This is a genomic window from Desulfovibrio intestinalis (assembly GCF_014202345.1).
In the GTDB taxonomy this organism is placed as follows: domain Bacteria; phylum Desulfobacterota; class Desulfovibrionia; order Desulfovibrionales; family Desulfovibrionaceae; genus Desulfovibrio; species Desulfovibrio intestinalis.
Genome location: NZ_JACHGO010000005.1, coordinates 288,358 through 346,028 on the forward strand (window position 1 = coordinate 288,358; position 57,671 = coordinate 346,028).

Annotated in this window: 55 protein-coding genes and 1 other RNA gene (2 of these 56 only partly in view); 40 read left to right on the forward strand and 16 right to left on the reverse strand. The window is 52.5% G+C overall.

Annotated elements, in window-relative coordinates:
• From HNQ38_RS09585 to HNQ38_RS09610, 6 genes are all read left to right on the forward strand, one after another.
• Nucleotides 1-812 carry the 3' portion of an ABC transporter permease gene (locus HNQ38_RS09585; protein WP_183719826.1) on the forward strand. The gene continues 220 nt to the left of window position 1, outside the view, so 812 of the gene's 1,032 nt are visible here — the last part of the coding sequence; its start codon lies off the left edge, out of view; its stop codon occupies nt 810-812.
• Nucleotides 812-1,648 (forward strand): ABC transporter permease, encoded by an 837-nt coding sequence (locus tag HNQ38_RS09590; protein WP_183719829.1) that lies wholly within the window; start codon nt 812-814, stop codon nt 1,646-1,648. The genes HNQ38_RS09585 and HNQ38_RS09590 overlap by 1 nt, the downstream gene beginning before the upstream one ends.
• 68 nt (nt 1,649-1,716) lie before the next feature.
• Nucleotides 1,717-3,315, forward strand: a complete 1,599-nt coding sequence (locus HNQ38_RS09595; protein WP_183719832.1) for a DNA repair protein RecN — start codon at nt 1,717-1,719, stop codon at nt 3,313-3,315.
• A gap of 312 nt (nt 3,316-3,627) precedes the next feature.
• Nucleotides 3,628-4,164, forward strand: coding sequence for a hypothetical protein (locus HNQ38_RS09600; protein WP_183719836.1), 537 nt, complete (start codon nt 3,628-3,630; stop codon nt 4,162-4,164).
• A 48-nt stretch (nt 4,165-4,212) separates the two neighbouring features.
• Nucleotides 4,213-4,590: a transfer-messenger RNA gene (ssrA, locus tag HNQ38_RS09605) on the forward strand.
• A 185-nt stretch (nt 4,591-4,775) separates the two neighbouring features.
• Nucleotides 4,776-5,960 carry a tyrosine-type recombinase/integrase gene (locus tag HNQ38_RS09610; protein WP_183719839.1) on the forward strand — a complete coding sequence of 395 codons (1,185 nt, stop codon included), beginning with the start codon at nt 4,776-4,778 and terminating at the stop codon, nt 5,958-5,960.
• Between the two features lie 790 nt (nt 5,961-6,750).
• Here HNQ38_RS09610 and HNQ38_RS09615 read toward each other — a convergent pair.
• The 11 genes from HNQ38_RS09615 to HNQ38_RS09665 form a co-directional block, all read right to left on the reverse strand.
• Complete coding sequence (locus tag HNQ38_RS09615; protein WP_183719842.1) at nt 6,751-7,485, reverse strand: DNA cytosine methyltransferase; 735 nt, start codon at nt 7,483-7,485, stop codon at nt 6,751-6,753.
• A 202-nt stretch (nt 7,486-7,687) separates the two neighbouring features.
• Nucleotides 7,688-8,203 carry a hypothetical protein gene (locus HNQ38_RS09620; RefSeq protein ID WP_183719845.1) on the reverse strand — a complete coding sequence of 172 codons (516 nt, stop codon included), beginning with the start codon at nt 8,201-8,203 and terminating at the stop codon, nt 7,688-7,690.
• Nucleotides 8,196-8,423: a hypothetical protein gene (locus tag HNQ38_RS09625; protein ID WP_183719848.1), complete on the reverse strand. Its 228-nt coding sequence runs from the start codon at nt 8,421-8,423 to the stop codon at nt 8,196-8,198. The genes HNQ38_RS09620 and HNQ38_RS09625 overlap by 8 nt, the downstream gene beginning before the upstream one ends.
• Nucleotides 8,424-9,339: 916 nt before the next feature.
• Nucleotides 9,340-10,629 (reverse strand): hypothetical protein, encoded by a 1,290-nt coding sequence (locus HNQ38_RS09630; protein WP_183719851.1) that lies wholly within the window; start codon nt 10,627-10,629, stop codon nt 9,340-9,342.
• Between the two features lie 76 nt (nt 10,630-10,705).
• Complete coding sequence (locus tag HNQ38_RS09635; protein WP_183719854.1) at nt 10,706-11,794, reverse strand: hypothetical protein; 1,089 nt, start codon at nt 11,792-11,794, stop codon at nt 10,706-10,708.
• Nucleotides 11,791-12,636 carry a YqaJ viral recombinase family nuclease gene (locus HNQ38_RS09640; RefSeq protein WP_183719857.1) on the reverse strand — a complete coding sequence of 282 codons (846 nt, stop codon included), beginning with the start codon at nt 12,634-12,636 and terminating at the stop codon, nt 11,791-11,793. Before HNQ38_RS09640 ends, HNQ38_RS09635 begins: the two co-directional genes overlap by 4 nt.
• On the reverse strand, nt 12,633-12,791 hold the full coding sequence (locus tag HNQ38_RS09645) for a hypothetical protein (protein ID WP_183719860.1): 159 nt from the start codon (nt 12,789-12,791) through the stop codon (nt 12,633-12,635). The genes HNQ38_RS09640 and HNQ38_RS09645 overlap by 4 nt, the downstream gene beginning before the upstream one ends.
• Before the next feature lie 104 nt (nt 12,792-12,895).
• Nucleotides 12,896-13,258 (reverse strand): hypothetical protein, encoded by a 363-nt coding sequence (locus HNQ38_RS09650; protein WP_183719863.1) that lies wholly within the window; start codon nt 13,256-13,258, stop codon nt 12,896-12,898.
• Between the two features lie 662 nt (nt 13,259-13,920).
• The gene (locus HNQ38_RS09655; RefSeq protein ID WP_183719866.1) at nt 13,921-14,844 is read right to left on the reverse strand and encodes a BstA C-terminal domain-containing protein; all 924 of its coding nucleotides are present in this window, start codon (nt 14,842-14,844) and stop codon (nt 13,921-13,923) included.
• 224 nt (nt 14,845-15,068) lie between these two features.
• Complete coding sequence (locus HNQ38_RS09660) at nt 15,069-15,488, reverse strand: hypothetical protein (protein ID WP_183719869.1); 420 nt, start codon at nt 15,486-15,488, stop codon at nt 15,069-15,071.
• A gap of 39 nt (nt 15,489-15,527) precedes the next feature.
• Entirely contained in the window at nt 15,528-16,154 is a 627-nt protein-coding gene (locus HNQ38_RS09665; RefSeq protein ID WP_246388088.1) for a S24 family peptidase, read from the reverse strand.
• An 88-nt stretch (nt 16,155-16,242) separates the two neighbouring features.
• On the opposite strand from HNQ38_RS09665, the gene HNQ38_RS09670 reads away from it, so the two are divergent.
• The 9 genes from HNQ38_RS09670 (at nt 16,243) to HNQ38_RS09710 (ending at nt 20,041) form a co-directional block, all read left to right on the forward strand.
• A complete protein-coding gene (locus HNQ38_RS09670; protein ID WP_183719872.1) occupies nt 16,243-16,482 on the forward strand; it encodes a hypothetical protein in 240 nt (79 codons plus the stop codon).
• A gap of 211 nt (nt 16,483-16,693) precedes the next feature.
• A complete protein-coding gene (locus tag HNQ38_RS09675; RefSeq protein WP_183719875.1) occupies nt 16,694-17,167 on the forward strand; it encodes a phage regulatory CII family protein in 474 nt (157 codons plus the stop codon).
• A gap of 2 nt (nt 17,168-17,169) precedes the next feature.
• Nucleotides 17,170-17,496, forward strand: coding sequence for a hypothetical protein (locus tag HNQ38_RS09680; RefSeq protein WP_183719878.1), 327 nt, complete (start codon nt 17,170-17,172; stop codon nt 17,494-17,496).
• Entirely contained in the window at nt 17,496-17,762 is a 267-nt protein-coding gene (locus HNQ38_RS09685) for a hypothetical protein (RefSeq protein WP_183719881.1), read from the forward strand. The genes HNQ38_RS09680 and HNQ38_RS09685 overlap by 1 nt, the downstream gene beginning before the upstream one ends.
• Entirely contained in the window at nt 17,759-18,904 is a 1,146-nt protein-coding gene (locus HNQ38_RS09690; RefSeq protein ID WP_183719884.1) for a hypothetical protein, read from the forward strand. The genes HNQ38_RS09685 and HNQ38_RS09690 overlap by 4 nt, the downstream gene beginning before the upstream one ends.
• The gene (locus tag HNQ38_RS09695; protein WP_183719887.1) at nt 18,831-19,202 is read left to right on the forward strand and encodes a hypothetical protein; all 372 of its coding nucleotides are present in this window, start codon (nt 18,831-18,833) and stop codon (nt 19,200-19,202) included. Before HNQ38_RS09690 ends, HNQ38_RS09695 begins: the two co-directional genes overlap by 74 nt.
• Entirely contained in the window at nt 19,199-19,624 is a 426-nt protein-coding gene (locus tag HNQ38_RS09700) for a RusA family crossover junction endodeoxyribonuclease (RefSeq protein WP_183719890.1), read from the forward strand. The genes HNQ38_RS09695 and HNQ38_RS09700 overlap by 4 nt, the downstream gene beginning before the upstream one ends.
• Nucleotides 19,617-19,817, forward strand: coding sequence for an anaerobic ribonucleoside-triphosphate reductase (gene nrdD, locus HNQ38_RS09705; RefSeq protein WP_183719893.1), 201 nt, complete (start codon nt 19,617-19,619; stop codon nt 19,815-19,817). Before HNQ38_RS09700 ends, nrdD begins: the two co-directional genes overlap by 8 nt.
• Complete coding sequence (locus HNQ38_RS09710) at nt 19,814-20,041, forward strand: MerR family transcriptional regulator (RefSeq protein ID WP_183719896.1); 228 nt, start codon at nt 19,814-19,816, stop codon at nt 20,039-20,041. The genes nrdD and HNQ38_RS09710 overlap by 4 nt, the downstream gene beginning before the upstream one ends.
• On the opposite strand, the gene HNQ38_RS09715 is transcribed toward HNQ38_RS09710, so the two are convergent.
• Nucleotides 20,019-20,879 carry a hypothetical protein gene (locus tag HNQ38_RS09715; protein WP_183719899.1) on the reverse strand — a complete coding sequence of 287 codons (861 nt, stop codon included), beginning with the start codon at nt 20,877-20,879 and terminating at the stop codon, nt 20,019-20,021. The genes HNQ38_RS09710 and HNQ38_RS09715 overlap by 23 nt on opposite strands.
• A gap of 131 nt (nt 20,880-21,010) precedes the next feature.
• Here HNQ38_RS09715 and HNQ38_RS14385 point away from each other — a divergent pair, with 131 nt between their 5' ends.
• From HNQ38_RS14385 to HNQ38_RS09820, 21 genes are read left to right on the forward strand one after another with little or no spacing between them, the layout of a single operon-like run.
• Nucleotides 21,011-21,598, forward strand: a complete 588-nt coding sequence (locus HNQ38_RS14385) for a glycosyl hydrolase 108 family protein (RefSeq protein ID WP_183719902.1) — start codon at nt 21,011-21,013, stop codon at nt 21,596-21,598.
• Nucleotides 21,598-21,975: a hypothetical protein gene (locus HNQ38_RS09725; protein WP_183719905.1), complete on the forward strand. Its 378-nt coding sequence runs from the start codon at nt 21,598-21,600 to the stop codon at nt 21,973-21,975. The genes HNQ38_RS14385 and HNQ38_RS09725 overlap by 1 nt, the downstream gene beginning before the upstream one ends.
• A complete protein-coding gene (locus HNQ38_RS09730) occupies nt 21,965-22,111 on the forward strand; it encodes a hypothetical protein (RefSeq protein ID WP_183719908.1) in 147 nt (48 codons plus the stop codon). The genes HNQ38_RS09725 and HNQ38_RS09730 overlap by 11 nt, the downstream gene beginning before the upstream one ends.
• Nucleotides 22,108-22,608 carry a phage holin family protein gene (locus tag HNQ38_RS09735; RefSeq protein WP_183719911.1) on the forward strand — a complete coding sequence of 167 codons (501 nt, stop codon included), beginning with the start codon at nt 22,108-22,110 and terminating at the stop codon, nt 22,606-22,608. The genes HNQ38_RS09730 and HNQ38_RS09735 overlap by 4 nt, the downstream gene beginning before the upstream one ends.
• The gene (locus HNQ38_RS09740) at nt 22,608-23,063 is read left to right on the forward strand and encodes a terminase (RefSeq protein ID WP_183719915.1); all 456 of its coding nucleotides are present in this window, start codon (nt 22,608-22,610) and stop codon (nt 23,061-23,063) included. The genes HNQ38_RS09735 and HNQ38_RS09740 overlap by 1 nt, the downstream gene beginning before the upstream one ends.
• Nucleotides 23,063-24,673, forward strand: a complete 1,611-nt coding sequence (locus HNQ38_RS09745; protein WP_183719918.1) for a hypothetical protein — start codon at nt 23,063-23,065, stop codon at nt 24,671-24,673. Before HNQ38_RS09740 ends, HNQ38_RS09745 begins: the two co-directional genes overlap by 1 nt.
• Complete coding sequence (locus HNQ38_RS09750; protein WP_183719921.1) at nt 24,667-25,173, forward strand: hypothetical protein; 507 nt, start codon at nt 24,667-24,669, stop codon at nt 25,171-25,173. Before HNQ38_RS09745 ends, HNQ38_RS09750 begins: the two co-directional genes overlap by 7 nt.
• A 2-nt stretch (nt 25,174-25,175) precedes the next feature.
• Nucleotides 25,176-25,418: a hypothetical protein gene (locus tag HNQ38_RS09755; protein WP_183719924.1), complete on the forward strand. Its 243-nt coding sequence runs from the start codon at nt 25,176-25,178 to the stop codon at nt 25,416-25,418.
• A gap of 18 nt (nt 25,419-25,436) precedes the next feature.
• Nucleotides 25,437-27,089 (forward strand): portal protein, encoded by a 1,653-nt coding sequence (locus HNQ38_RS09760; protein WP_246388089.1) that lies wholly within the window; start codon nt 25,437-25,439, stop codon nt 27,087-27,089.
• Nucleotides 27,089-27,373 (forward strand): hypothetical protein, encoded by a 285-nt coding sequence (locus tag HNQ38_RS09765; protein WP_183719930.1) that lies wholly within the window; start codon nt 27,089-27,091, stop codon nt 27,371-27,373. The genes HNQ38_RS09760 and HNQ38_RS09765 overlap by 1 nt, the downstream gene beginning before the upstream one ends.
• Nucleotides 27,366-28,085 carry a hypothetical protein gene (locus HNQ38_RS09770; protein ID WP_183719932.1) on the forward strand — a complete coding sequence of 240 codons (720 nt, stop codon included), beginning with the start codon at nt 27,366-27,368 and terminating at the stop codon, nt 28,083-28,085. The genes HNQ38_RS09765 and HNQ38_RS09770 overlap by 8 nt, the downstream gene beginning before the upstream one ends.
• 12 nt (nt 28,086-28,097) lie before the next feature.
• Complete coding sequence (locus HNQ38_RS09775) at nt 28,098-29,009, forward strand: major capsid protein (RefSeq protein WP_183719935.1); 912 nt, start codon at nt 28,098-28,100, stop codon at nt 29,007-29,009.
• Between the two features lie 38 nt (nt 29,010-29,047).
• Nucleotides 29,048-29,422 (forward strand): hypothetical protein, encoded by a 375-nt coding sequence (locus HNQ38_RS09780; protein WP_183719938.1) that lies wholly within the window; start codon nt 29,048-29,050, stop codon nt 29,420-29,422.
• Nucleotides 29,423-29,481: 59 nt separating this feature from the next.
• Nucleotides 29,482-31,161, forward strand: coding sequence for a hypothetical protein (locus tag HNQ38_RS09785; RefSeq protein WP_183719941.1), 1,680 nt, complete (start codon nt 29,482-29,484; stop codon nt 31,159-31,161).
• On the forward strand, nt 31,161-31,577 hold the full coding sequence (locus HNQ38_RS09790) for a phage tail assembly chaperone (RefSeq protein WP_183719946.1): 417 nt from the start codon (nt 31,161-31,163) through the stop codon (nt 31,575-31,577). The genes HNQ38_RS09785 and HNQ38_RS09790 overlap by 1 nt, the downstream gene beginning before the upstream one ends.
• Nucleotides 31,578-31,580: 3 nt before the next feature.
• A complete protein-coding gene (locus tag HNQ38_RS09795; protein ID WP_183719949.1) occupies nt 31,581-32,150 on the forward strand; it encodes a phage connector family protein in 570 nt (189 codons plus the stop codon).
• Entirely contained in the window at nt 32,150-34,219 is a 2,070-nt protein-coding gene (locus HNQ38_RS09800; RefSeq protein WP_183719952.1) for a phage tail protein, read from the forward strand. Before HNQ38_RS09795 ends, HNQ38_RS09800 begins: the two co-directional genes overlap by 1 nt.
• Before the next feature lies 1 nt (nt 34,220).
• The gene (locus tag HNQ38_RS09805; RefSeq protein WP_246388090.1) at nt 34,221-34,877 is read left to right on the forward strand and encodes a virion core protein, T7 gp14 family; all 657 of its coding nucleotides are present in this window, start codon (nt 34,221-34,223) and stop codon (nt 34,875-34,877) included.
• A gap of 3 nt (nt 34,878-34,880) precedes the next feature.
• On the forward strand, nt 34,881-37,001 hold the full coding sequence (locus HNQ38_RS09810) for a hypothetical protein (protein ID WP_183719955.1): 2,121 nt from the start codon (nt 34,881-34,883) through the stop codon (nt 36,999-37,001).
• Entirely contained in the window at nt 37,001-39,316 is a 2,316-nt protein-coding gene (locus HNQ38_RS09815; protein ID WP_183719958.1) for a hypothetical protein, read from the forward strand. Before HNQ38_RS09810 ends, HNQ38_RS09815 begins: the two co-directional genes overlap by 1 nt.
• Before the next feature lie 14 nt (nt 39,317-39,330).
• Nucleotides 39,331-41,883, forward strand: coding sequence for a hypothetical protein (locus tag HNQ38_RS09820; protein WP_183719961.1), 2,553 nt, complete (start codon nt 39,331-39,333; stop codon nt 41,881-41,883).
• 10 nt (nt 41,884-41,893) lie between these two features.
• Here the strand turns inward: HNQ38_RS09820 and HNQ38_RS09825 are convergent, their stop codons facing one another.
• Nucleotides 41,894-42,631 carry a hypothetical protein gene (locus HNQ38_RS09825; protein WP_183719964.1) on the reverse strand — a complete coding sequence of 246 codons (738 nt, stop codon included), beginning with the start codon at nt 42,629-42,631 and terminating at the stop codon, nt 41,894-41,896.
• A 563-nt stretch (nt 42,632-43,194) separates the two neighbouring features.
• Here HNQ38_RS09825 and HNQ38_RS09830 point away from each other — a divergent pair.
• From HNQ38_RS09830 to HNQ38_RS09840, 3 genes are all read left to right on the forward strand, one after another.
• On the forward strand, nt 43,195-43,476 hold the full coding sequence (locus HNQ38_RS09830) for a hypothetical protein (protein ID WP_183719967.1): 282 nt from the start codon (nt 43,195-43,197) through the stop codon (nt 43,474-43,476).
• 71 nt (nt 43,477-43,547) lie between these two features.
• A complete protein-coding gene (locus tag HNQ38_RS09835; RefSeq protein ID WP_183719970.1) occupies nt 43,548-43,844 on the forward strand; it encodes a putative periplasmic lipoprotein in 297 nt (98 codons plus the stop codon).
• Nucleotides 43,844-44,587 (forward strand): endonuclease, encoded by a 744-nt coding sequence (locus tag HNQ38_RS09840; RefSeq protein ID WP_183719973.1) that lies wholly within the window; start codon nt 43,844-43,846, stop codon nt 44,585-44,587. Before HNQ38_RS09835 ends, HNQ38_RS09840 begins: the two co-directional genes overlap by 1 nt.
• A 668-nt stretch (nt 44,588-45,255) precedes the next feature.
• Here HNQ38_RS09840 and HNQ38_RS09845 read toward each other — a convergent pair.
• The 3 genes from HNQ38_RS09845 to HNQ38_RS09855 all read right to left on the reverse strand — a co-directional run bounded on the left by HNQ38_RS09845 (nt 45,256) and on the right by HNQ38_RS09855 (nt 49,005).
• Nucleotides 45,256-46,188 carry a 5'-nucleotidase gene (locus tag HNQ38_RS09845; protein ID WP_183719976.1) on the reverse strand — a complete coding sequence of 311 codons (933 nt, stop codon included), beginning with the start codon at nt 46,186-46,188 and terminating at the stop codon, nt 45,256-45,258.
• A gap of 1,198 nt (nt 46,189-47,386) precedes the next feature.
• On the reverse strand, nt 47,387-47,593 hold the full coding sequence (locus HNQ38_RS09850) for a hypothetical protein (RefSeq protein WP_183719979.1): 207 nt from the start codon (nt 47,591-47,593) through the stop codon (nt 47,387-47,389).
• 986 nt (nt 47,594-48,579) lie between these two features.
• Nucleotides 48,580-49,005, reverse strand: coding sequence for a hypothetical protein (locus HNQ38_RS09855; RefSeq protein WP_183719982.1), 426 nt, complete (start codon nt 49,003-49,005; stop codon nt 48,580-48,582).
• A gap of 985 nt (nt 49,006-49,990) precedes the next feature.
• On the opposite strand from HNQ38_RS09855, the gene HNQ38_RS09860 reads away from it, so the two are divergent.
• Nucleotides 49,991-57,671, forward strand: the 5' portion of a protein-coding gene (locus HNQ38_RS09860) for a VCBS domain-containing protein (RefSeq protein WP_183719985.1). It continues 791 nt past the right edge of the window; the window shows 7,681 of its 8,472 coding nt (coding positions 1-7,681); its start codon is at nt 49,991-49,993; its stop codon lies off the right edge, out of view.

Genomic DNA, 57,671 nt, shown 5'->3' on the forward strand with positions numbered 1-57,671 from the left:
TCGACCGCCCCATTTATGTTCAATACTGGGATTGGCTGCTGCGCCTGCTGCATTTTGATTTCGGCAACTCAATGTCGGCAGACTCCCGCCCTGTGCTGACAAAAATTATGGAACGCCTGCCCCTTACTGTGGGCATGAACGTTACAGCCATGATTTTTACCCTGCTCATTGCCATTCCAGTGGGCATAGTTTCAGCTTGCCGTCAGAATTCTCTACTCGACCGTTCTGTAACTGTGTTGGTCTTTTTGGGTTTTGCCATGCCGTCCTTTTGGCTGGCCTTGCTCCTTATGATGTTTTTTGGCATCGAGTTGCAATGGCTCCCCATTTCAGGACTCACATCAATGAACTATGAGCAGTTGGGCCTTTGGGGAAAGTTTTGTGATCTGGCCAAACATCTGGCCCTGCCGATTCTTGTCTACACAGTTGGCGGACTGGCCAGCATGTCGCGCTACATGCGTGCCTGCATGCTTGAGGTTCTGCGTCAGGATTATATCCTCACGGCCAGAGCAAAAGGGCTCAGCGAAGGGGCCATTATCTGGCGTCATGCGTTGCGTAACGCCCTTCTGCCCGTCATCACCCTTCTGGGACTATCTGTCCCCGGCCTGATTGGCGGCAGCGTCATTATTGAATCCATTTTTGCCCTGCCGGGCCTTGGGCAGCTTTTTTACGCCGCTGTTATGGCCCGCGATTACACGATGATAATGGGCAACCTTGTATTGGGGGCAGTGCTCACACTTTTTGGCAACCTGCTGGCTGACGTGTGTTACGGCCTGGCCGACCCGCGCATCAGAAGCACAAAGGACGACGCCTGATGATGCCCCTTGCTCTCAAAAAGTTGCTGGGACGCCACATCATGCTGCTTCTTGGCTTGCTCATTGTGCTTGGCATGTCGCTGGCCGCTCTGCTGGCCCCTGTGATTGCTCCCTACCACCCTGATACGCTGCATCTGGACCATATTCTGGAGCCACCTTCTTCTCTTTTCTGGCTTGGCACAGACAGGCTTGGCCGTGATGTGTTTTCCCGCCTGCTCTATGGCGGGCGCATATCCCTTTGGGTGGGCTTTGTGGCCGTGGGCATATCTATCAGCATTGGCACCACGCTGGGACTCATCAGCGGCTACTTCAGACGCTGGGTGGACGAAACCATCATGCGCATTGTTGACGTGATGCTCTGTTTTCCTTCATTTTTTCTCATTCTTGCAGTCATTGCCTTTTTAGAACCAGACCTTACCAATATAATGGTCGTCATAGGTCTCACCTCCTGGATGGGAGTAACCCGCCTTGTTCGCGCTGAAACCCTCAGCTTGCGTGAACGCGAGTTTGTGGACGCTGCGCGCCTGGCAGGCACGCCAACAAGCAAGATCCTTTTTCGACATATTTTGCCCAATGCCTTGGCCCCAGTGCTTATTACCGCTACATTGGGCGTTGCCGGAGCCATTCTGGTAGAATCGAGCCTGAGCTTTCTTGGGCTTGGCGTGCAGCCCCCAACCGCCAGTTGGGGCAATATGCTTATGGAAGGAAAGGCTGTGATTGAAAGCGCCCCCTGGTTGTCAGTCTATCCGGGCCTGGCCATCCTCATAACAGTACTTGGATATAACTTGCTTGGCGAAAGCCTGAGAGATATTTTTGACCCGCGGCTGCGACGTTGATAAGCTGCGTTACAGGCCACAAACTTCAAGTTAAAGATTAACTTTAAATCATAGACGGCGTAAATAATATGCTGGAATACCTGCGCATTCGCAATCTCGCCCTCATCGAAGATATGGAACTGGAGTTCGAGCCGGGCATGAACGTGCTTACCGGCGAAACCGGTGCCGGCAAGAGCTTTATTTTGAAAGCTCTTGGCTTTTTGCTTGGTGACAGGCTTTCAGCAGATATGGTTCGCGCAGGAGCAGAACGCGCTCAAGTTGAGGCTCTGTTCACCCTTGATGGTGAAGATATGGTTTTGCGCCGTGAAATTTTAGCTGAAACCAGCCGAAGCCGCCTGTACATCAACGACGAACTGCGCTCGCAGGAGACCCTGCGCGACTTGCGGCCCCGCCTTGTGGCGCACACCAGCCAGCACGCACAGCAAAAGCTCTTGCAGCCGGCGTTTCAGGCGCGCCTTCTGGAAAGTGGCCTCGGTAAACCAGAACTACTGCGTGAGCGTGAGGCCCTGCTCTCTCGTTTGAATGAAACGGCTGACCAACGTAAAGCCCTTCTTGAACGTCAGGCAGGACTGGCCGAAAAGCGCGAGCTGCTTGAAATGCAGCAGCAGGAAATTGATAAGGTATCCCCAGAAGAAGGCGAAGAAGAACGGCTGGAAGAAACACGAGCCCAAGCCCGTTCTCTTGAGCATGTACGCGAAAATTATGAAGAGGCTTTGGCCCTTTTGCACGGTGATGATGCCGAGGGCCTGCTGGACATGCTCAGTCACTTTGAGAAAGTGCTGACCCGCATGGTTAAGGATGACGACAGCCTGCGCAGTGATGCAGAGGCAGTTAGCGCGCTTCGCCAGCAGTTGTTTCACTTGGGGGGGCGCTTGCGCCGCCCGCCACAAATGGAGGAACTGCCTGATATGGATAAGCTTGAGGAGCGACTTTTTGCCCTGGCGCAACTCAAACGCAAACTGCACAGAAGCTTGCCGGAAATTCTGTCCCTGCGTGATGAAATCGCAGAGAATCTCTCGTTTCTTGACGTTTGCGCGCTTGATCTTGCCCGCCTTGGCAGGGAAGAAGAAGCACTGGCGCAACAGCTCGCAACTATTGTGGAGCAAATTCTTCCCTTGCGCCGCAGCGCGGCAATTGGCATGGCTAACGCGCTTGAAGAAGAGCTGCGGCAGCTGGGCTTTTCAGAACAGGTACGGGTTATTCCACACTTTGAGCAGCATGAAATCTGGCCCAACATCCTTGATGAGCGCGGGCGTATCCTGTGGGCTCCCAACCCGGGTCAAGCGCCGCAACCTCTGGACAAGATAGCCTCCGGTGGCGAACTTTCACGCTTTTTGTTGGCTCTGGCCAGCGTTCGGCAGGATGAAGAAAACGCCATCTTCATATTTGATGAAGTTGACGCCGGGGTCGGCGGGCTTACGCTTAATAAACTGGCGGAAAAACTGTACGCCCTGGCAAGTACCCGCCAGATGCTTCTTATTACCCACTGGCCCCAGCTTGCGGCCAAAGCGCGAAAGCACTTTCAGATCAGCAAAACCGTGCGGGATAACGCCACCTTCACCCTTTGCCTGCCTTTGAACAAGGCGGCCCGCCACGAAGAGCTGGCGCGTATGGCCGGAGGCGGAGCACAGGGCGAGGCAGTTGCCCGCAGCCTTGAGGCAGAATAGCCTGCCAGCAACCATCAGTAATAAATTCGCCATACCGCATGAATTCGGCGTCCGCTGAATTCTGCGGGAAGATTTTTCCGCAGTTCTTTGCAGCGCATAATAAGCCCCAATTGGGGCGCTGCCCCCTCACCTTGCCTGCTTTTTCATCATAAAAACCTCAATAGCAAATCGCCTTATGAAGGTATTCTTAATATTTTCTAGAATATTTTCTAATAAAGGCTTTTTCAGGCCAATATGGCATCCATCTTGCTTAGTACCTAGCACCGTGACCTTACACGGAAAAAATGACCACAAGCATATGCGGGGTAGCCTGTGACACCTGAAAGCCAAAACCAGATAAACAGCATGCTCCATGTGCAGTCCGGCAATACTTCATCTAGCGGCCAACATTTTGAAATATACAGCGACGCCCCCTTGGCTGCCCTTGATGAGTCTACCCTTCAAATTCTGCGCGAACTTGAGCGCTCAGGCGGCAGCTTTGTTGAGGCGTTGGAAGCCAGACTTGAAATCATGCAAGAAGCCTTTATGGCACAGATCCGCAGTCATGTTGAAAAACGCGGTCTGAAACTTGATGATCGGCTGTTGCTGTATCTTTCGCCAGCAGGTCAGCTGGTGGTGGAAGGCAATGATGAGGATGCAGACAGCTTGTGTCACATTATCTCGCAACAGCCTCACCTACAGCGACATTTTCAGCAGATGGCCCAGGTGGCCCTGCTCTCTCACGGCCTGACAGTGGCTTCTCAGGCGCAACAGGCGCTTGCGGCTGGAGATGAAATGATAGAAGAACCGCTGTTCAGCCGATACCACATGTGCCTCAAAGGGCCGCTTTCACATTTCTATATCCGCTGACCTTGCCAATCGTCCGTAACAGGCTTATATTCTTGTTCCACCATATTTGGGGGCGCACTGGTTTCGACGGGGACGTGGAAGCCGTAGCGGCAGGTCGAGGCGCCGCTGGCCTCGTTAAAAGCGGCACACAAGTAATTGCCAACAACGATTACGACTACGCTTACGCTGCCTAATAACAGCGAGGCAAAGACCGTTTAACGGTCACGTCGTCCAGGGCCATGTCTGATAACCCTGGATGGCGACACTTATCAGACTGGCGGAGACCGGCGCTCACCGGGGTTTTCCGCGAGGAGGTTACCGGCGAGATTGCTACGTTGCGCCTGTTCAGGGGCCAACAACGTGGTGAAATTTATTCCTGGACTAAACCTGTAGATGCTTCGAGTGGAATGTTCTCGGACGGGGGTTCGATTCCCCCCGCCTCCACCAAAATGATGTTTAACGAAGTCCCGCAATGGCCCAAAAGCCTTGCGGGGCTTTACTTTTTGGGACTGTTTAGTGTCGCGGTGTATCATCATGTCCATTGACATCCCAATCACGTTTGGGGCAAAAATGGGGTCAATTGATCTATAATTATTTTTTTGACCCCGTTTTTTGACCCCAAGAGGTTTCGTATGCCCCTGACTGTTGCAAAATTGAGAACAATAAAATCCACAGGCAAGATTGAACGCTTCTACGATGAGAAGGGGCTTTATCTAGAGGTAACCAAAGCTGGTGGGAAGTATTGGCGATTCAAGTATGCGTTTGGAGGCAAAGAGAGCAGGCTTACGATTGGGCCGTGGCCGGATGTAAGCCTTGATGAGGCACGCGAGGCACGAGACGAATATCGGAAGAGCCTGCGCGCAGGAGTGCCACCATCCGACTATAAAAATACACCAAAAGCGGATTCGATCACCTTCAAAAGCGTAGCGGAAGATTGGCGTGCCAACATGGGGAACATATGGTCTGATAGCCATGCAAAAACAACTCTGGGGCGACTTGAGCTAGACGTCTACCCAGTACTTGGCGATAAGGCACTCGAAAGCATAACTCCCCACGATGTGCTCCCCATGCTGCGATCTATTGAAGCGCGTGGAGCCTACGAGACTGCCCAGAGAGTTCTGGGGATTTGCTCTATGATTTTTCGCTATGGGGTCGCTACAAAAATCATCCTGTCAGATCCATGCAGAGATCTTAGGGACGCGCTTGTACCGTATACTTCTAAGCATTTCGCTGCGATTACACGCCCTGCTGAAGTTGGCCGCCTACTACTTACTATTGATGAATATAAGGGCTCTGCGATTGTACGGGCTGCCCTTGTTTTTTCTGCTTTGACTTTCTGTCGTCCAGGTGAAATTAGGCATGCGGAATGGGATGAAATAGATTGGAAAGAGAAGGAATGGTTGTTGCCAGCGGAGAAGACAAAATTGCGCAGAGAACATATTGTCCCGCTTTCAAGGCAAGCCATCGAAGTTTTGGAGGGAATACGTGCCCTGACAGGAAGAGGGCGGTATGTTTTTCCAGGGCAGCATAATAAAACGCGGCCGCTTTCGGAAAATGGTGTGAATTGCGCGTTGCGCAGAATGGGCTACACGTCTGACGAAATGACGGCTCACGGATTCAGGAGTATGGCCTCTACCCTGCTCAATGAACAGGGGTGCTGGCGCTTCGATGTTATCGAGCGCCAGCTTGCCCATGTCGAAAAAAGTTCAGTTCGGGGTGCTTACAACCGGGCCGAATATTTGCCTGAGCGCCGTCAAATGATGCAAGCATGGGCTGACTACCTCGATGAGTTACGAGCCCTTGCATCTGGCGAATGAGGAAGGTTTTTGATTAAATTCTCAACAACATCCCTTGGCCATACTGGTGTTGATCCTAAGTATTGCTGACGTGGGATGATCCCTTTTTTTATGTACCTGTAAAATGTTGCTCTGGGCATACCGCCAAGCATGGCGCGCACCTCTGTAGCGCCAAGTAGTATCTGAGCCTCATTAGAAATTTCACTCTTTTCCATTATACTACCTCTAATGCTCTTGCCGTTTTACTGACAATGTGGTTTCTCTTTGAACAGCCCCTGTTTCCCTGTGGGGCTGCGGTGGCCCGCCCCTATCGTTGGGGTGGGCTTTTTATTCAGCAGGCTCTTGAATGGGCCCCGCCATCCTCTCCCCCAACGTGAGCCGATAACAGCGTGGCAAGTTGAGGTCGTTTGGTTCGGTTATTACGTCAATGCCGACAAGTGCAAATTCCATCGTAGTTGCCGTGTACCCACGGCGGAAGCGGACAGTGCTGTAGGGCTTGGAGAAGAGTCTTTGAGTCCAGTACGGCTTGATCTCACGGTATTCGTGCCGCTTTTCGCCGCTGGCTATTTTGTCGTACCAGTGGTGAGCGAGCACGAGGTCTAAGACGGGCATGGCTGGTGCTCCTCGCCATCACGAACCAAGGTCACTGTTTGCGCGTTGTAGTCGGCAGATATAATTGCGCCACATTTATTACATTCAACCTGCTGTGTTGCACAGATCGTTGTTGGCGGGAGAATTTCAGCGCTGCAAGCACATATGATTTTCCAACGATTTGTCCGCCCATCTCTGGACAGCCCTAAATGCATAAGTTTCATCCTTCCCTCCCGTAGTGAGCAGCAATAATCGCGCAGCCTAATTCGCATGCCATCTGTGGTTTAACCGCATTCCCTAGGGCTTTATTTCGGTGTGCCCCGTTGGGAACCCCATGACCGCTTCTGTAAGTTCTGGCGAGGGATACCGATGCCCGATCACCAGTGAGCAGAAATCCTGCCAGTTGTTCGTTAGCGCTTGTTTTTTTGTTACACCGCGGCGTGGTTTCAAGCGGCCCCCTTTGTAGTTGGTTGCCAAAGGTGTGGGCCAAAATCCAAACCCGTCCGCGTCTGTCTTTGGAATTGATGGCACAAGCTGGAATAAGCATGCTCCATGCGGAGTATCCAAGGATGTCCAAGTCAGAAAGCACATCGTCGAGCCCCATCGTGACGTGTCCAGCAACATTCTCAAACAAGCACCAAGTGGGCCTTTTTGCGGCAATGATCTGCTTAAAGAACGGCCAGAGGTGGCGGTCATCTCTCTTGCCCTTGCGCTTCCCGGTAAGACTGAAAGGCTGGCAAGGGTATCCGCCGGCAATAAGGTCAACTGTCGGGAGGAGGTCCGGAGAGGCAGCGCATTCGCACACATCACGCCACCGTTGAACGTCTGGCCAGTTTTTTTCGAGAACCTTTGTGCAGAATTCATCTTTTTCCACCTGCCCTTTGCATTCCATCCCTGCCCATTCCAGCCCCATAGTGAAGCCCCCTATGCCTGCGCAGAGGTCTAGGAATGTCATTACTCCCCCTCGCCCGCAGCAACGGCGCGCTTGTTCCACGTCTGCACGGCCCATGCGCGCGACCGACTGTTTTCGGGCCGATATTTTATGGGCTTGCAGGAGCAGCCATCACGAGAGCAGACAATTCTCCACGCTTCATCGGTATTGCAACTCTCCACCAGCGCAGGCGCTCCGCACCTATGGCAAGGCTTCAAAGGAGGGTTCATATCTTCACCTCCGATTCAGCCACGGCGCGGCGTTCAGGCTCCCTTGAGGCCTCTTCTCGGCGTAAGGCTTCGTCCCAATCACCTTGATATAACTTGATAAATTCTTTGCGGCTCATGCTTTTCACCTGTCCAAGGTCACTTTCAGCCACGGCGCGGCGGGCGGCTTCTTTCTGTTCCCAAGCCTCGGCAACGGACGCACGGGCTTGTAAAATGTTATAGGCATTGCCACCCCGGCGTGCTGCACCTTCCGCAGAGCAGGCGTCTATGTATGTATCGTGGGCGGACATGTAGTCCCGCAGCCTGCGCACCTCGGCCTCGGTGGCCTCCAAGGCGGTGAGTAGGCGCGGCACGGCGTTGCAAGCGGCTGCTATGTAGGCAATCCTGTCATCAGTTAGCCCGTCAAAGCCTACGCTCGGCACCTCGTCTTCATCCAGCGGCAGGAGGTAAGATTTGTCCGCCTGTTCCCTCAGTCTCGCCCGCTCTTCCGGCGTTATCGTGGTCGTGTTAGTCATGGCTGGCCTCCATCTCTTTCATGGCCTTGTTCACTGCCCATTCGCGGTAGCACCCCGCGCACAGAGTCGGTGACGGGTCTATGCGCTTTCCGGCAGGGTCAAATTTTTCGGGGTTAGGGCAATCCAACAATAAGCAGGACTCAGCGACCTTAAAGGCCAGAGCGTCCAGCGCCTTATCAAACACGCGCAGTTCTTGGGCTGGCGTCAGTTGTGTGCTCATGGATGGCCTCCGTGGCGCTTATTTCAAACTGTCGATGCGGGCTGATATATCTATCCGGTTTGGGTGTGTGCGTTGGTGCGGAAACGCCATTAATCCCTTGTGCGGCGTTGTCGTAGTACATGCAGAGAGTTTGCAGTTTGAAAACTGTGAATGATATTTCAAGCTTCAAACACCCACTTTCTGCATTATGGTCGCATGTAAAGCATGACCTGCTCTGCGGATTACGGAAGCACCACGCCTCATGCGCCTTAATCCTGGTCTTTTGCGTGCCAATTTTTCCGCACCTGTACTTGCAGCGATACGCCTTGATTTGTTCAGGCATAGGAAATCCCTTCCGCGTTGTCGGTATGCGCGGCCCACCGTGAGGCTATTTACGTTTGAAAACCACACTGCATCCGTCCATGCGCCGTAGTGTCCGGCCGTCTGGAGTCAAAACTTCATATGGCATACACATTACCGGGTGGTTGTTTTTCTGGCACTCAGGACGCCAGTCGCAATGGCGACAAATGTTTTCGTTGCAATCAAGAGGCACAACGCTGGACTTAAGCACGGCATAATGCCCTGACGGCGCTTCACTGGGATTAAGTATGGGAATCAGGTTCATCTGTGTTTGCATTGTGCCTCCAGAAATAAAAAAGCCGCCTCAGTGGGCGGCATGTTCACCACACAATTTCAGGCGACACCGTCCAGATGCCGCCTGTTGTGTGAGGTGAGGTAAGGGATCATAGTTTGTTAAACAGCCCACACCCGCAAATGGGGCATTTTTTCTTTTTACTGACCGTCCCACACTTTTTACAGGCGCGGGACGGTTTGCCGTCACTCAACCTTTCGCCCTTGCATGAGGCATAGATGCGGGCAAAGTTCTTAGTTTTGCTCTTGCCTTGCCACTCAGGGCGGTTCGGGTTGTCGTAACCGCTCACTGGATGGCGGACTCAGTTGCCGACGGCTCCAGAGCCACGGGTGGCTGTTCTGCAGGAACTTCGTTCACGCCGTCCGTGATCCAATTATCATCACTGGCGCCGTCTGCCGCTTCGGGGTTGCGCATGCAAGTACTGCACGGGGGCATTGTGACCGCCATGCTTTTGTAATTGCATGTGGGGCACTCACGGCGCGGCGTCCAGTTGTCCAGGCCGCCCTCAACGGTCTGAGCGCAATTAGCGCATTCTTCAGCCTGTGTGCCGTCAGCCGCGTCGTCGATGCGTGCACAGTTAATGCAGGTATGCCCCCACGTCTGCGGCGTCTGCTCCGTAGTTCCTTTTTTACGAGGATCTTCGCCCAAGGGCGCTGAATGCCCTTTGCCACTGTCAGGCGGGCCGTCAAACAGCGTCGGGCGACGTTCGTCTGTGGTCATGGGGCGGCGCATGATTTCTTCAGCTACATCGTCCGCCGTGACGTAGACAAGTTCGCCGGAATCAAAGTCCTGGTACACGTCGCACAGCACGTCTTGCGGCTCAGTCTTGCCCCTGCGGAATTCAGCAGCGGCTTTGCTCAACCGCTTTTGTTCCGCATCAATCTTTGCCTTGTATTCCTTCCGCGTATCTGCAAGCTCGTCTTCGAGCATGTCAATCCTGGCCTGGGCTGCGGACATCTCCTTGCCCAGGGCAATCTTGTCTTCGTCAGACAACGGAAACGCCTTGGTGCAGGTATCACGCTTGAGCCAATGGACATCATGCTTACGCCACGTCCCAGGCGCATCAGCGACAGCTTCTTCGCTTGAGACTTCGTCAGGGCAGAGGTCGGTTGGCTCAATGGCGCTGGCCAGAACGCTACAAAGGAGCGTGTCACCGATGTTCAAGCTGTCAGCGTCGTGCGTGAAATCAGTCGTGGCCAGGTCAGCCGTATTGCCGTGGCGATCTTCAACAGTGGCGGCTTCACCGTCCTCAGAAACGGCATGGATGGTCAGGGTGATGGATACGGTGGACTGAGAGGCAGGCTCTGACGCGGCTTCTTCCCCTTCACCGAAAGCCTTTACGTATCCCTGCCCGTCCACCAACCCTTTGTCTTCGGCCAGCCAATCGGGCAGCGTCACTTCAACATTTATGTCGCCGCGTTCCCCGGCATATTCAATTTCAGACTTGGCCAACCAAACTTCATCGCCATTGCAAGCAAGAAGGATGGCTTCTTCTGTTTCTTGTATAATGTCGCCATAAATGGTGAACATTTCCGGTTCAGGCTGCGGCAGAGCCTTAGCTTTCTTTCTGGCCATGTTGATCTCCTAAAAAAGCGCCCGCGACGCATGGGGAACGCCGCGGGCTTTTGTGGGGGTGTGTGAGGTGGGAAATTTAAGATTGAACTGCTGGGGTAAGCTCGGGGCAATTTTCACGCTCAGGACAGTAGAAACAGTCGTCTTCAGGTACAGACGCGCCGTCCTTGCGTGGGCATGAGATGGTACGCTCCTGGCTTGCAGGCGGTGGCCCATTTTCTGCTGTGCTGGTCGGCCCATTGGTAACCTTGCCGCCAACCGCCTTTACCCCAGACAACTTGCCCTTTAGCTTTTCTGCGGTGTTTGCAGTCCCACTTTCTGGGTTGGCATCTTCATACTGTACGTAATCAGACCATTTCGCTTCACCAGAGCGAATTGCGGTATACACGGTTTGCAGATCATCAATTTGCGCCGGGCTTGCCTTGTCAATCGGGCATCTCAAGTACAAGGTCAGATCTTCAGGAGTTACACGCATGGCTGAAAACAAATCGCAGACTTTACGTATACGCTCCTGCGGATCAGATACATCACCGCGCCGCGCCGCCTTCGCCGCTTCCAATGCCTCGTCTATTATGTCTTGTGGGATAAGACGAAGCCCTTCATTGCGGACCACCTTAGAAATTGCAGCCGCTTCTTTCACGGCAAGCTCTTCCTCGGTGGCACGGACGATAAAAACGGTTTGCCCGTTGGTGTTCGTTCGGCTCCTGATAATTTCACGACCAGTACCGTTTCTGCGCTCAACGGTTTTATAGACAGTAATGACCTTCCCGAAACAAGAATTTGTTTCAAGATCAAGAACCTGGACACGAATTTTACGGAACTCGTCATTTTCAAACGTGGTTGTCGTGTCCACACGGATATTGCCCCACTGCTGTATAGCAAGCTCGGCAAATCGAATTGACGGCCCGCGCACTGTGCTGCCACCCACGGGTTTGGCGTATTCAACAGCCGCGGCGAATGCTGGGCGCTTGCAAGCATCAAGTATGCGCTGTCGCGCCTGCATGTAGTTTCTTGGACGATGCAGGGCCATCGTATAGGCCGCCTGCACCAAGGCTTTTGCCTCTTCAGCTGCCGCCACTGCTGCCGGATCAATTGCTGTCGGTGGCTGGATTGCCACCATGTTAGCATCGTTGCTACTCAAAATTTCGGGAGTGAGTGCCTGACTCATGCCGCTTGCTCCTTCATGTTATCCCGCACTCGCGGAACGCCGTTTTTGTCAATACTCACGGATACATCAAAGCCTCGCGCCTTTGCTTTCCCCGTTTCAATGGCCATCTTTACCAGTTGTTCACGGCATGACCCTTCATAGGCCTCTGCCTCTTTCAATATATTCTTTGCTTCTCGCCAAACACCAGCAGCCATCATCCATTCTGGTGAATCCATTTTGCAGACTGTTGGAGAAAGGCTTGAAAGTTTTACCATTGGCGCACTGCCTGCATCGGGAGGTATGCCAGTCAAAACATGGCGCTCCCAAAACTCCCTTCCAGCTTCCCACATCAGTCGTATCAAAGCATTGTCGCGTTCAATGCGGACAATGAGCAACCGAAAGGCGTCTGCGTTCCATGCACAAAAATCAGCCCACTCTAAGCCCGTCACACCCATGTAGTGTTGCACTTGGATTTGATAGTTTGCCGGAACGCCGTATTCTTCAAAGGCTATGAATTTTCCAAGCCGAGGGGCTTTAATTTCAAGAACGCCCGGAAGCTGTGGCAAATTTGGAATAATCAACCCGTCAAGGTTCGCTATGGCCCATGTTTCGATGCTGTGACGTTGAAGGGTTGGCAGCTGTACTTGAAAGCCTGTCTTTTTCACGTACAGATCACGAATAATCGGCTCAAGAAAATTACCGCGCTGCATGTCTGCGGACGGTTCTGTGTCTTGCGCGCCCAGCACTTTAGACCGCCACACTCCAAGGGGTGTACCGCCATACGGGCACACCCCCAAAACTGACGGCATATCTGAGCCGCCAAGCCCAGAGCGACGCAACGCTAGCCATTCTGAGCGGGTCATCTCCCCCGCTCCATCTGTATTTTCTTTGCAGCCTCAGCATAGGCCGCCTGCTCTTTGGGCCCGTCGAGCGTGCAAATAATTGCGAATGGAATAATCAAAATCAGAGCCACCAGCCAGCCGCGCCAGTTCTTCAGCGGATTAAGCTCGTACAGCATTTCAGCCCCCTATCAGTCTGTTGCAGATCACCAGCACCAAAGGGACAAGGCCAGCCAAGGCAACGGCGCGCAGCCAATCGCTCAAATATGCAAGTTGTACATTATTAAACATACGCCCTCCCCTGTAGGCTTGCCGGAAAGTCCACGCCGGGGTGGATTCCGTAAGTTTTGCAGCACGGCGGATTCGCCAGCTCGTCGAGAAAATCAGAATCAGGCTCGAAGGCGTCTGCGTGATTGTCACAGCGGCCACTTTTTGCCGTAAGGGTTACGGACACGCCAGCATCAGCTTCAACCGCTGCGCGTTTGCAGGGGCACACGGCAAGCTCACCGCGCCGGATGCCGTTGCGGTCATACACAGGGACCGCCATAGCTTCTGAGCGATCCCAGAAGCGACAATTGCCGCAGATTCTTTCTGAGCTGAGGATTTCCAGATCATCACTCTCAGGCGTGTAAAGCTCTTCGCTCATAGCGGCCCCCGTAAAAGTTGAGGCCGGGGAATTACCCCCGGCCTGTGTATGTAAACCGACATGGATGTCGGGAGATGTAAAAGCCGGACACACAATGCACCCGGCCCTGCGCTACCACGGGGAACACAGGGAAAGCGTGGAGCGCTTGCCAATTTGAAGTTCTTCCAGTTCCGCCCCGGTACGCGCCGGAGCGGTCAGAAATAAATTCGATGTAACCTGTTAGATATTCATGGCCTTGTTGGTCGGTTCGGCCCCCGTCGCTCCGGTGCGCAATGCGCTGCGGCCTTATTTTCAGCCGCTTTTACCCGTCCACGCCCCTTCTGCACCGGGCCAGTTCCCCTACTCCGAGCTTCTCTCGCGGTTTCCTACTGATCCACCGTGCCGCATGGGCCGTGTGTCGTTCGGGCCTCTGGAATCCTGCTCAATCCGCGCTCCCCGGTTTCGGCGTTGTTGCTACTTGCTCGGCTGTGCCTCGCGTTTTCGCCGCCGTTCCCGTCTCGCAAAGCCAGTGTCTCAAAACAGAGACGATAGGTCAAGGCATTTGTTGCAATACAGAAACTAAAATGATAAAAATTTTTCCAGATGAGAGAATCCCGCAGATCAGCGGGCACAAAAAAGCCCCTCGGTGAGGGGCGGTGAAAATCTTGAGTTGGCTAAGTGGGTTATTGTCGCAATTCCTTTTTTTGAGTAAACGCGGCTATCGCTAGGCGGGCATCCTTAGACGACACAGACATGTCTTTAACTTTTGAAACGACATACTTGGGAAACTTGTCAGCCACATAGTTATCAATCAGCCATTCCCTAAATGCTCCAATAGCTGCGTTTGGATAGGCAAAAGATTCCTGCGGGTTCGATCTTGCCTGGGGATAATAGTCTGGATAACTATGATGATAGCGGGTTCTCTGCCCATACGTTTCATCTAGGTTATTTTTCTTCCAATGCTTGGACCATTCAAGGCCTACCGAGATATCTGGAACGAGCTTACTTGAAACATACACCCCGTTGTCGATCATCGGAACAATCATCATCGCCATTTCATTAAACACTCCAAAAAATCCTTTTGGCGTAGCGTCCTTTAACATACTCACGCGGTCGTGATAGTTCTTCCAACTATCTAATTTACGCTGCTCTGGGGAATATTTTGTTGCAGCATAGATAAAGCTTCTGAAGGATTGTCTTGCGAGAGCTCGAAAAGCACGAATCGCTTCTGGTCGTTTATCGTCGCTATGAATGGCATAATATTCTAGAATTGCCAGACAAACTGGCTCTGTGTAGGCATGAATATCTGAATTATCGAACTTTGATGGCAGATACAGATCGTTATCCGTGTAGCCAGATTCTAGCAGAATTGAATTTATGATTTTTCCACGAGGTTTTTCCTTTTCCTCAATCCAGTTTTCAGCTAAGCGGTTTAAAGCCCTCCTATCTATGCCGCACATTCTGGCTAAACCATTTTCAGATAGATAAGGCATCCCATTTTCAAGGACACCCATCTCTACGCCGTCATGCTCAATCTGCTTTTCAATCTTATATAAACTGAGCTGTTGTGTTCCACTTAGGATTTCGAGATCTTTTTTCGATAACATTCTGTTTCCTTTAGTTTTTTATTAAAACTTGGGACTCAGGGGGGGGGGGGGTGGGACTAAAACAGCTTTTTTTGCGACATTTTTACATTCAACTATCTATTATAAATAAAAAATATGGGGTGGGACTAACTTTCGCTTTTATGCCCTCAAAACAACTGCCATACCTAAGACGCCAGACTCAGAGCAAAACTTCGGGCCGAGTAAAAGCACTTTTTTCAACTACGCTAACTGTAAGAAATATCTATTTTGTAATTTATATAATTTGAACATATATGCCCTTTAATTCTACCACCTGGAGATCCCTCATTCCCGATACAATAAATTGTCCCATCTTGATGTTCTATTTTTCTCCTGACCATTTCTCGAATAATAAACCTTATGCGATACCCACCATTATTACATCTTTCATTTTTACAATCTAAATATTCACCAATTAAATATTTATTATCTATAATATCCTCATATCCATTTCTGTCACAATCTCCTTGTCGATTATAACAATATTGAGGCAGATCACCATACTCTCTATACTTAAAACATATTGATTTTATTTGCGGAAATTCATCACCAGAGTTATTGATACCACTCAAAAAAGTGCGTTGCCCATTCAACGAATCCTGCATTGTCTTTCTATGATTTGCCATTTTTTTCTCGCATCTGTTCATATACACATAAAGCGTTCATCATAGAACACGCCCAAACCACCTGACACGCCCATAAACGCGAAATGTTTCCATTTCATCGCCCTGCACGGAAAGTGGCGCGTATCGCTCGTTGATTGAGCATATATTCCAGCCGTTGGGAATCTTTTGCAGAACCTTGACCATCAGCTCTTCACCAAGGCCGACAACAAAGATGCGCCCGTCCTGTGGCGTTTTATCATTCTGGTCGATCAGGATGGTGTCACCTTCCTTAATAAGAGGCTCCATGCTGTCACCGCGCACCACCATCATGACGGAGTTTTTACCGTTGATATGTTCGCGCTTCAAAAATTCGTTTCTGAATGCGTAAAACCCTGCGACATCGCCATTCGTTTCAAGGCTTGCCCCTGCACCAGCTACAGCTTTGACCTTTGGGATCATGACATAGTCGTCAAGTTCCTCGCCGGGGAATGAAACCTGGGCATTAATTTTGTCCAGCCATTCGCACAGCACATCCGGCGCAGGTAGCGCCGGGTCTTCGTCGTCAAGGGCGCGGTAAATAGTCGCTTTTTTCGCGTCAAGAAACCGCATCAGATTGGCCTTTCCTCCAATCCGCTCGGCATACTTCCTCAGGCCATTGGCAATTTCATCGTAGGTACTCATAATCATATTATCTGCCTTGGTTGTTCCAAAACTGCAACATATTTTTCTGAGATTTTGACTTGCCAATTTGTTCCCAAATTGAGACAATCAGTCCATGAAATATGACATTTTTATTCAATCATACCTCAAGTCGTCTGGGGAGCCTGTTGGAAAGTTCGCTGAACGTGCTGGCGTCCACCGCTCTTCCGTCTACCGCGCAATGGATGGACAGCCCATCATGTTTCCGCTGGTGAAGAGCATGGTTGAAGCTGCTGGCGGGTCACTTGAAATTATTGAACCCCCAACACCGCCTGCCACGTCACCCGAACCGGCTGTGCAGGCGCAAGCGCAGTAAACAGCGCGACGGCGTGCCCGACGGCCCGCTCTATCGCTGCGACTTCGCCAATCTCTGGCGGATAACTGCGGTACAGGGGCTTGGGAAGCAGGGGCGTCACGACTTTTACAAGCAGGCGGCCACGTTTTGGCGTGATGCTGGCGCGGAATAGTATGGTTTCAGATTCTGACATGGGCCATCTTTGCACGGAATAACACAGGAAGTAATTGATATGCGTACAAATAATTACAACTGCCCTGCGCTGCTCAGTGAAGCAGTCACGCAGATGGTGGACGACAGCGAAATACCGCTGAAGGCCATAGCCCGTGACTTAGGGATGCCCTACACGTCGCTATACAGAAAACTAGATCCCGCAGACGACGCCATGAAAGTCGAGGTTGATTTGCTGTTCCCTCTCACAAGGCTTTGTGTTGGGGAGCGCCCGGCAGAGCCTCCCATGTCCATGCTCTGGCTGCCATCAAAATTTGGATTCAGGCTTGAGGTCGGAGAAGCTGAACCAGACAAGGACGATGTTCGAGAAGAGATGCTGGACGATTGCAAGATGCTTCGAGACTTTCATGAATCCATGCGCGCAGGAGAGCATCCGACATATGTTCGACAGTTTTTGACCCGCATCCACCGGGAACTGGACGAGAGCATGACCAGATACGAGCGCGACTTCATCCAAAAGGCGGAGGCAAAATAGCTATGGATCAACGCACCCGTAAAAAATACCTGCAAGCGGCGCGTGTCATGCTGCATATGCTGGAAGGGCATCACTCCAGATTACCCAAGGGCAAGACGCTGCAAGCTGCATTGGCCGAAGGCATCGCCGCCGCTCAGGCTTTGGGGTTTGACGCCGTGGGCAAGGAAGAACGGGCCAAGGGCGCGGCAGAAGCCGCAGCCAGGTTTGAAGTGCTGAAGGCTTTGCCTGTTCCAACACATCCCGTAGGCCGTGGCATCGAGGCGCTGTATGTACCCTTTCCGGCTCCGTCATGCGGCATTGAGCGCAGTTTGCCACGGGGGGATATGTGATGGATCTCTCAAAATTTAATCCCCGCTATGTCGTGCGCGCAATAACCCAGCGCCGCCCATATATCGTTGTGTACTGCATATATGTGCTTGGCGAATGGTATGTGCAACCCTCTGACCGTACGGAGCAAAGCCAACTTTCCAAGGCTGAATTTCAGGCGCGCTACTGCCTTGAATCAGATTGCCCACCCAAGATCAAAGCCTTGTTCGAAGGCGTGCCCAGCTTCAGCCAGTGGCGGCGGGGTCTGACGTCCAGGGGTGGCAAATGAACACTGATATTCGCCTCTCCGTGGGCTTCTGGCAGCATCCAAAAACGCGCAAAACGGCAAAACGTCTTGGGCTTGAAGGTGTGCGCTCTCTACAAGTTCTTTGGTCGTGGGCCGCACTGAACAGGCCAGACGGCAATCTTTCCGGCATGGACTGGGAAGATATAGAAATGGCCGCAGACTGGCAGGGAGAGGAACGAGTTTTCTTCAATTACTGCCTGGGCGTCTGGATTGACGATATGGTTGGAAGCTATGCCTTGCATGACTGGAAGGACCATAACTCATGGGCCAGCGAAGCAGACGAGCGCTCAGACAAGGCCCGGTTCTCACGATTGGCAACCGCAAACCGCGAAGCCTACGACAAGATGAAAGCGGCGGGCATCAACGCCGTAAGCAAAGAAGAATACGACCGCCTGACTAGCGTTCAACGGTCGCTCGACGACCGTCCGACGACCGTCGCGCGTTCGTCCAACGTCCCGCCGACTCCTGCTCCTTCTCCTGCTCCTACGCATAAAGACAAAGAGGGGGGGGATAACGCGCACGCACACGTAGCACCTTCCGTGCCAGAAATCACCCCTGAACAGTATCAGGGTGACGTTGAAAAATCGAAGCTGGCAGAATCTGGAAGTGCTGTACTCGTCCAGCCTTTTTCGGAGCCTCCCTCGGAGATATCACAAAGCACAGGGCCGAAGCGCACAGACTGCCCCAGCAAGGGGCATCCGCAATGGCGGGCATTCCAATCCTGCTGGCAGGTCTACCCTGTGCAGCAAGGGCAAGAGGCAGCTTGGCGCGAGTGGATGCGGCTGCATGGCAACGGGACTTTGCCAGAAGCGTACGCGATCAGGGACGCAATCCTGATCCTCGTGCAGGAAGATAGCCGCTGGCAGCGCGGCAAAGTGCCGAATATGGCCAAGTGGCTTAACGGCAAGGGCTGGTTCGATAAGCCGTTTGTCGAGCCTGCGCCATCGGTCAGAGACGGCCCGCCCGTGGCACGGACGCAAGGGCAAAAGAACAGACAAAATCTTGAGGGATTGGCGGCATTTGTCGCCGCAGCAGACGAGGAGTTTTCACATGGCTACGAAGCAGAGAATATCGGCAGAATTGGCGCGCATGGCCGTGACCTATCGGCACCCATTGGACGCTGACGAATTGCGGGCGCTGGTCAGTACTTGGGATGAGCTTTGCAGCGACCTCAGCGACTCAGAGTTTATCGCCGCGTGCAAGGCTCACATGCGCAAATCTTCGTTCTTTCCCTGCCCTGCGAATGTGTTGCGGGAGCATGCGGAACGGCCTGTAAAGATGGATTTGCCTGCCCTACCGCTGGAGCCAGAGGCAAAAACGCCGCAGCTTGGCTGCCTGGTGCTTGCCGCTTTCAGGGGTGATCCCGAAGCTCAGGCGGCTATTGAAAATATGCGTCAGCAGCCGTCGAGGGTTATGCAGTGAAACTTGTCGTCAAAATCGTACCCAAAGCCCAGATGCGCGCGCGTCACGGCGTGGTGAATGGCTTTTCCAGAACGTACAAGGACAAGCGCCAGGCCGCCGAAGAAGAAGCGCTTATGACCCTGCTCGGCCCGTATCAGCCTACACAGCCGTTTCAGGGGCAACTGCTTCTGGGCGTTAAGGCTTTTCTACCAATTCCGTCCAGCAAGACAAAGACGTTTAAGAACCTGGCCAGAAAAGGCGTTGTGCGCCCCACCACGAAGCCCGACCTCGACAATTTGCTGAAGCACGTCAAAGACTGTCTGTCGAAACTGCGCTTCTGGGAAGACGACAAGCTTGTGGTGGGCTACCTGCCGCACACGGGTAAATACTACTCCGACGAACCGCGCTGGGAGATTGAAATTCTGGAGTGCCCGCATGTTTGATTACGCATACCCTGACCGCGTTGTGGTTGAGGCGGAACCACGGCCAGCAAAGCTCGTTGGACAGGGAGTGGGCTTTGAGCGCACCCGCAGGATTACCGGGTATTTGGTGGGCGATCTGGACAGGTTCAACAACGCCAAGCGGGCTGAAGAACGGGACCGTGTAAAGCATGGGTTGAGTCGGGAGGAAGTATGAGCATGACGACAGAGCAACGACAGGCACAGGTGAGCTATGTTCCGAAGATACTGCGCAACATGGCCGAAATCTGCGAAGAGATGGGCGTGGGCGAAAAGACTGTTAAGGCATGGGTACAAAAAGGCGCGCCCATCGCTGTTGAGGGCGACGGGCGCAAAGTGAGATATAGTGCGGAGATGGCTAGGCTTCAGGCGTGGAGAATTATTTTTCTATGCCGAGACTAGCATTATATAGCAGTTTTTTTTCGCTAAAAGGATATGAATAAACGTCTTTTGTTTCTTCATGAAGTGCTAAGTATCTATTTTTTTCGTGAGCCAATAAGTCTCTTCCAAAAAGAGACATCTCTTGCTTACCATCGACTACAGAAATAATGTTGAAAGGCTGTACATTCATGTGTCTATTAATTTTAACAAATTGTATTTTTCCAGCAATTGTCGTTTTTTCCTTGTTATTTATGTAACTCCTTATTACATCGAATGGCTCCATTGTCATTTCTTTTGGTTTTTTACCAGCCTTTTTCAATCTCTTTAAAAGATCAATTTGTGCTTCACGGGGTATATCTTCAGTGGTTACTTCACGATCCACATCTCCAATAAATGCAAAGCGTTTACTACTACGAACACTTGAATCTATAACAAGCCTTTTTGAAAATTTATCATCTTTATATTCATAAATCCAAGCATAAAATGCAGAATGCTTCCATGAATAACCTGCAAATAAGAAACGCACATCAGGATCTTGTTTGCCATTCGTTGAAAAAAAACTTCTCTTCTCCATCATTGAATTTAACAGATCTATAATGAAAGATTGAAGATCACAAATATCTTCAGCCCTACTCATGATCTTTTCATGCATATTAATCATATTTATAACTTGAAGAATTATTGGAAAAGCAAAAAATGTTGACCCAGCAAAGCAAATCGCAGAATCATTCCTATTTAAAGGGAAAATCTTTGGACAACATGTCCATCTTTCTCCATAACTTAGACAACTGTCTGAAGCAATCATAAGAGAATTACTTACCTGTTCACTTCGACTATACCAAGCAGATACAAGTGTCATTTAAAGCTCCAGTGTAATTTTTAAATAACGTCAACCCCTCCCCAGATACTCCTCAGACCTTCTCAGATACTCCTGAGTCCGTCCTCGTGTAAACCCCATGCTACGCTTTCGCTCAAACAGGAGCGTAAGCCGTGTCCGACAATTTCAGCATTGCTCACAAATTTACCGCGACGTGGGAAGGTGGAGAATCTGACCATCCTGCAGATGGCGGGGGCCTAACCAAATACGGCGCCAGCCTTGCATTTCTGAAGGGCGTCGCTGCCGAATCCCAATCCAACCGAGACACCTTGGAGCGTATGGGCATCCGACTGCCTATCACGCGCCAGGTCATTATCGACCTGACCGAAACTCAGGCCTCCAGCCTTTTCCGCTGGCAGTTCTGGGACCGCCTGAAGCTAGATCTTATTCCCCTGCGCCCTGCCGTGGTGCTCTATGACGCTGCGGTCAACAGCGGCCCAGCCCAATCCATCAAACTTGCCCAGCGCGGCTACAACCGTTGCGTGACCTACGGCCAGCCCCTGGTAGTGGACGGCATCATGGGGCCCGCTACTCGTGCCGCAATGAAGATGGCTGACACTGACAAAGCTCTCTCTGCCATGCTCGATGAGCGCGAAAAATTCTTCCAGACCATTGGCGACAAGAACCCCAGCCAGCAAGTTTTTCTGCGCGGCTGGATCAATCGCGTGGATGCCCTGCGGCGCTACGTGCGGGGGCTGTGATGCGGGCGCTGGCCGCTCTTGTCATCCTTTGCATGATCTCTTTGCTTGCCAATGCCTTTTTGGCTTGGCGGCTGTCGAACGCTGGAGATGAAATTGAACGGCTTGAACTGACAGTTACAAGTTTCCGCGCCGCCCGTCAGGCTGACAGCTTAGCGCAATCACTTCGGGACAGGCTCTATCAGGAGGCACACGAAAATGCCCAGACGAAATATGACGCCATCAATGGCGTATCAGATGATCTTCCTGATGATGCTTGGCTTGATGCTTTGCGTCGCGGGCTGCGCCCCACGGGTGGAGACGGTGGCGCTGACGCCGCCGGAAAGCCTGATGCAGCCAACGCCGCACCCGGAACTGCCGGAGGCGCTAATGCGCACTGACAACCTGCGCGAATACTCCAAGGCTGCCACGCTAGCCATTGCCCGCTACAGCGAAGCTCTGGACCAGAGCAACGCTGACAAGGCTGGAATATCAGCGTGGAGCAAGGCGGTTAACAGTGTGGAGCTTGGCCGATGATACAGCACAACGTCGGGCCAGTGGACGGCCTCGCCTACTACACGCAAAGCTTGCTTGCATGGTGGCCGCAAAAGGTCGCTATCAGCGCCGTGGTTGGTGGTTGCACTCAGTTCTTTGGTGGGGACGTGGTCCTGGTGTGGATGGTCTGTGCCATGTGGGCAGCAGACTTTGCCTTTGGATTGACGGAGGCCTTGCGGCGAGGGCGCTTTAGCTGCCGTCTGTTCGGGCGTGGCGTTCTCAAGCTGCCTACATACTGCCTTTATCTTGCCTTGGTTGGTGCAGTCAGCGTCAGCCTTTCCCGCTCTATGGGTATCAGTCTTCCTTTGCTGGACATGTTCTGTGCCTACCTCCTTGCTACAGATGCCGTTTCTGTCATGGGCCACATGATCCGCCTGGGGCTGCCTGTGCCGCGCACTCTGCGCCGCGTCATTCTTCGGGGGCAAGCGAAGATACAGCACAGCGTAGAGACGCTGTTTGACGATCATGGCGGCCAGTGATGGCAACTAAGAAGACACCTCAGAAGACACTTAAAAAGGACGATGTCTTTTTACTCGCGCTTGCTGAGAGCGGGAACGTCACGCGCGCCGCTAAGAAGGCCAAGCTCTCAAGGACGCAGCTCTACAATAAGCGCAAGGCAGACCCAGCCTTTGCTGGGGTTTGGGACGAAGCTGAATCCCTTGGTGTGTCTGCCCTGGAAGATGAGGCGCGCCGCCGTGCATATGACGGCTGGCTTGAGCCTGTTTTCCATAAGGGCGTGAAGGTCGGCACTGTCCGCAAGTTCTCAGACACGCTGTTGATCGTGCTGCTGAAGGCTCACAAGCCCGAGAAGTACCGGGAAAATATGAAAATTCAGCACGGTGGGCAGGTTTCTATTGCCATGCCCGACACCGTGAAAGACCTTTTCGACAGCATCATGACCCAAGGCCAGCCTGGGCAGCAGGGGGACGCATAATGCCGCCCCGCATAATTCCTTTTGCTGACAGGCACGAAGCCGCACGGGGTTACGCCACTATTCTGGGCGAGGCTAACCGGCACAGCCCACAGGCAGTCACGGCAGCTATGGCTGCCCTTGGCCGCGCTGATCTATTCTTTATGCTCACCCGTTTTATGCGCCGTGCTGATGCGGATAATGGATGGTGCTTTGACCGCTGCAAAGAAGTTGCCGCCAATCCTGACGGCTATCTCGATCTTTGGGCGCGCGAACATTACAAGAGCACGATTATCACGGTAGCCCTGACAATTCAGGACATTTTGAATGATCCTGAAATAACCGTGGGCCTTTTCAGCCACACACGGCCCAATTCCAAAGTGTTTCTTGGTCAGATCAAGCGTGAGTTTGAAGCCAATGAAGTGATGAAGCAGTGCTACCCCGACGTGCTTTACGCCCGCCCAGAAGTTGAAAGCCCCGTATGGAGCCTTGACGATGGTATCATGGTCAAGCGGCAGAACAACGCCAAGGAAATGACCGTTGAAGCCTGGGGCGTGGTTGAAGGCCAGCCCATTGGCCGCCACTTCAGTTTAACCGTCTATGACGACGTTGTTACCCCTGAATCAGTAAACACCCCAGAACAGATCAAAAAAACGACTGAACGCCTGCGCCTGTCCTATGCTCTGGGGGCCGAGGGCGGCACCCGCCGCATGATTGGCACCCGCTATCATCTGTTTGATACCTACGCCGAACTGCTCAAAGGCGGTAGCGTCAAACCTCGCATCTATGCCGCAACTGAAGACGGCACGATGGAAGGCACCCCCCGTTTCCTCTCTCCGCAGCGGCTGGCAGAAAAGCGCATTGAGTTCGGCCCCTACATTTTTGCTTGCCAGATGTTGCAAAACCCCACGGCTGATTCAGCCCAGGGCTTCAAGGCAGAATGGCTGCGCTACTGGCAGAGCCAGAAAGACCACTGGCAGGGCATGAACCGGGCCATCTTGGTTGACCCGGCCAGCAGCAAGAAAAAAAGCAGTGACTACACCGTCATGGCTGTTGTCGGCTGGAACGCAGACGGATGCCTGTATCTTATCCACGGCTTGCGCGCGCGACTCAATCTTACAGAGCGCACCAAGCGCCTGTTCGACCTGGTGCGTCAGTACAAGCCTGTCTGCACCTATTATGAAAAATACGGCATGCAGTCTGACATTGAACACATAGAAGATGTCATGAAGCGCGATAACTTTCACTTCAACATTAAAGAAGTGGGCGGCAGCACTGCCAAGGTTGACCGCATTCGCCGCCTGATTCCGTGGTTTGAACAGGGGCGCTTCTATCTGCCCATCGTCTCAAATTTTGTGGATGAAGACGGCGTTGTAAGAAACTTCACGCCCATCTTTGTAGAAGAAGAATACGATTCTTTCCCCGTTTGCGCCCATGACGACATGTTTGACTGCATTGCCCGCGCCGCTGACCCGCAAGTTGATATGGAATTCCCAGAATCTGTTGACAGCCGCACCCCTGTGGAAAAAGAGCTGGCCCGCCAGTATGAATCACAGCGCCTTATGAGTGAACAGGCATCGGGCAATACTTTCGGTCTGCTCTATGGCTATAACCCAGAGGGGCCGCAATGGTAGCCTACACCTTTGTTGAAGCCAAAAGCCCGGAACAGCGCCGCCTGCCGTGGGACCAGATGCAGACCGAGGGCTTGGCCCACGCGGTGCTCTGGCACAAGGCCGACCCCACCTTTATTGATTGGTTGGCTGGCATTAACCCGGCCCAAGCTATTTGTGGGCTTGGCTACAACGGCACTACCCTTGCTGGCGCTGTATGGGTAAGCCCTGTCATGGGCCTGTGTGGCTGCATCCATTTCTGTATTTTTGATTCTGCCAGGGCGGATTGGTGCAATCTGGGCAGTCAGGCCATTGCCTGGCTTTTCGATCTGCGCCCCCTCGCCTCCCTGGCCGCAATCTTTCCCGCAAACTATGGGCATGTGGCCCGCGCCGCAAAAGCATGGGGATTCAGCTTTTCTCCCCTGCGTTTGCCAATGGCCTGCCATATGCCCACAAAAAACAACCCCTCCCGCTGCCGTGACGCCATTGTGGCAACCCTGCGGCGTGAAGATTTTGTGAGGTAACTATGGGCGGTGTAGTCAGTTCTATTTTTGGCGGCGGGCAGTCTGCCCCTTCGCCTGTGGTGTACGAGGCAGAAGCAGCGCCCCGTGAGGTTGAGCACGAAGCCGAAGCCACCAACGTGCGCGACGACGAACAGCGCAAAATCCGCGCCCGCAGGCAAATGGGCGGCACGTTGCTTACGTCTCCCTTGGGCACTGTGGGCAGTGTTGGCAGTTCCGGCGCATCCCTGCTTGGCCGCAGCTCGTAGGTAATAGCCATGCCAGCCATGACACTTAAACAAGCCAAGCAATTGGTAAGCCACATGGAAGGGCTGCGCAACAAGCGCCTGCCGCAATGGCAGGAGCTTGGCCGCCTTCTGTTGCCCTCGCGTGGATTGTTCAAGGGTGAAGACAGCGAAGGTTTGCGCGAAAGCAGGCTTTTCAACAATGCTGGCCAGCGTGCCTTGGGCAAAGCCGCCGCTGGCATGACCCAGGCCATAACCCCGGCGTCGTCGCCGTGGTTCCGCCACGCATTTATGCAAAGGGCAGACAAAGAGGCCACTGGCGGCAATGAGTATGTTGATACAGTGGATGCCACAATCCGCGCCATTCTGTCCGCTGGTGGATTCTACCAGGCCATTCATGCGTTCAACCGTGAGCTGATGGGCTTCGCCTGCGCCCTCCTGTACGCCGAAGACAGCCAGAAAACTATTGTACGCTTTGGCTGCCAAACATGCGGCACATACTGCGTTGCTGTTGATGCTGACCGCAATCTGTCCTGTGTCACCCGCCGCGTCACCATGACGCCCACCGACATGGAAAAACGCTTCGGCAAAGACAAGCTGTGCAGCGCCACAGTGTCAAAGCTTGAAACCAAGCCGTATGACCCCATCAATGTTGTTCATATAGTGCGCGCCCGCACAGAGCGCGACTCAACGAAGATCGACAGCCGCAATATGCCCTTTGGCTCATATTGGTACGAGGAATCCGGCGGCGAAGACTTCCTTCAGGTCGGCGGCTTCCACGAAATGCCGTTCTTTTTCACCACATGGGAAGAAGCGCGGGGCGTCTACGGCACGGGCCCTGGTGATGAAGCTCTGACCGACCAGCGCGGCATTGAAGGCTGGGAGGCCCGAAAGGCCGTTGGCGTTGAAAAGATGATTGACCCGCCCATGCTGGCCCCCGGCACCCTCAAGCAGCATGTGGACAGACGTCCCGGCGCAATCATTCCCGCAGGCATGAGCGGGTCAAGTGGTTGGAAAGCCCTGTACGAAGTCAATTTTGGCCCTGCCATTGCCGCTGTTCAGGCAGAAATCAACCAGATTGCCTTACGTCTTGACGACATCATGAAGGCGAACATTTTCGCCAACATGAGCCTTGAAACACGGCCCGCAGGCATGACCATGACCGAATACATGGACCGCCGCCGCCGTGCAGCCGAGCTTATGGGCCCAACCGTATCAGCCTATGAACCGCGTGTGCTTACCCCTGTAATTGAGCGCGTGTATGGCATGATTGACCGCTGGGGCCTGCTGCCCCTGCCGCCTGAAAACCTTTCTCAGTGGGCCTCTTTGCAGGTTTCGTACATGTCGCCAATGGCGCAGATGCTTGAACAATCCGGCGCTGTGGCCATTCAAAGCCTGCTCGAACTGTTGTTACCCGTTATCAAAGCCAGCCCTGAAATTGTGGACAAACTCGACTGTGACCAGGTGGTGGACGAACTGGCCCAGCGCCTTGGCGTTCCCGCGTCCATCATACGCAGCGACGAGGTTGTGGCAGCCATACGCCAGCAACGGGCCGAAGCCCAGGCAGCACAGCAGCAACAGCAAAACATGGCGCAAACAGCACAAATCGCGGCGCAGCTTGGCAACATGCGTACACAGGGCACAGTCGCTGGCGAAGTCTTGGACGTCGATGCCGAGCGCAAGGAGCAAGTGTAATGACAGAACATGACCAGTACCGCCGCGATCTGCACGACACCCTTTCCCGCGAACCCGGTGTGCGCGTGTTTGATTGCCTGCTGCGCGAACTTGGCGCAGGCGGCCTCATGACCACCGAGGACGATATGCGCATGCGCAACATTGCCGAGCAGTTGTTGCAGCAGGCCGCACAGGCCCACCCCGAAGCCTGCTCTCGCATCCTTTGCGGGCTGTACGGCATCGGGCCCGGTGTAGCCGTCCTTGCCCCTACAAACATAAATCCCCAGGAGGATGAAAATGAATGACATTATTACCCCCGGCAACCCGGCCCCAGAAGCTACGCCGCCCGCGTCCGACCCTGCTCCGCAGAATGCGGCTCCCGCACCTGCCGCGCCCCCGGCTGCACAACCTGACGGCAACCCCGCACAGCCAGGCAATGCGGAAGCTCCTGCTGCCGATTGGAAAGCAACCCTGCCCGAATCCTGGCGCGACATGCTCAAGGACGCTGCAGACGAAGAATCCGCCCGCAAGATTCTGGAACGTGGGCTGAACTACAACCCCGCAGCCTCGCCGGATGATGTGGCGCTCACCTATCCTGATGGCCTTCAGGTCGATGAAGCTGTGAGCGGCGACTTCAAACGATTCTGCGTTGATAACGGCATTACCGCATCTCAGGCCCAGGCGCTGCTTGATTGGCAGATCGGGGCCAGCAAGCAGATTGCCGATACCGTGATTGCCAATGGCCAAAGCGATCTGCGCGGAAAGTGGGGCCATAACTACGACGCCAATACCGCCCAAGCTCTCAAAACCGTGGTTGCGCTCGACAGGCATATGGGCGGGCGTTTGGCTGAAACACTGGCCTTCACCAATATGAACAATAACCCGGTACTGGTGGAAGCCTTCCATCACATCGGCCAGCTTATTTCTGAAGATCAGCTTTCCTCCGGCCAGGCCGCAACCTCTCCCGACAAAGCTGAATCCGCCGAAGAAACCTATAAAAGCCTTGGCTTCAAATAAGGAAGGAACGTCATGCCCCAGATGCAGACACTCAAAGAAATTGCCGCCGACAAGGCGAAGAAGCGCCCGGAACTGGTGGACTACCTCACTGAGGAATCCCCCATTCTGGATAGCCTCAAATTTGTTGGGGCCACTCATGGCCTCTGGAACGTTGAAGAAGTGCTTTCCGGCATCAAGGGTGCCGCGTTTGTCGATCTTGGCGCTCCTCTGCCCAGCGTTGACGCCAAAACCGACCTCAAACAGACCTATGTGTCTGTCATGGGCGGCGAAATGGAAGTTTCCGTTGACAAGGCCGCGCAGTACGGCGGGCCGGATAAATACTTTGCCCGCCGTGAAAACGCCATCCTCAAGCAAGCCGGTATGGACACCGAAGTTGCCATTTTTGATAAGCATTGGCGCAAGGCTGCCCTGCAAAACGGCCTGGTCACAAAGGGTGCGGCCACCAGCAAATGCTACACCGTCATGGTGGTGCGCTTTGATCAGGAGATCAACGTGGGCATTTACGACCCCAATGGCTTTAACCAGGGCCGCTTGCTGGAAATTTCGTCCATTAACGGCGGCAACAAGTATCACCTGCGTAGCGACGAGGGCGTGTTGGGCTACGGCGTAGAATACCGGGGCCGCTTCGGCTGGCAGCTTCTGGAACCCAAAAAGGCCGTTCACGCCATCGTCAACGTTAACGGTGACAACCTGCCCACCCTTACCATGCTGGAAGATGCCATTGCCGACGTGCGCGGCACTGCCAACAACACGTTCATTTTTGGGCACCACAAAATTCTCACCAAAACCATGAGCGCCATTAAGAAGGAATACTTGCAGCTCTCCAACGGTGACAAGACCCTGTCCACCGCCATTGGAGACCTCAACGGCATCAAGCTTGTTGGTTCCTACAACATGGCTGACGGCACTGAAACCAAGGTCTAGCCCCGGCACAGAACGGGCATAATGCAAGGACGAACATCATGACTTTTGAATACGGCAAAGAAAACCGCTGGCATGACCAGTATTTCGGCAAGAACCTCGCCGTCACCACTGGCGGCGCTGACACTGATGCCCTGGCCGTTGGTCAGCACCTTGGCGCGCTGGCAATTACCGTTTGTGCCAATGGCGCTGTGGACGCCACCAGCCTTGAACTGACCTTCAAGGAAAGCGACACCGAGAACGGCACGTTTGAAGCCCCGGCTGCTGCTCTCAAGCTCACAATTGCTGGTACGTTTGTTGACGGCCAGACCATCGGCAAGATGCTGCTGCCTGACTGCAAATCCTTTGTAAAGGCGAACCTTAAAGGCACCGCAACCGGAAAGGTTGATGTGTTTCTTTCCTACATAGCCCGCTAGCTCACGCTGGTACATACGGGGGTGCGGCTGCCTTATGCCGCACCCCGCAAGAGGCAGCCATGATAAGCGATACCACCACAAGCGCCAGATATAGAGTCACTAACGGAGTGTTGTCTTACGGCATTCCTTTCCGCATCTACTCGGGTACGGATGTGGCCGTGTTCTGGTCTGCTGATGCCCGCGCCGACACAGAACTTACCCTTGGCACACATTATACTGTCACCATCCTGACCGAGGGGGGCACGGTAAACCTGTTGCCCGGCGTTGTGCCTGTGGGGTCTATTCTGGCCGTAGTCTCCAATATCCCCGCCACCCAGGAAGCAGATTTTTCCAGCACCAGCACAGTAAGCACCGAAGCCCTCGAAACGCAGCTTGACCGCACCGTACAGATGATTCAGCAGCTTAACTACATGGCTTCGCGCTCAGTAGTCCTGCCAGCCACAAGCGACGAAACACCGCAAGAAGTGTTGCACGGTGTCTATGCCGCCCGCGATGATGCCGAGGCAAGTGCCAGTACCGCCGCCACCTCTGAAAACGCCGCGGCTGCCAGCGCCGACAATGCTGCATCACAAGCCAATGCTGCCGCTGCAAGCGCATCTGAAGCCGCGCAGTCCGCTTTAGAGGCCGCCGGCGCTGTACCGGATAATCTTGTTGAGCGGGTTACAGCCACAGAAACAAAAAATACTGAACAAGACGGTATTTTGAACGCTCATGGGGACCGTCTTGACTCGGTTGAATCAGGAATCACCGCCCTCAGCACTACGTTGATTGGCTGTGTCATACCCATGTTTGCGGCTGACGGATACGTTCCCAATGGCTGCGTGCTTCCTGATGCGGCGGAATACACGGAATCCCAGTTTCCCACATTCTACACGGACTACTTGGCCGCTGGTAGGATTGTTACCTGCACATATGCAGAGTTTGCTGCGCAGGTAGCTTTGACGGGGGACTGCGGCAAATTCGCGCTGGATCAGGTGAGCAAAAAGTTCAAAGTCCCTCTGTATAAAGATGGTGACTCTATTACACATGCCGCCAGCACTGCGGAGATTGGTCGCAGTGTGCAAGCCGGGGCTCCTAATGCAACAGGTAAAATAGGGCTGGATGCATCAATAGCAAAATGGGTAAAATTGGGGACTAAGGGTGTATTTGAAATAGAATTAGATCCAGAGGGGACTGCCGGAAACTCCAACAGCTATGTTAACACGCATGCAATGACCTTTGATCTGAGCAGGGCTAGTAGTGTGTATCGGGATGATATTACAACAGTACAAACAGATGGCGTTCGCCTGCGCCACTTCGTTGTCCTCGCCAGCTCACAGAACAACGCCAGCGTCTTTGACTGGTCGGCATACATGGCAGCGCTGGCGGGCAAGGCCAATGTAGCCTTAGACAATCTGACAGCGCCAGCGGAACATCAAATACGGGAACGCACCAAGCTAGTGCCCCTAGGCTCCCGGTCTACAACCGGAGAATGGACTCTTACGGATGTAGCGGTAGGGCGACTGCTTCTACTTGTGTGGGTCCCCGCTAGTGCAACGCAAGATGCATGGATACAGGCGATCGTAACATCTGGAGCTGTCCTCGGTAGCTGGCCGAATAGCCCGAACACAGGTATGCACATGGGTACATACACTACATGGGGTTCCACGAATGTCATGGCAGTCAAGCCCACCTCCGACACTGTTGTGATTAACATACGGTCTAAACAGGCTGGAACACTCTACGCGGAGCAATTATAATGTGGGTAATCCAACGTGGTAACAAGGTTATAAATGTGGACTCGGATGATAATCTCAACAGTCATATTGCAACAGGGTGGGAGATAGTCAGCGATGTTGCAATAGAAGCCGCTGGCATGCGTGGCTATGAGAACATTATTAGCCCTGCAAATACGGTGGTCAACGCGGACGGCAGCCTTACGTTTACACCGCCTGCGCCGCCAAGCGAGACAGAACTCTACGAAAGCTTGCGGCTTGAAGCCGAACGCCTCCTTGCCGCCACGGACCAATACGGTATGGACGATTACCCTGATAACGAACGACGGGCCGCCTATCGTGCCTACCGTGCCGAGCTGCGGGCATTGAATCGGCAGGAAGGCGCACCTTGGGACGGCGGCGGCCCGGCGACGCCCTGGCCCACAAAGCCGGAGGTATAGGCCATGCTCCACAACCGCACAACTATCATCAACACGGCCCTCATGCGCGTTGCCGCTCCAGGTGCAACGTCCCCCGATGAAGACAGCCAGGCCGCACAGCATGCCAATGCTGCATATGACCGCGCACGTGATCTGTGTCTGGCCTCTTATCCCTGGACCTTTGCAGCAAAGTTCAAGGCCCTTGAACAACTGGCAGAAGCTTCAGTGCCGAACCTCAAAAGCTATACGTTACCGCCCGATTGCCTGCGCGTAATTGGTGTTTCTACATTGTGTTATGGCCAAGCCTGCGATGATTATATACTTGCGGGCAAAGCATTGCACAGCCGTCATGCAGGCCTTGTGCTGCACTACGTCAGCGCTGATGCCACACAGACATTTCCCGACCATTTTGCCGATGCCTTGGCCTGGCGCATTGCGCTGGAAATCTCCCCTCATGTTGAGCAGGGCGCAGTTAATGCCAAGACCTATCTGGAAATGCACGAATTTTCCCTTGACCAAGCCAAGGTGCATAACGACGCGCAAGCCCCTGCCAGCCCCACGCCTTCAGCCTATCTTCAAGAGAGGTTCGGCTAATGCCTGTCTACCATCTGCAAAATGTCCTCAACGGTGGCGAGACAACCCCCCTCATGCGTGGGCGCGTTGACCAGCCGAAATACCAAACTGGCGCGCAAACCATGCACAACATTGTACCCATGCCCCAGGGCGGCGTTACCCGTCGACCAGGCATGCGGTTTATGGGCATGGCCAGCGGCAACCACTGCCGCTTCATTCCCTTTGTATTCAGCGCCACACAAGGCCGAGTTCTTGAATTTGGCGACAATATCTTGCGTGTCTGGCTGCCAGACGGAACGCAAGTGGATGCAGAATTTGCAAGCCCCTTTGCCGCAGCAGACCTCGCAAACCTGCGCTTTGCCCAAAGCGCTGACGTAATTTACTTCGCTCATTCAAAGTATCAGCCGCGCAAGCTTTCCCGCTATGCTGATGATGATTGGCAATTCAGTGCGCTTACATTTGTGCCCGAAGTGGCCGCACCAACGGCGCTTGCGGGGAGTATCGTAGATCGTGGCGCTAACAATGGTGACGCCACGCGCACATATACATATGTTGTCACGGCTGTGGATGAAGAAACCGGGCAGGAATCCAACCCCTCAGCAGAGTTTAGCATAAATGCCAAGTCTCTTGATTCAATGGAATACATTATACGTTTAACGTGGGCAGCCAGCGCCGGGGCATCCTATTACCGGGTATACAAGAAGAAATACGGCGTGTTCGGATACATCGGCAGATCCGGCGCAGAGCGCACATTTGACGATGAAAACATTGGCGCCGACACTTCCGACACTCCGCCCAAGCACGAAAACCCTTTTGCCGATGGCAACTATCCCTCACAGGTATTCTTTCACCAACAGCGCCTTGGTTTTGCAGCCAGCAACAAAAAGCCCATCACCATATGGCTGTCGCGCTCTGGCGACTTTGAAATCATGGCGTCTTCAACCCCACCCAGAGACGATGATGCCATTACCGCGCCTTTGGCATCAACGCAGGCCAACCGCATAACCTGGCTGCAACCAGACCGCCAATCACTGGCATTCGGCACAGAGGGCAGCGAGTGGACCCTTGCAGCAAGCGAAGGCGTGGCCCTTACGCCCTCAAACATATCTTTCGAACTGCAAACCACCATAGGCGGCGACGATGCTGTACAGGCCATGTCTGTGGGCGGTTCCGTGCTGTTCCTGCAACGTGGCAGCAAGTCCGTGCGCCAGCTTGCCTACAACTACAGCGCTGATAAATATTTGCCTCAAGACCTCAACTTGCTGGCCAGGCACATCTTGGCGGATACCAGCATTGTAGCTTGGGCATACCAGCAGGAGCCGCACAGTATAATCTGGTGCGTCCTGGCCGATGGCTCTATGGCAGGGCTTACATACATGCCAGAGCATGAGGTTGTGGGCTGGCACCACCACACCACAAACGGCTTTATCAAGGACGTGGCCACCATCCCCGGCACTCCTGACGATCAGGTGTGGATGCTGATACAGCGCCCCTGTGGTTTGTGCGTTGAGCGCCTTGAATCCTTTTTTGACAGTGACAGCCTGGCAGACGCCAATTTTCTTGATAGCGCCCTGCGCTATGACGGTCCGCCCAAAGCTGATTTCTTCGGCCTTGACCACCTGGCGGGGCAAACGGTGCAGGCATTTGCAGACGGCAGCACCCTTGACGGCCTAACTGTTGTGGCGGACGGCTCTCTCAAGCTCAAGCACCCGGCAAGCTCTTTACTGGTCGGTCTACAATATGTGCCCAAGCTGGCCCTTAACCTGCCGGAAGTTAACACCCAAGAAGGTTCAAGCGTACTCAAGACCCGCAAGATTACGGGCGTGCGCTTTCGTGTTTACCGCAGCATGAGCTTTCAGGCAGGCTTTGGCGCAAACCTGTATTCCATCATCGACAGGCAGATACGCGGGGGCAGCTTTCAGACCGCTCCTTTCTATACCGAGGGCACTGACCTGCACATGGAAACGTGCGCCGGATGGACAGACACCACACCGCTTACAATTGAAGTACGCACCCCTACCCCGCTGACCATTCTTTCTATCCTCACCGCTATGGATATAGCGCCGTTTTCCGGCAAGGGAGGCAATTAATATGGGCATGGACCCGGTAACTCTGGCCGTTGCAATGGGCGGCATGGCGGCACTGTCCAGCTTGTCGCAAAACAGCGCGGCCAATCAGCAAGCCAAATACCAGCAAGCGCAAATGCAGGCCAACGCCAATGCTGCACGCAATCAGGCCCGCGTCACGGCGGAGAAAGGCCGCATTGAGGCCGAAAATCTTGACCGCGAAAAGTCTGCCCTGCACAGGGAATATGCCGACATCCAATCCGGCAACGTCGCCAACATGGGCGCGCTGGGGGTTGATATGTCCAGTGGCAGCGCCGCCCAGGTGCTTTCAGGCAATGCCGCAAATTACGCGGCTGACGTTGGGGCCAACCGCTACCAGAAGGCCGTAGGCCAGTGGGAAACGCGGCAGAACGTCCGCGCACAGGAAGCCAACGCCGCCAATTTTGACAGTGCCGGCAGCTACTACGGCAGCACGGTCAAAGGGCTTGGGCAATCGCTTCTGACCGCTGGCATGCAAGGGCTTGTTTCCGGCATCGGCGGCTATTCTATGGCAGGCGGTTTTGGCGGTGCAGCAAGTAGCAGTACAGGCGCACTAAGCGACCTTGGCAAACGTGCTTCCAATGGCGTTTTTGGCAAGGCGCTTTCTTCTGGCATGAAGATGATCAAGACGGTTGGGGGTTAACACATGGCCATACGCATACAGCAATACGCTACGCCCCCGCGCCGTGTGCAGGTCGGTGGCATTGATCCCGGCTTTCAACAGGCTCTTGTGCGCAATGTTGGGCAAGATGCCGCAGCAAGTACCGCCCAGGCGATGCTTGATGCTGGCAAACAGCTTACAGAAATCGGCATCAAGGAATACGTCAGTCAGGAAACCGCCCGTGTTTCTCAAGCCCTGCAAGACTACAAGACGCAGCTTTCCACAGAGCAGGAACGCTTCACCAAGGAAAATCAGGGGCAGAACGCCCTTGGCGCTGGGGAACATTTCGACAGCTTTGCCCGCGACACCGCCGCGCCTCTGGCAGAAAAGTTTTCCGGCAAATTCCGCACCATGTTCATGCAGGATGCCGCCGCCTTTGGTCTGCGCTTTACCGAGCAAGGGCAGTCCTACGCCAGCCAGCAAGAAAAGATGTGGAAAAAGAGCGCGTGGGATGGCGATGTGGCCCAGGCAATGGATGCCATCGCCCAAGACCCCGGCAACAGGGAGTTTATCGAAACCTCGCTTGCGTCTCTCAAAGGCCGCTATGCGGATCTGTTCCCCGGCATGGATAATCGCGCCATCGACGCCGAAATCAATCACAAGGCGTCGGGCATTATTATTGACAGTTTTCTTGCCAAGGAGGACGTGGGCCGCGCCCGTGAAGCCTTTACGCAGTACAAGGATATTCTCGGCGCTACCGCCCCGCAGTACGAGGCCCGCATAAATTCGCTGGGCCGTGAGCTTCAGGCGCGGGCAAGGGCTGAGCGTGCTGAACGCCAGTTTGATGTTCATGCACGCTTGCAGGATTCCATAGCTGCATGGCGGCAAGGGCAAGACGCCCCCACTGCCCCAACCCAGAAAGAAGTCGTAAGTGCTTACGGAGCAGAAAAAGGAACGCGAATATGGCAGGAAGTTGAAAGTGCTAGGGCTTTTGGCGCTGATATTCAAGCCATGTCAACGCTTACTCCCGAAGAGCAAATAAAAATGCTTGCAGATCGCAAGCCGCAACCCGGTGACGGCTACGCCTCTTCACTCGCTGACTACACCCGGCTAGAGCATGCCGTTAAGGTGGATCAAGAGTTGCGACAAAAAGACCCCATTGGCTATTTGCTTGGTAAAGATAGGGGCGTCCAGACCGCCTTCAAATCGTGGCAAGAGTCGCCTACCCCTGAAAATGCGCAAACTTATGCCGCCAAAATTCAGGCCGCAGGGGCCGCACGAGGCATGCGTCAGAGCGAAGTTGAATCGCCCCCTCTGTTGCCAGACAGCGCGGCCAAAGATCTTGCATGGCGCGTTGCCAACAGCGACAAACCTGCTGAAATTCTCGAACAGCAACAGTCCGCTTGGGGGCAGCATTGGCCCTCAGTTGAACGCCAGCTTGTCACAGAAGGCAAGATGCCTACTGGCCTGCGCGTTGTTGCGTCGGGCATGGACAAAGAAAGTGGCGGGCTACTGGCATCCACATACAGGAACCCCAAATACAAAGAACAAGCCAAGGACGTTCTAGGCCTTACTGAATCAAGCTTTAAAGACCTCCGCGAAAGAGTTCATGGAGAACTTGAACAATTCACGGCGACGCTTCAGGCTCAGGGCGATCTTGAAATGGCCGCCACAATCACAGACAGCGCTACGCGGCTGACGCTTGAATATATGCAGCGTGGCTTTGATGTAAAGGATGCCGCTAGAAAGGCCAGTGAGGACGTTGCCCTGAACAGGTATCGCCTTGTTGAACAGGGTGACGGATATTACCGCGTTCCATCGAAGGTGGATGCCGATGCCATTGCCAAAGGAGCGAGGAGCGCGCTTTTAGACATTGCCAGCAAGCCTGAAAGTATCACAGTGCCCAAGGCATCAGGGGGGCTTACCTCACAGTTTATTGCTCAATCGGCCTCTTCAGTAATCAAGCGTGATGGCGAATGGGTGACAGCCCCTGACGAATCAGGACTAAACCTTTACGTTCAGGGTCGCCCTGTGCGTGACACACAAGGTAAAATAATCTTCCGCTCATGGGCTGATCTGGTGCGTATCGGAAGCGAAGACAAGCAATACCAGCGCCCCACCATTGAAGATATTATGAATGAATACGACATAGGAGGGCACAAATAATGCCCTTATACACCAAGCCCCGCGTGAACCCCATTGCCTTTGACGAATCCACAGACTGGCTTAAACCAACGCTTGGAGAATACCTTTCCACTGCCGCAGCGGATGCCATACACGACTTGCCAAGCGTGGCCATCGCAGATCAGAGCGAGATGTATGCGCTGGCATCACAGGCCGCCGGAATAAGCACGGAAGAAGATGAATCTGGCTTTCCTGTAGTAACATATAGCAAGCAGCGCCCGGAAATTCTGGATAAAGACTCACAGGCGCAGCGCATTAAAGACGCCGGGCTTGAACAGGATTTGAAACCGCAGGACGGCTACAACGCAGCCATGCTCGATGTGATTATTGAGCGGAAGCGCGAAGAGGTGCAGCGCAGGGCTGTGCGCCAAGCCGCGCCAGATGCATGGGCACCGCTTGGCCTCGCCACAGGCTTAGGAACTTCATTGATTGACCCGATCAACATCGCCTCGGCCTTTTTCCCTGTCGTTGGGGAGGCACGGGCGCTATCTCTTCTGGGCAAGGCTTCAGGGGCATGGGGTCGTGCTGGCGTGCGTGCGGGCATCGGCGCTGTTGAAGGTGCAGTGGGTGCAGCAGTAGTTGAGCCGCTTATTGCAGTTACCAGATTTCAAGAGCAGGCAGATTATGACAAGACTGAAGCTCTGATTAACATCGGCTTTGGCGCTATATTTGGCGCGGCCTTGCAACCAACAGCGGGTGCGATTGGCGACCATTTGCGAGCTAAGTCTGGGCAACGTCAGCCGTGGGAGCTTACAGCGCCAACATCAGACACTATCGCTCTGAAGGATGCACACGCCCAGGAAATACACGATGCCCGTTTAGAAACAAGCTCAAGCCTTGATAATGCAAGGCTCTCACAGGAAGCACATGCCGCTGCTGCCATTTTTGACGCCCGAGCAAGGGCATGGTCGCACGATTTACAGCGTCCGGTACAAGAGTTTTATGATATCTATAAGCCGGAATACCGGGCCGGCAATGGGACGTTGGACGAAGACGCCTTAACTCACGCCATGTACCGCAACCGCGCACCTAGCCTTCAGGCTTTTATAGATGAAGTCTTGGCCGGAACTCCCCAGGATAAAAAATCATACATCGGCATTGGCCCTGTGGATCGGGCCGACACTCCTGAATTTCACGGTTCAGAAATCATGTTGGCTTCAGATCAGGTGCGCCACATACGCAAAGATCATCCTGATTTTTCTGAATGGGGACGCATTCCAGAGGCCGTCACACAAGGTGAGATTACCGCATTGGGAAACAACCGGGTGACGGGCGGCCCAGCCTATGCCTTCGTACTGCCGGGCAACGAAGAAAAGGCATTGGCTGTTTTCGCTGCGCCGATGCGGACCAAAGAAGGTAATCGACTACGAGTGTTAACGGCTTTTGAGGACTCAAAGAAAGGCGTGGAAAACTGGATTGAAGAGCAAAAAAAGAAGGCCGCCATATACCAGAGTGCTGAGGAAATTACAGCGTATCCCGACCGTGAAAACGGTCTCCCCTCTGGATCAGACGACCCGCTTGAGAAAAATATAAGCTCACCTGACGCCAAAGGCAATACAGCCTCTCAACCTCGCGCCGCCGTCACCTTCGACGCCGACGGCAAGGCCGTCATTGAATTTTTTGCTACGTCTGATTTCTCTTCTGCTCCTCATGAGCTTTACCATGTCTTCCGCCGAGAGATGGCACAAACCGCAGCACACCCAGAAGCCCCTGCACGGGTGCGCGAAGATTGGGCCAAGATAGAAGAATTTGTTGGCGCCGAGCCTGGTCAGAAGTGGACACGGGAAATGGAAGAAAAATTTGCGAGGGCAGGTGAACAATTCCTACTGGAAGGCAAAGCCCCTGCCCCACAGCTGCAAACCGTTTTTGAAAAGCTGCGGCAATGGTTTTTGGAACTCTATGCCAATGCTGACGCCGCAGGTCTGCAAATTACTGACGAAATGCATACCATCTTCGGCAATATGCTCACCACCCCCATGAAAGATGGCGACAAAGCCTTTCGCTACGCCTTGGGCAGTATGATGACTCGCAGCTTTGTGGAAGACGTGGACACCCGCTTGCCAAGCCAGCCAGACCTTGACGGCAAACCCTTAGAGGCTGTGCAGGCGCTCTCTGATGAAGCTGTCAAAGATTTAGATGCTCAGTGGCGGCAGGTGCAGGAAGCCCACCCAGACCTTAAAGACGTTGTAGGCGAAGCATACCGGGAAGATGTAAATATGGCAGAAATGGAGATGGCTGAAGCTCACCGCCGCAAGGAAATTTTGGCTGAAATAGCGCAGTGCGAAACCCGCCGCTAAAGAGGAAAAATATAATGAGCCAAACCACCATGGATAATGGCGACTGCGTTGATCTGATCCGCAATGGCGTTGCCGTAGGGATGGACGATGATGAATTACTCGGGCTTTTTGAGCAGGTCAAAAAGACCAGGCAAGCCCTTGAACACAAGCAAGGTGGCGTTGATAACATAGAGCGCGCCTTGCAAGAGGCAGTCGCCCAAGCAGGCGACAGGCAGATATTGGAAGCCGCGGCGAAAAAGCGTGCCCTGGCTCTGCAAGCAACAGCCAGGCTGAAGAGTGTTGATTATGTGCTGTCCACATTTGCCGGGCAGGAAGAAAAAGGGCTCTCCACCCTGCTCGTGGGCAGCAATTACGCAAAAGACAGCACGCGATTTTCTGTAGACGCTCAACAACTTTCCTTGGGAGGTCACTATGTCGGCGGCCTGCTGGCCGATATTACAGCCTTGGGCGATACACATCTTGAGCTGTTCCGAAGAGGAGTGATGGATGGCGATGTGGCGCGGGCGCTCTGGGCGCTTGATAACCCAGAGGCAAAGGCATTCAAGGGGCCAAAAGAAGCTGCAGAAGTAGCGGGCATCATCCACAAATGGCAGGAAAAGGCCCGTGGTGACGCCAATCTCTCTGGGGCGCTGATCGGGAAGCTGCCAGGGTACATCGTGCGGCAAAGCCACAACCGCAGTAAGTTGCGCCGCGCAGGATTTGAGGCATGGCGCAGTTTTCTTACAGAGGGGGGAGAAAGCGGCACTCCCCTATTGGATTGGGAAAAAATTCAAGACGGCACGCTCACCACCGATCAGCAACGCCGTGATTTTCTCTATGCGGCCTTCAATCACATCACCGTAGGACGGGAGAACCCGCAAACCCCAAACAGCCTTAGCGGCATGAAAGCCTCAACGGTGGGCAATATCGCCATCAAAATGTCACAAGAGCGCGTTCTGCATTTCGCTGATGCTGATGCTTGGGCATCCTATAATTCTCAATTTGGCGTAGGCAACTTGCGCGAGGCCGTGATTAACGGCCTTATGTCCAGCGCGCAATCCACTGCCCTTATGCGTGCCCTCGGCCCCTCGCCGCAACATAACTTTAACTCTATCGTAAATGACGTGCGATCGGCGCTTTATACGCGAGGGGATACAGACGGCGTGGCCCGTCTGGATAATGCACGGCGCGCACTCAGCAATCAGATCAAGGAAGTGGACGGCAGCCTTAATTTTGAAGGCAACGCCTCCGCTGCTGCCATTGGTCGTACCATACGCATGTGGCAAAACATGACCAAGCTGGGCAAGGTGCTCATGTCTTCTTTTTCAGACATACCCCTGTTCTCTGGTGAGTTTGCTTATCAGGGGCGCAGCTTTTTCGGCAGTATGCTGGAAGGAATGGGCGGTATGCTGAAGGGGCGCGGCACCGTCGAGCAGCAAAAAATCCTTTCACAACTTGGCGTGTTCTTTGATGGCATGGCCGCAGACGTTACGGCCCGTTTCTCCGGTGACGAGCTGCCGGGGCGAATGACACGCATGCAGAACATTTTTTTCAAGCTTAATGGGTTGCAGTGGTGGACGGACACCTGGCGTAAAAGCGCCGCCCTGATGATGTCGCACGATTTGGCCCTGGATCGCGCTTTAGACTGGCCAGCCCTTTCTATGCAGCGGAAACGCCTTCTGTCCATGTACGGCATTGACGCGGAACGATGGGAGATCATCCGCAGCGGTGAAACGCGGGCAGCAGATGGGCGTGATTATCTCACGCCGGACGCCGTCAACGATGTTTCTGACAATGTGCTTGCTGATTACCTTAAACGCCAAGGGCAAGACGCCACGCCAGCGCGGCTTGATAATCTTCGCTTCGACCTGCAAAACCAGCTTCGTACTATGATTCGTGACCGGCTGGATTTCGCCGTTCTGACACCCGACGGTAAAACCCGAAGCTATGTAAGGCAAGGCACGGCAGCCGGAACAGGAGTGGGCGAAGCCCTGCGCTTTGTGATGCAGTTTAAGAGCTTCCCCCTCGCTTTTATGCAAAAGACTATGGGCCGGGAATTTATAGGGCGTGCCAATGAGGGGAAAGGAGCGGCCTTTCTGAACTTCTCGCGCCTATTCCTCATGACCACACTGTTTGGTTATGGCTCCATGACCGCCAAGGAATGGCTTGCCGGAAAAACGCCGCGCATTCCTGAAGATGCCGAAAGCTTTAAAAAGATAGCAATGGCAGCAGCGGCGCAAGGCGGCGGCTTGGGCATATACGGTGACTTTCTATTTGGCGAAGCGAATCGAATGGGCGGTGGATTTGGCAATACCATTCTTGGGCCGACACTGGGCGGCACAATCACCGACGTCGAAAACCTGTACAAGCGCCTGCGCGACGGTGACAGCGTGGCACAAACAGCAACCCGTGCAGTTATTAACGCCACCCCTGGCAATAACCTCTGGTGGTTCCGCACTGGCTTTGATTACGCCATCGGTTATTCCCTGTTTGAAAGCATGAAGCCTGGCTTTTATGCGCGAACAAAACGACGAGTGGAAAGGGAGAATAATCAAACATTCTGGATGCGCCCGATAGGCGTGAACTGATCCGGTGGAATCAGTTTAAAAGCGCGTCCACCGCCCTCTTGTAATAAAGGATACGATCTTCAACTTTATATTCATCCCCCGTACTTTCCTTTTTAATGTCGCCCTCTGCACGAGCTTGGGGCGACATTTCGCGCTGCTGCGGCCACTCTGGGGATTCGTCAAAGAAAATTGGACTCACGCGAGGCTTGGTATACAGGGGCACATGTTTATATGTGTTGGGCACACTGTTCGCCCTATGCACCACAGAGTCATCGGTCAATTTTTTTCCGAAAAAGGCAAAAATTAAGATGACGGCCAAGAGGCTTAAGCCAACAAGGCTAACACTCACGGCCCTATCGGCCTCGGCCTTTACTTTGGCTTGGGCAGCCAGTTTCACTGGTGGCGGAGTTGTAATCGTTGGCGGGCTACTTACTGCAGCTGGCTCAGGACGTGGGGGTTTTGGTGGGGTTGTGCCCTGATCCACGCGGGCGGGTTTGGCAACGGGCGTTTCAAGCAAGGGAAGCTGAGCTTGGGACGGCGTCACTGGCGGCGCACCCTTAACGCTTTTCTCCCGGCCAAAGCGATCTTTTTTCTCTATTTCTTCAAGCCGCTGCTGCACCTTCAGGAGTAAGGCGGCGGCGCTTTTTGTCGTGCGAAAACCAAGCTCCGCGTGAACCGCAGTCAACACCTTTTTATTAAAGGCATACTCAGTGAAAACCTTTTCAAGGTTTTTCACGGAATCACGCATGTAGGGTCTGACCTGGTGCATCCTTCCCCCTCGGATGAGCTTTTCCTATCAGCTAACAAATACGGGGGCAAGGTGGGCTGAGATGTTGACCACCAGCAAAAACATTCTTGCGCCAAATCCCTCAGGTTGATAGGGGAATAGAAAAACATATGGGGGATATTATGAAAAAACTTCTCGTTCTCGCATTTCTTCTTCTCTTTCCCGTGGTTGCATCTGCTTACGGTAACGATGTTTATGTAAATGGATATACGCGCGATAACGGAACGTATGTTCAGCCGCACATGCGGACTGCCCCTGACAATACTACAAGCAATAATTATAGCACCTACGGTAACACCAACCCGTACACGGGGCAGCCTGGAACAAAGCATTACGATAATGACCGATCTGGGTTTAATTCTGACCATAATAATAACAGTCTTGGACGCTCTTACCCGAGCAGATCAAACAACTCTCCCTCACGCGGATGGTAAGTTCTTGGCCGCCTTCGGGTGGCCTTTTCTTTTTCTTCACATTCCAAGTGCTGCGCTATTATTTTTGACACGCCTTGCCCCGCGCGCTACGCACTGAGTATAGGAGGTTTTATGAAAACTCTTGCCAGTGCGCTTTTGTTTCTACTGCTTGCAGTTCCCACCTTCGCTGATGATAATTTTGCTCCCCAGGCTGTGCCCTCAGACCAGTGCGAAGCCGCACAAACTGACGATGCCCTGGATGGCATCCTTGAAGCTGGCCGAGGCTGCTGCTCTCATCATGGCGGCATGTCTGGTCAATGCTCGAATGGCCGGGTTGTCTGCCGTGATGGCACGATAAGTCCAACGTGTAAGTGTAGGGCATCTGATGTGGTTGTAAGTGGCAGTGAGGCGTAAATCTACGCTCAAGCCCCCTTGTGCCAACACAGCTAGATTGATAGAAAATCGTAAAACGCATTGGGGGCGGAATGAAAAATCTTGTTTTAATGTTTTGCTGCGCCTTGGCACTTGTCGGCTGCGGCACAAAAGTCGGTGCACCAGTTGAGATTCGACCCAACGTGTACACGGTCGATATCGAAAGAACGCAAGCGTTTTTGAGTGGGGCCCAAATGGACGCCAAGCGCGATGCAATCCAGATCGCAAAAGACTTCTGTGCCCAGAAAGGCAAGCAAGCCCATATTCAAAGCATGGAGACACAACCCACATCGGACGGGGCAACTGCCTCAGTTGTGTTTGAATGTGCTGATGGCCAGGACGGGGCATAATGCGTAAATTTCTTCTCTCTGTTTTTGCGGGGGCTATTCTGGCTCCCGCTTTGGTTTTGGCAGCAGGAAACACAACAAACGACAGCTTTGCCCGCGCAAAAAAAATGCTTGGCCAAGTCTATGAAGACCACCGCATCACGCTGTACTGCGGCGCTGAGTATGATGCACAGGGCAACATAACCCTTCCAGAGGGTTTTATTACTCCCAAGCACGAGAAGCGGGCCGCAAAAATAGAATGGGAACACGTTGTGCCGGCTGAGAACTTCGGGCGTGCTTTTGAAGAATGGCGCGAAGGTTCGCCGGAATGTGTGGATAACCGGGGCAAGGCATTCAAAGGGCGGAAGTGCGCCGAGAAGGTCAACGCTGAGTACCGCCACATGCAGGCCGACATGTACAACCTGTATCCGGCAATCGGCGCTGTGAACGCCATGCGCTCGAACTTCAATTACCAAATGCTGCCGAGTGAACCGCCCTCCTTTGGCTCGTGTGAGATGAAGATTGTCGGTAGCAAAGCTGAACCACCAGCACGCGCGCGTGGCCAGATCGCCCGCAGCTATTTCTATATGCAGGATGCCTACCCGCGCTACAAAATGAGTCGCCAGCAGGAGCAGCTTATGGGCGCGTGGGATAAAATGTATCCTGTCGATCAGTGGGAATGCACAAGGGCCAAGCGAATTGAGGCGATGCAGGGGAATGAGAACAAGTTTGTGAAAGAGCCGTGTGAAGCGGCAAAGATGTGGTGAGGGATAAGCTGCCCGCTATGGGAGGCCTTTCTGTTGCCATCTTTGACGCCGTGACATAGCGTTGACCAGCGAGAAAATCCGTCTGCTTTCGGACGCGAGTTCGGTTCCGTTTTTGGCGAGCCTCCCCACAAACGGGGTCAATTATGGGGCAAATCACCATAATTTTAAATTAATTATCGTATAAAAACGCCGCTTTAAATTAACACTTCGATTCCCCCCGCCTCCACCATCAGCTTATCCGGTATAAATCGGAAGAGTCCCGAAAGCCGCTAATAACAAGGCTTTCGGGATTTCTCATTTCCGGCGTTGCCTTGCCAAATGCGAGGAACTCCGCAAAATTTTGGCATTTTTTCCAGAAAAAAGTGCCATATAATGGAAGAAGGTACCATCGCCTATTGAAAGATCGGCAAAAACTGATCGACGCGACAAAGGATGACCTATTCGATGTGCTTTCCTGCGTGGCGATTTCTTCACCTATAGAACTGCATGAAACCAGAGATGAATAAGCAAAAAAACGCGACCTCACATTATATAGTGATCTGCAGAAAGGGCTTACCTGATTTCGTGCTGATCCAATACGTCAAGAAAGGCTTTGCAGAACTTGATGCTGCTATAGAAGCCGTGCGTAGGTTATTTGTAAAATGCAGCATTGGATTTATAGGACATAGTCATTTTTTGTTCGCTATCCCAAATGGAATATGAACAAGTGGAATATTTTTTGCCGCATCTATATCCAAGTGCCCCACTTGGTCATCAAAATATAGATGGGGTTTTAGTACATTCAGAATTCTTGATTTGTCTATGCCACCGAGTAAAAACATTTCATCGACTTCAACCCCCCACGCGTTCAGGGTATTAATTGCTCTTGTATGGGCAGGAGCGTTTCGCGCTGTAACGATCGCTGTTTTCAAAATTTTTTTGTATGTGGGGTCGATCTGTTTTTTTCTTGTTTCAGCCCTTTGAAAACGCGAAAGTTTTTTGAAAAAATCTCCTAGAGGCCCAGCACCCAATTCCTCTGTACCGTGCTCTGTTTCATACTGATGATATTCTTCTAATCCCCTCTCTTTATAAACGCGCTCAGCCTCATCGTCCGCAATTACCCCATCAAAGTCAAAGGCAACTCTTAGCTCAATAGAGCCTTCATCTTCATCTAAAATATCTGTTTCCAAAATCCTTCCTGCAGGCAACCCTTGGCGTATAGCACTAGTTACATCAGCTTCGTTTGTGGAAAGGAAAAGCGAAATATTAAAGGCGTCTATATACTCTATAGCTGAGCCACCCGACATGAATGCGGCTCTCGTTATATCCAGCTCATACTCTTTTATTGAATTAAAGGCTCTAATTCCAGTTTCTGGACTATTTCGAGACAGCAAAACAACTTCAACAGGCTGTTCTTTTACATTTATACTGTTTATATGCAAAAATCTCTTTACAAATGGGAAAGCAACTCCTTTCTTCAATACAGTAGATTCATGTTCTTTTTGATATTTGCGATAAGCATCTAACCCTTCATTGTGAAATATATTATCCTCTTCTTTCAAGTCAAACAAAGCATTTGAAGAGATCCCAACAACAAGCTTTTTCTCTATAGGATAAGCCATTTTACATATCCCCTATATTCCACAGTATAAAATTGATTATCCCTGGCAACCCCAATAGTCATACTATTATTAATATAAATAATATTATAACTCACTCTTTGCTAAAATGACCTCAACATCATATTATTTTTTAAATATAGCATAACAGAATGAACGTCGTCCAGAGTCCACAAATTGCGAAATAAAGACGATGAGGGTTGAAGTTTAAAATTTTACAAACTTGCTTTTCTGCTTGATTATTCCGCTTCATGATCAAACAGTTTCAAAAGTCTCGTAAGATTTCAAAAAACTTTGGGGGCTTCATTTTTTTACCATTTTCGGTCCCTCGTAGCTTCGGTAGGTTCTTTGACATCCCCTCACGTCTCAGCGCAACCAAGCGAGGCATGCCAAACCGTCTATAACTATTAAATATCTCTTGAATATATTCTGCTTGCTTTTAACGGGCTTTTTCTGCATAAATAAATCAAGCTCTAGAGCATCCTCATATCTGTAAAAGGAGGATTCAGTCATGTGCAAGAACGTCTCCCAAGATGAGGACAGTCCACCCTGCTATCTTTGTTAGCCTCGCAATATGCTTGGCGAACAGCGCCGATGAGAACCATCCAATGCCTAGCTAAATCTAGCTATGGTTATATTCCATAATTGATGGAAAACATTAATGGGCAGGGCCGAGGGAACTCGGCCCTGTTTTGTTACAGCCACTGATGGGACGACGGCACAAATAATGATGGAAAACCTAGTCTGTTTCCTCACCGTTGCGTCATGCCACAGCCCACGCACACCTTGCGCACAGCCTCCTTTAGATCGCTCCGTTAGGCACATTCATCAGTTCTACGCCTCGGCCTCACACCCACTCCTCCACCAAACCAGCAAGGCCCACGGCATCCATAACGGAGCGTGAGCCTTTTGTTTTGGCCAAGTGGCCTTATATCTTTTGATTTTTACTGCGCCGAAGCTAATGCCGCCTCTGCCCTTTCGATTTGACTCTTTGGGACTTTTGACCTGTGCCTCCAACTAAGCTTTGAATACTTAAAAGGTCAGCCAAGCCAGATTGAATCACCCCCTGCATCAAGCTTAAAGCTCGCAGCAGAGCTAGGGCAACCATTGTATTGTTGGAGCAGTGAACAAAGTGTCCAGTTCAGCCTGCGCGGGTTTTATCTGCGTTGTGGCTGGGTGAAGATCCCCCCTATCAAGGCCATTATGCCAGTTGCAGATCAACCAGATCCAGCTTCACCTTTCTCTTTTGCGAATCGCAGGTGCGCGAGACGGAAACGATATCGCAGTGAACACAATTATTGGTTACGCACCGGGGTATGATGCCAATACTGCCGCGTTCCTTCTCAGTGACAAAAACACACTCGCCAAATTCGATGGCCGCAGACAAAGCACTCTTTAATCTTTCCATAACAGACCTCCCACAGGTTTGCTGTTTAGCGTGCGGGATGAGCCGTTTGGAGCTTAAAACTGTGCTCCGCTACAATACCCATCATCACTTCACGACCCGGCCCGCGTCTTTTCTGCTATTTCCTGACCCATTTCCATAGAATGAACATAAGTGCATTCTCATGTTCGCATCAATATACCTAGCAATTTGGTTACTTTTACTACCCTAAATTGCGAACATTATAATGTGTCACTATAATCTAAAAATATTAAGATAATGTGGGATGTTACTTTAATGCATAGTCAGAATGTAAAATACTGGCTATGACCAGCATAACTTGGCAGTGCGAGATGATGAAAGAACGAATGAAGTATAACCAACTGATCAAGTTGAAATAAATCGCGTTGCGCCCATGCAATGGCCGATTTGTTGACAGATGCTAAAAATATTTTATGAAATACTGGTAAAGCTGGCCGGATATAGGCAGAGAAACAAGTCAATATTTCAACAAGAGGAAAAATCATCAGCTAACTGCCGTGGCATGGAGCCTGCCCTGCCCGTTTGCCTCTTGCTAGAAGGGTGTTCCCTCCGTCGCTCAGCGCAATGACAGATCACGTTGCGCCTGCCTTATCAATGAAAGCTGCTCCCCACCCTGCTGCTATTTAGTTGCTGTGAAGCGCTATGAACCCCAATGACCGCAACAGCAACAATCCTGGCAGATCCAAGCTAGCGTCCCTCCATTCTCACCGCATCCCCTGCCCGCATCTCTCCATCAAGGGGCAGCCTTAATAAAGCTCCTTACCACCGCCGCACCTCTGCCCCCACCATACGTAAACAGCGCCCCCCATATAGCAAGGCATGCACTGAACAGGTTCAAGAGATCAAATCGGCACGGCTCGTAAAGCGAGTATTTTCACTTTGCGCGCTCCGGCAGCCTTTGCCTAAAGCCACAATAAAAACGGCCTCTGGAGGCAACCCCCAAAGGCCGTCAATCTATTCTACGGCTGCTAGTGTTCTGCTGTTACAGGTCTGAAGTCGGCCACCAAGGAGCAAAGGCGGCTCAACATATCAAGTGGGGCCATAAGCGTGTTCCCCATCTGCTGCACAGAAAAACCGTCAATTTTTTCATCGGTTTCAAAGTGCTGCATAAGCAGCGCCAAGGTATAAAGCTGGTCATAGGTCTTATCAAACATTTCCTGCCAATTTTCAGCCTTAAGCATTTCGAGCATCTGCTTTTCTTTGGCGAGCATATAGCCGGGAATGCGGAAAGAGCGAATTTCAGGCGGCGCTTTTTCCAAAGCAGGTGGCGGCTCGTCTGAGTCCATAATGACAGGGCAAGAAAGAGCCAAAAGAGCCTGTGCGGCTTCTTGCAGCTTTTCAGCCAACTCTGTGAAGTCAGGAAGACCTTGATTGGGGGATGAGATAGTAGACATGCGGCACTCCACTGGTTTTTACTATTGGAGCCAGCCACAAAAGCAAGCTCCGGGTGCTAGTAACCGCCAGCGGACGGCGAGCTATTTTCCCTTGCGGGTATTATATTTCGCCCACACCCGGAGATACAATGCGAGAATAGCGCCCTGAAAAAGGACGCAATAAAGCCCACAAACTCTCGGGGTGGGAGGCCGCCACTGGAAAACAAGGCGTTACTAGCGCCTAGCTACAGAAACCATATTTGCCCGTTACCGTCAACGCAACTGGCCCCCATTTTGTTGGCACTCTTTTTCATTTACCAACTATAAAAAATGAAAAATACACCATAACTATGTTAATATTAAAAGAAAATACTATTCACTCTTCCTTCCTCAACAGCATTTACTAATAATGCCTTGACCAAAAAGCCCGTCGGCAGGAAAAATATTTTTAGGATAATTTTTTGTCCATCTATCAAACATTTCTGGAAACATATCTACATGCATTATCATGATAAATACCACATTAAAGCTTTAAAAAATCGTATATGTTTAAATACATTTCTACAAAAAATAGTGTGTGGTCCTTATAAAAATGCATATTTCAATGTTATCGGAAATATATTTTTAATTAGCAAATATAATATTTATAAAGCTATTACGCCTATAGTTTTTTATCATTAACCTGCTTTAGATTAATAAAGTTTTACTCTTGACCAAACTTTTAAACAGCGTATGGTATAACCAACAATTGATAATTCATATCATTTAGTGCTCCCGTTTTTCTCACAGCGCTTGTCAGTTTTGCCCAGGCAAATCTAACGGGCACGAGGCCATGCCACAACTCAGATCGGCATCCGGCCTTGAGCAGGTGCAGCCTGCTCCCTACTATCCCCCACTCTGGCCCTTATTGGGTAACCATCTATCGCGCTATATAAGCGCGCATGCCTAAACTTTTGCCGCTGGAGCTTCTTTTCTAGTTCGCGGTAAAGGTTTTGCGGAGGCATTCATGCGTACTGTAAACATCTCTCGCCCGGCAGCTTCTCAACAATCAATTGTTCCTGCTGAAGCCGATGCACGGATTGCTTTAAATTTTCCTGCTGGCGAAGCAACCCTTGAGCGTTCCGACAGCGACCTTCTGTTTCGCTTTGATGATGGCTCCAGCGTTCGCATTGAAAACTTCTACACAGAGTACAACAAGGACACTGCCCCTGACTTTGAAGTTGACGGCCAGCTTGTTAGCAGTGCGGACTTTTTTGCCGCTATGGGGCCGGACCTCATGCCTGCTGCCGGGCCAGCCGCCGCCGCTGCACGCGACAGCCGCTACAGTGAGTATGCCAACAGTGACCTGCAAGACGGTCTGGACCACCTTGGCGCGCTTGATTATGGCTTTGCGCTGGGCTCTGTGACGTCTGAAGATCTTATGGGGTCGGCCTTCAACCTGTCGCCAGTATTGAGCACCAATTCCGAGATGATCACGCTTTCACTCAAGGAATCCGGCTGGGTTAAAAACCCCGCTGGCAATTTTGTTCCTGAGGCTGGCGTTGCCGTCATGAGCGGCAGCTTTTCTGCCTACGATCCTGATGGCGACTCACTCAGCGCCTCCGTAGTCATTAATGGAACATCCTATGCCATTAACGCCACTGGCACGACCACCGTCACCACCGAATACGGCACATTTACCATTACGCCCTCCAACGCGGGCTCAAATGTGACCTACAATTTTACCTATACCCTGAATAACGAGGACTACGGTGCCGCCGACTCCCTGAAACAGGGTGAAATCCATACTGACAGCATTCTTGTCACTGTCACTGACGGCATCAACCCTGTCAAAACGCAGCCCATCAACGTCGTCATTGAAGGTACCAACGACGCACCTGACATCATCAGGGTCGATGACGTCGTGCTGAAAGAGGATGGCGTTTTTGCTGGCGATTATGGCGTAAAAGATACCACCAAAACTCTTGATGCCAATGAAAACACTGCCACTCAGGCTGGCGGCACCGGGGCGAACCAGCACAGGACTTCCATTGAAGGCCAGATCATCGCGCGTGACCCTGACCACGACAGCGTGCTGACATATGGCATTGCCGACAACTCAGGCAATGCCATTTCCCTTGGCAGCGTTGTTGGTTTTGTTGATGGAACAGATCCTGTGACCATCATCGGTATTGATATTGACCCGGCAAACCCCAACATTACGATTTATCATACCGAGTACGGTGATCTCAGCCTTGATACGTCAACAGGCCAATACCAGTTCACCCTTACCGGAACCGAGGCCGGAGGAAAAACGAACGCCCTTGCTGAAGGCCAGGAAGTGCATTTGCAGTTCAGACCTTCGGTGCAGGACGAGTACGGCTTGCATGACTATGATATTGACCACCTGCGCGATGGCAGCATCCCTGTGGGCGGGGACAATATCATTGACGTAAATATCATCGGCACCAATGACCGCCCCATTTTTACTGACGATGCCGCCCATTGGAACAATGCCCAATTGTTGCCTGATGAGCATGGCGTTAGCCATGAAAGTATCAAGGAATCCGGCAAAGCCAACGATACCAGCGGCGCCAACGATAACGTCAAGGTCACTGGCACAATAACCGCTACTGACTACGATAATGGCGCTGAACTGCGCTATGGCTTTAAGGTCTCTACGCCTTCTGGTCAGGAAATGGTCAACAAGCTTTATGTCGTGCCTGACGGTGCTGGCAGTTATGTTCTGCTTACCGAGGCCGACTTTCTTGCGCTGAACACCTCGGATTACTATGGAACGCTGAATATCACTGACAACAGTGCCTCTAACAGCGCTTCCTATACCTTCACACTCAAGAACAGCTCTGATTGCGTTCAAGGTATGGGTGAAGGCGATACGATGCTCGTGGAGCTTGAGGTCGTTGTTAAGGACGAGTTCGGCGCGTGGAACGATATTCCTCTGGAACTGCAGATTGTCGGCGCTAACGACGCTCCTTTCTTTACAGAGGGCAGCAAGGGCACTGTCAAAGAAAGTGGCGTCTACGCTCCTGACAACAGCGCCCTCTTCCCCAATTCGCTTGAAAACACTCCCACAACGGATGTAGGCAACGGCGACCTGGCTTCGGACGCTTCCCGCAATGAGCAGCACAAGCTGAGCTTCACTGGTCAGGTTAAGGCTGACGACGTAGACTTTGACGACAAGGGCAACCTGACCTTCGGCATGGCCAGTTCACAAGGTACCCCTCTTGACGCTGCCGCTGACGGTTCAACAACTGTTTACTATCTTGCCGATGGCACCGTTACCGATCAGGCCCCTGGTAACGACAACTACTTTGGCACTCTGACGATGAATGCCGACGGCACCTATACCTTTACCCTCAATAATGCCACTGGCGGCCCCGCTGACAAGCTCAGCGAAGGCGAGCAAAAAATCATTACCTTTTCACCTACGGTTAGCGACGGGCAGGCCACGACAGTGGGCAATGGTCAAATTGTCGTTACCATCATTGGTTCCAATGACATTCCCGAGCTGTCCATTAAGCATGATAATAGCAGCCTGACGGGTGATGTGGGCGGCATCTTCAATGACGACAAGACCGTTCAGGTGGCCACGGGCAAACTGACTGTCAGCGACATCGACACACTGGACATGAAGAACGGCCACGACATCAAGGCCGAAAGCAATAACACTGGCGACCAGGGCATGGACCTTGCCAACAACACCTCTGACAACACCATTAAGGTTGGCGGGTTATATGGCGATCTGTACATTGTTCGCACGTCTTCAGGCAGCGACCACACAAACGATACCTACACATACCGTTATGTGATTGATCCAATTCGCGCCGCCGCTGTGGGCAAAAATGAAATCGGTAAAGACGACTTCACTATCACTATACGCGACCAGTTTGGTGCGTATGATGAAAAGCAGCTTATTTTTGAGGTGGTTGGCAGTGATGATCCGACCAGCATAGGCCTCTCCGGGGGCCGTGGCCTCGTTGTGGAAAGTGGCGTCATGCCTGCTGAATCCGTCAGAATTACTGACACCAACGATAAAGTCTATAAGTCCCAGTACCAGAACGAAGAAAGTGGGCAACCCGAATCCAAGGGCGAGCTCTACGCGCACGACGTTGACAAGAGCGACCAGGAAGCCCTTAACAATCCCGGCGTTGATGCCAAGATGCACTACGTTATTGTAGACAGTGACGGCACCCTTCATGATGTCAACAAGCTTATGAGTGGTGAAAGCTCCATTGAAATTCAGCTCAAGTACGGAAAGCTCATCATAGAGCGCACCAAGGCTGACGGCGCGACCGATAACAGCGCCCCCTTCAAGTACACGTATGAGCTTGATAACGACAATCACGAAGTTCAAGAGCTGAACTTTAACGACAAACTGTCTGACAACTTTGAAGTACGGGTTTACGAAACCGACAACAATAATGAAATCACAGGCTCGCCTGTAAGCGAAACTCCCACTGGCGTCATTGTGCAAGGCACCAATGACAGGCCAATTATTGACCTTGGCTCTCTTGATAAATCTATGGAAGAGCACTACGGCAAGAATACCGGCAGTGAGTTTGAAGGTGGCGGCAAAATCCTTACGGGGCAGATCGCCATTACAGACTATGAAGATGCCGGCACGTATGATCCGGCAACCAATTCATGGCAGTCTCAGTTTGTTGCTGCTGGAGATGGTTTTACATTCTCGCTGGTAAACCTTCTGCCCGGCAAGTCGGTTACCAACGATGATCTGCGCGGCGATAATCTGGCCGATGAAGCCAACTTTGACCTTAAAAGCGATACTTTTATCATTCAGGGCAAGTTTGGCATTCTTGAGATCAATCAGCAGACGGGCGAATTTACCTATACCCGCACGGATGATCTTACCTGGCTCAATAACGGTGAGTCCGCAGAAGACACATTTTACCTTCGCGTAAAAGACCCCAACGGCGCATACTCTGAGGTAAAGCCCATCGTCATCACCATCAATGGCAATGACGATCCGGGCCGTCTTGTGGGCAATACTGCAGGTATGAAAGAAAACGGCGTGGACGGTTCGGACCTGCCCAGCGAAACCTACTACTACCTGCACTATGACGGCACAAGCAGCCACGGGCATGCACAGCACCTCGGAGCAAACCACCCGAACAGCGGCAACCCTGCGTCTTTTGTGGTCAACGGCCAGCTTGGCGTGGATGACCCGGACCTCTCTGACAGACCAAGCTCCGGTTCAGGAGTGTCTGATACCTATACGTATAGCGACCCGACTGTGTCTGTTCCCGCCGGGGCTGCCAATGACGGTGCCGATATGGGCAAGGTTAGCGGCCCCACCGCTGGCAGTGACGGATCTTCTGTATACACCATCAATGGCTACGGAACTCTCACCCTCTGGCCTGATGGCAAGTATACCTTTGAGCCGCTGATGAATGGCAGCGAGCTTGCCGACCCCATCAACAACCTTGCAGTTGGGGAATCCGTTGTCATAACCGTTCCAGTAAACGTCACCGGCTCTGGGCAAAACCACGCAGGCGAAACAACGAACGGCAACCTGGTGATAACCATTAATGGCACCAATGACGCACCGGTAGTGACATCAGAAACTCATGGCGATGTCACTGTGGCTTACACGGATCAGTTTACAGGCCAGGAGGTTACATCCAAGCTCACGCTTGATGAAAGAAACGGTGAGGCCGTAGTTGTTGACAGCGATGAAATGGCGCACTGGGATGCTACCAAGGGTGGAAACATTACGGTAAATGGTTCACTCAACTCTGAGAAAATCATTACAGATGCCGACCACGGTGATCAGGCCAGGCTTACCTTCTTCACTGTTGAAGGCACCGCCTCTACCGGAGAAGCCCAGGGCAGTCTGGTGCAACAGATCGAGGGCAAGTACGGCACGCTTATTATTCAGCGTGATGGCTCGTATCAGTACATTCTTGACAAGAATGGAGCTGACTACAAGGCTCTTGTTGCCGCAAACTCCAAGGCGATTGAAGAAGAAATCTTCAACATCTATGTCCGTGATCCGCACAATGCCACGTCTGATGAGCCCATCAAGCTTGTTATCAAAGTTGCTGGCCCTGACGCAGATCACGGGGGTGGCGATCCTGGCAACCCTGATCCCAATCCCGACCCCGGTTCCGGCGGCAACCAGCCGGGAAATGGCCTCAAGGACCAGCATGAATCCGTCAAGGAAGATGAAGATTACACGGCCACAGGTAAGGTGGGCGGCGATAATTTCTATGATTCCGGGCTTAAATTGACGGGTTATGGTTCCGATGCCGGAGACTCAAGCCTTCACGCTTCGGAGAATGTGATTGTAACCAAGTATGGTACCATCACCCTGAAGCCTGACGGTAGTTATACCTACACCCTGAACAACGACCATCCTGACGTGCAAAAGCTGCGTGAAGGTGAAGAAATCAAGCAGGAATTCACTGTTACCGGCAGCGATGGCACATCAAAAGTCATTGAAATTACCGTGCAGGGCACTAACGATCTGCCCTTTGTGGTAAGCTCCTCCGATGGCAGCCTGAATCAGCAGATCGGGGGCACATGGGGCTCTACCAGCACGTCTGGCAACTTTGAAGCCAAAGACCTTGACGCTGTGGAAGGTGAAACTCTGGTGCTTACAGGCCCCAATGTCACGTCAACTGGCACCGATACCTACACGGTTCAGGGGCAGTATGGCGTGTACACTATCACCAAGACTGTCGTTAACGGAAATTCGCATTTTGAATACACGTACGATCTTGATCCCGCCTACCAAAATACCAACTTTGGCGGGAAGGTAAACGACCCTGTGACCGTTAACATCAGCGACGGCAAAGCCAGCACCGGGCATACGATCAATGTTGAAATAACTGCCGCAAACGACAACCCCATAATCAGCACAGCTGACGACCTTGTGGTTACTGAAGATAATAAAATAATCAGTGACGCAAACAAGGTTGAGGCATCTGACCCGGATATTTCGTTTAGCGGTGGCGCTGCGGATAATCTCTCATACAGCGTAGCCAATGCTGATGGCAGCGGCGAAGGCAGTATGGTGGTTGGCAAGTACGGCGTTCTGGTTATGGGCGCTGACGGCAGTTACTATTTCAAACTGAACAACTCCCACCCTGATGTTCAGGCCTTGAACGGCGCGGACCCCAGCAACCCATCTTCGCAGCCTGAATCCATTGAAGAAAAATTCAGGGTGATCGTGCGGGATGACAAGGGCGGCTCAACCTATAAGGAAATCACCGTCGTTATTCAGGGTACTGACGATGTGCCGACGCTCTACCTCTACGGCGTAGACGGTTCGCTTGAAGCAACTGGCCCCGCAGGCTCTGGCGCTCTGCTCGTCGTCAAGGAAAAGCAGGGCGGCACTGAAGTTGACTATACCGTGCATGGCAAGGCGCAAGGCTATGATACAGACCAGGCTGATTACGATTCCTTGACCTACAGCATCAAGGAAAACAGCAGCAACGTTTCTGATTCTGATGTCTATGCCATAAAGACCGCCACGGGTTGGGAGGTCACCTCAAGTTCTACTCCTGGCGCCATACATATGGGCACCCTGAGCATCGACGGCACCACAGGGCTGTACACCTTCAAGGGTGACCCTCAGGGCGTTGCACGGCTTGGTGTTGGTGAGGAACTCAACATCCCCGGCACTATTGTGGTTCAAGATACGCATGGCAATGAAGCCACGGCAGACCTGAATATCAACATTATGGGCACCAATACCGCGCCCATCATTGTGTCTACCGGCGATAAAACGCCTGATTATACTGCCATTCCTCTGGACAAGGATGAATTTGACATCGCTCAGAGCAGTGATGGCAAATATACGCCTCTTACTGGTGAAATTGTAACTGCAGACGCTGACGGTGATGACACATTGGTGTACATCAGAACAACGGACCCCATTCTTGGCGAACGCAATGTAACAGAACTGTATGGTAAATATGGCAAGCTCACGCTCACCGTTGGAGCCGATGGCAAAACTTACTATGAATACACGGTAACCAACCCCAACGGCATCAAGGCGTTGGGCGAGGGAGAGTTTGACAAGGACATCTTTAACCTTGTTGTACGTGACCCTTATGGAGCTGAAGGAACTGGAAGCCTTGTGATCGACATTATTGGTGCTAACGATGCCCCAGAAATTTCGATAAATGGGGGGACCAACACCATAACCGTCAACGATCCGGACAAGAACGATTCGCATACCCTCACAATTGTTGTTGATGGAACCGAGTATGCTCTTACTGCGGATACGGTCGATCCTACGCTGTTTACCTGCGATCTGCCTGACGGCACACTTACCCTTCGTTATGAGGCAATGGCCAACGGCGAAAAGCAGTGGAAATACAGTTTTGAGCCTGACGCTTCCCAGGCAGGCGGTCTTCCTTCCAACCAGTACAACGAGTTTGACTTCTCGGTTAAGGTGGAAGATCAGCATGGCGCAAGCGATACGTCCGGTGATGTGACAATCCGGTACTATGGTACAAACCATGCTCCCGTTGGTCAGCAGATAGCGCTGCCTGTAATTCTCAGCGGCGTAATCCCCGCCGGGGACAATTTCTCCTTTGACAGTAACCCGCTGTCTTTGCTGGATCAGGATGGCGACACCCTCAGCTACACCTTCACAGACAGCACTGGCGCTGATGTTGGTGTTTCAGGCTCAGGGACTACGATAACGGGTGAATTTGGCA

Bases quoted from the DNA above. Each gene is read 5' to 3' on its own strand.
- HNQ38_RS09590 (WP_183719829.1), top strand. From the start codon at position 812: ATGATGCCCCTTGCTCTCAAAAAGTTGCTGGGACGCCACATCATGCTG.
- HNQ38_RS09790 (WP_183719946.1), top strand. From the start codon at position 31,161: ATGTGGGTAATCCAACGTGGTAACAAGGTTATAAATGTGGACTCGGAT.
- HNQ38_RS09780 (WP_183719938.1), top strand. From the start codon at position 29,048: ATGACTTTTGAATACGGCAAAGAAAACCGCTGGCATGACCAGTATTTC.
- HNQ38_RS09670 (WP_183719872.1), top strand. From the start codon at position 16,243: ATGAAATATGACATTTTTATTCAATCATACCTCAAGTCGTCTGGGGAG.
- HNQ38_RS09835 (WP_183719970.1), top strand. From the start codon at position 43,548: ATGAAAAATCTTGTTTTAATGTTTTGCTGCGCCTTGGCACTTGTCGGC.
- HNQ38_RS09765 (WP_183719930.1), top strand. From the start codon at position 27,089: ATGACAGAACATGACCAGTACCGCCGCGATCTGCACGACACCCTTTCC.
- HNQ38_RS09690 (WP_183719884.1), top strand. From the start codon at position 17,759: ATGAACACTGATATTCGCCTCTCCGTGGGCTTCTGGCAGCATCCAAAA.
- HNQ38_RS09805 (WP_246388090.1), top strand. From the start codon at position 34,221: ATGGGCATGGACCCGGTAACTCTGGCCGTTGCAATGGGCGGCATGGCG.
- HNQ38_RS09730 (WP_183719908.1), top strand. From the start codon at position 21,965: ATGCGCACTGACAACCTGCGCGAATACTCCAAGGCTGCCACGCTAGCC.
- HNQ38_RS09800 (WP_183719952.1), top strand. From the start codon at position 32,150: ATGCCTGTCTACCATCTGCAAAATGTCCTCAACGGTGGCGAGACAACC.
- HNQ38_RS09645 (WP_183719860.1), bottom strand. From the start codon at position 12,791: ATGCTGTACGAGCTTAATCCGCTGAAGAACTGGCGCGGCTGGCTGGTG.
- HNQ38_RS09630 (WP_183719851.1), bottom strand. From the start codon at position 10,629: ATGGCCAGAAAGAAAGCTAAGGCTCTGCCGCAGCCTGAACCGGAAATG.
- HNQ38_RS09680 (WP_183719878.1), top strand. From the start codon at position 17,170: ATGGATCAACGCACCCGTAAAAAATACCTGCAAGCGGCGCGTGTCATG.
- HNQ38_RS09785 (WP_183719941.1), top strand. From the start codon at position 29,482: ATGATAAGCGATACCACCACAAGCGCCAGATATAGAGTCACTAACGGA.
- HNQ38_RS09855 (WP_183719982.1), bottom strand. From the start codon at position 49,005: ATGTCTACTATCTCATCCCCCAATCAAGGTCTTCCTGACTTCACAGAG.
- HNQ38_RS09845 (WP_183719976.1), bottom strand. From the start codon at position 46,188: ATGGCTTATCCTATAGAGAAAAAGCTTGTTGTTGGGATCTCTTCAAAT.
- HNQ38_RS09615 (WP_183719842.1), bottom strand. From the start codon at position 7,485: ATGACATTCCTAGACCTCTGCGCAGGCATAGGGGGCTTCACTATGGGG.
- HNQ38_RS09710 (WP_183719896.1), top strand. From the start codon at position 19,814: ATGAGCATGACGACAGAGCAACGACAGGCACAGGTGAGCTATGTTCCG.
- HNQ38_RS09750 (WP_183719921.1), top strand. From the start codon at position 24,667: ATGGTAGCCTACACCTTTGTTGAAGCCAAAAGCCCGGAACAGCGCCGC.
- HNQ38_RS09795 (WP_183719949.1), top strand. From the start codon at position 31,581: ATGCTCCACAACCGCACAACTATCATCAACACGGCCCTCATGCGCGTT.
- HNQ38_RS09840 (WP_183719973.1), top strand. From the start codon at position 43,844: ATGCGTAAATTTCTTCTCTCTGTTTTTGCGGGGGCTATTCTGGCTCCC.
- HNQ38_RS09820 (WP_183719961.1), top strand. From the start codon at position 39,331: ATGAGCCAAACCACCATGGATAATGGCGACTGCGTTGATCTGATCCGC.
- HNQ38_RS09775 (WP_183719935.1), top strand. From the start codon at position 28,098: ATGCCCCAGATGCAGACACTCAAAGAAATTGCCGCCGACAAGGCGAAG.
- HNQ38_RS09625 (WP_183719848.1), bottom strand. From the start codon at position 8,423: ATGAGCACACAACTGACGCCAGCCCAAGAACTGCGCGTGTTTGATAAG.
- HNQ38_RS09850 (WP_183719979.1), bottom strand. From the start codon at position 47,593: ATGGAAAGATTAAAGAGTGCTTTGTCTGCGGCCATCGAATTTGGCGAG.
- HNQ38_RS09740 (WP_183719915.1), top strand. From the start codon at position 22,608: ATGGCAACTAAGAAGACACCTCAGAAGACACTTAAAAAGGACGATGTC.
- HNQ38_RS09650 (WP_183719863.1), bottom strand. From the start codon at position 13,258: ATGAGCGAAGAGCTTTACACGCCTGAGAGTGATGATCTGGAAATCCTC.
- HNQ38_RS09655 (WP_183719866.1), bottom strand. From the start codon at position 14,844: ATGTTATCGAAAAAAGATCTCGAAATCCTAAGTGGAACACAACAGCTC.
- HNQ38_RS09675 (WP_183719875.1), top strand. From the start codon at position 16,694: ATGCGTACAAATAATTACAACTGCCCTGCGCTGCTCAGTGAAGCAGTC.
- HNQ38_RS09830 (WP_183719967.1), top strand. From the start codon at position 43,195: ATGAAAACTCTTGCCAGTGCGCTTTTGTTTCTACTGCTTGCAGTTCCC.
- HNQ38_RS09595 (WP_183719832.1), top strand. From the start codon at position 1,717: ATGCTGGAATACCTGCGCATTCGCAATCTCGCCCTCATCGAAGATATG.
- HNQ38_RS09620 (WP_183719845.1), bottom strand. From the start codon at position 8,203: ATGACTAACACGACCACGATAACGCCGGAAGAGCGGGCGAGACTGAGG.
- nrdD (WP_183719893.1), top strand. From the start codon at position 19,617: ATGTTTGATTACGCATACCCTGACCGCGTTGTGGTTGAGGCGGAACCA.
- HNQ38_RS09665 (WP_246388088.1), bottom strand. From the start codon at position 16,154: ATGATTATGAGTACCTACGATGAAATTGCCAATGGCCTGAGGAAGTAT.
- HNQ38_RS09735 (WP_183719911.1), top strand. From the start codon at position 22,108: ATGATACAGCACAACGTCGGGCCAGTGGACGGCCTCGCCTACTACACG.
- HNQ38_RS09660 (WP_183719869.1), bottom strand. From the start codon at position 15,488: ATGGCAAATCATAGAAAGACAATGCAGGATTCGTTGAATGGGCAACGC.
- HNQ38_RS09745 (WP_183719918.1), top strand. From the start codon at position 23,063: ATGCCGCCCCGCATAATTCCTTTTGCTGACAGGCACGAAGCCGCACGG.
- HNQ38_RS09610 (WP_183719839.1), top strand. From the start codon at position 4,776: ATGCCCCTGACTGTTGCAAAATTGAGAACAATAAAATCCACAGGCAAG.
- HNQ38_RS09725 (WP_183719905.1), top strand. From the start codon at position 21,598: ATGCGGGCGCTGGCCGCTCTTGTCATCCTTTGCATGATCTCTTTGCTT.
- HNQ38_RS09715 (WP_183719899.1), bottom strand. From the start codon at position 20,879: ATGACACTTGTATCTGCTTGGTATAGTCGAAGTGAACAGGTAAGTAAT.
- HNQ38_RS09810 (WP_183719955.1), top strand. From the start codon at position 34,881: ATGGCCATACGCATACAGCAATACGCTACGCCCCCGCGCCGTGTGCAG.
- HNQ38_RS09760 (WP_246388089.1), top strand. From the start codon at position 25,437: ATGACACTTAAACAAGCCAAGCAATTGGTAAGCCACATGGAAGGGCTG.
- HNQ38_RS09685 (WP_183719881.1), top strand. From the start codon at position 17,496: ATGGATCTCTCAAAATTTAATCCCCGCTATGTCGTGCGCGCAATAACC.
- HNQ38_RS09695 (WP_183719887.1), top strand. From the start codon at position 18,831: ATGGCTACGAAGCAGAGAATATCGGCAGAATTGGCGCGCATGGCCGTG.
- HNQ38_RS09755 (WP_183719924.1), top strand. From the start codon at position 25,176: ATGGGCGGTGTAGTCAGTTCTATTTTTGGCGGCGGGCAGTCTGCCCCT.
- HNQ38_RS09815 (WP_183719958.1), top strand. From the start codon at position 37,001: ATGCCCTTATACACCAAGCCCCGCGTGAACCCCATTGCCTTTGACGAA.
- HNQ38_RS09825 (WP_183719964.1), bottom strand. From the start codon at position 42,631: ATGCACCAGGTCAGACCCTACATGCGTGATTCCGTGAAAAACCTTGAA.
- HNQ38_RS09640 (WP_183719857.1), bottom strand. From the start codon at position 12,636: ATGACCCGCTCAGAATGGCTAGCGTTGCGTCGCTCTGGGCTTGGCGGC.
- HNQ38_RS09635 (WP_183719854.1), bottom strand. From the start codon at position 11,794: ATGAGTCAGGCACTCACTCCCGAAATTTTGAGTAGCAACGATGCTAAC.
- HNQ38_RS09770 (WP_183719932.1), top strand. From the start codon at position 27,366: ATGAATGACATTATTACCCCCGGCAACCCGGCCCCAGAAGCTACGCCG.